The following is a 55,208-nucleotide window of genomic DNA, read 5'->3' as shown; positions in this document are numbered from 1 at the left end:
GGCGTACCGACGAGAGGCCGGGGTCTCCCGGCAAAGGAGTGGTGGCACCGCGACCTAGCCCCCGCCCGCTCCTTCAGGGCCTCGCTCTGAAGGAGACACGATGAGACCACCCCCGCAATCCCCGTCCCCGGCCCCGTCCACGACCGCGCCGACCGCAGCCGCCGGCGGAGCGACGGACGGGCCTGTTGCCGCCACCGTCCGCACCCTGGCACGCGACCTTGCCGCCGTCCCGCCCGGATCGGTCGTGCGGCTGCAGGGCTGGGTCCACCGCCGTCGGGAGCTGGCGAACGTGACGTTCCTCGTGCTGCGCGACCGCACCGGCCTCGCCCAGGTCGTGGTGCGCGCGGGCGCCGGTGTCGGGCCGGGTGAGCCGCAGGGCTCGCCGCGCGTGGCGGCGCAGGTGCCGCCGGAGGAGACCACGGTGGACGTGACCGGAACGGTCACCGCCAACCCGCAGGCCCCTGGCGGTGTCGAGCTCACGGAGCCCGTGATCACGCCGCTCACGGACGCCGCCGAGACCCCGCCCGTCGAGCTCTGGCGGCCCGCCCTGGCGGTAGCCCTGCCGACCCTGCTCGACCATGCGGCGGTCGCCTGGCGGCACCCCGCGCAGAAAGCGCGCTGGGAGGTCGCGGCGACGAGCCTCGGCGGTTTCCGCGCGACGCTCGACGCGGCGGGCTTCACCGAGATCTGCACGCCCAAGCTGGTGGGTACGGCCACGGAGTCCGGGGCGAACGTGTTCCCCGTGGACTACTTCGGCCGACCCGCCTACCTGGCGCAGTCGCCACAGTTCTACAAGCAGCAGATGGTCGGCGTCTTCGAGCGGGTCTACGAGGTGGGCCCGGTCTTCCGGGCCGAACCGCACGACACGGTGCGGCACCTGGCGGAGTACCGCTCCCTGGACGTCGAGCTCGGGTTCGTGCGCGACCATCGTGACGTGTTGGCGGTACTCCGTGACGTGCTCGCAGGCATGGCCGACGCCGTACGCGGCTCGGGCGCTGCCGAACGGCTCGGCGTCGAGGTGCCAGAGGTACCGGCGGCGTTTCCCGTGATCCACTTCGCCGACGCCCTTGCGCTGGTCGGGGCACCCGCCGACGAGCCGGACCTCGCACCGGAGCACGAGCGCGCGCTCGGGCAGTGGGCGATGGCCGAGCACGGGTCGGACTTCGTCGCCGTCGAGGGCTACCCCATGGCGAAGCGGCCGTTCTACACCCACCCGGAGACGGGCGCGCGCGCCGCTGCGGGAGACGGGCGCTGGAGCAACAGCTTCGACCTGCTGTTCCGCGGGCTCGAGCTGGTCACGGGCGGCCAGCGCCTGCACCGGTACCCCGACTACGTCGCGGCCATCGAGGCGCGTGGCGAGGACCCGGCAGCGTACGCGTCGTACCTCGCCGCGTTCCGGCACGGGATGCCGCCGCACGGCGGGTTCGCGATCGGCCTGGAGCGCTGGGTGGCGCGCCTCGTCGGGGCCGCCAACGTCCGTGAGGTCACCCCGTTCCCGAGGGACCTGCACCGACTCGTCCCGTAGTGCTGTGACCCGACGGCCGACGTGGTCGGTAGAACGTCAGGTGATCGGCAGTCCGGGAGTGCCGATCACCTGACGTTCTACCGACCACGTCGGCTTGCCCGGGCGGGCGTGTCAGTGGCGCACGGCAGACTGAGCCCCATGCACATCGTGGTCTCAGCAGAGGGCTCGGGCATCGGTCTGCGACCGATGTCCGACGCGGGTGCGCCGGCGGGGGAGCAACGCGTCGTCGAGGCCTCCGCGCTGGCACGCGAGGCCGCAGCCGAAGAGGCGGCGCTTGCTCGCTGGACCTGGGACGACACGAACAACTGGTACCCGGCGCTCCTCGCCCAGGGCGTCCGGGTCGACCGGGCGCACGACCTGCGGCTGGCGCACGCCGTGCTGCGTGCCTCGGTCCTGTCCGCACGCACGGCCCTCGCCGAGGCCGGCCCCACGGCGTGGGACCGCCTCGCGCCGGTCCCGCCCCCGGGCGGCCCCACGGCGACCGCGCTGACCCGCCCCGACCGTCACCCCGGGTCCGAGCCGCTCTTCGACCTCGGTGAGATCAGCGCACCGGCACGCGCCGACCGGCCGGCGGGTGACCACCGGGGCAACGGTAGGGCGAACGGCGGTGCGCGGGAGCAGGGTGACGGGCGCGCCCCGGTCGAGGGCCGTGGTCCCAGCCCCGACAACCACCTCGACCCCGCAGCAGAGCTGACCGCGCAGCTCCGCACGATCAAGGACAGCACCGAACCCGGTCGCCTCCGGCTCCTGCTCGCCGCGGAGTCCGCCGGGGCGCTCGCGGCTGCCGAGATGCATCACGCCGGGTTGCCGTGGCGCGGCGACATCCACGACGAGATCCTCACCGAGGCGCTGGGCCCGCGGCCCCGGCCGGGTGCCCGGCCGGCGAAGCTCGAGGACCTGGCCAACCGGATCCGGGACACGATCGACGCCCCGCCGACACTCAACCCCGACTCCCATCCCGACCTGCTGCGCGCCATGGAGTACGCGGGGGTGGGCGCCCGGAGCCTGCGCAAGTGGGAGCTGGAGAAGCTCGACCACCCGGTGATCGCGCCGCTCCTCGAGTACAAGGGCCTCTACCGTCTCTACACGGCGAACGGCTGGAACTGGCTCGATACCTGGGCGCCGGACGGCCGGTTCCGGATGGAGTACGTGGTGGGCGGCGTCGTGACCGGCCGGTGGGCGAGCACGGGAGGCGGCGCGCTGCAGCTGCCCCACAACGTCCGGCGGGCGGTCACCGCTGATCCGGGCTGGACCTTCGTCGTCGCCGACGCGGCGCAGCTCGAGCCACGGGTGCTGGCCGCCCTGGCCCGCGACGAGCGCATGGCCACGGCGGGCCGCAGCAAGGATGGCGCCAGCACCGACATGTACGCAGGGATCGTCGCGGCGGGCGTCGTCGACTCCCGCGAGCACGCGAAGCTGGGCATGCTCGGCGCGATGTACGGGGGCACGACGGGTGTCAGCGCGCAGGTGCTGCCGCGGCTTGCCCGCGCATTCCCGCACGCCATCGACCTGGTCGAACGTGCGGCGCGCGCCGGGGAACGCGGCGAGAAGGTCACCACCCGGCTGGGCCGCAGCTCGCCGCTGCCGGGTGACTCCTGGGCCGCGGTGCAGGGCTCGGCGTTCGACGAGGACGCAGGTGCGGACGTCCAGTCGCGGGCCCGCAGCCAGACTCGCTCGTGGGGCCGGTTCACCCGGAACTTCGTCGTCCAGGGCACGGCGGCGGAGTGGGCGCTGTGCTGGATCGCGTCGATCCGCCGTCGGCTCTGGGCGCTGGGCGAACTCTCTTCCGAGTCCCCGCAAGGCCTGGCCCCTGCGCCGTTCGACCGTCGTCCGCACCTGGTGTTCTTCCTGCACGACGAGGTGGTGGTGCACGCACCGGCAGCGCTCGCCGAGGCCGTGGCACAGGAGGTGCGGGCCGCCGCCGACGAGGCCGGGCGCCTGCTCTTCGGTGACTTCCCGGTGGACTTCCCGCTGAGCGTCGCGGTGACCGAGAGCTACGCGGACGCCAAGGACTGAGCGTCCAGCACCGCCCTGAGCGAGGCCTCCAGGATGTCCACCCCGGCGTGCAGGTCGTCCTCGCTGATCGTCAGGGGCGGTGCGATGCGGAAGATGCCGCCCATCCCCGGCAGCTGCACGATGTTCATGTGCAGGCCCCGGTCCAGGCAGGCCGAGGTGACGGCGTTGCCGAGGGCGTCGGCGGGTGCCTTGCTGCGCTTGTCCTGCACGAGCTCGATTCCCTGGAGCAGGCCCCGACCGCGTACGTCGCCGACCACGTCGTAACGGTCACGGAGCGTGTCCAGCCGGCCGGCGAGCTGCTCGCCCAGCGTCGCCGCCCGGGAGACGAGCCCTTCCCGCTCGATGACGTCGAGCACGGTCAGCCCGACCGCCGCGGCCAGCGGGTCGGAGACGTGCGTCGTGTAGAAGAGAAAACCCCGGTCGTGGCAGACCTGTTCGATCTCCGCGGAGGTGACGACGGCCGCGACGGGCAGCCCGGCGCCGAGGGTCTTCGACAGCGTCAGGATGTCCGGGGTGACGCCGTCGCGCTCGAACGCGTACATGTCACCGGTACGGCCGAGGCCGGTCTGCGCCTCGTCGAGGATGAGCAGCATCCCGCGCTCCTCGCACATCTCCTTGAGGCGCCGCAGGTACCCGGGTGGCAGCTCGATGATGCCGCCGGAGGACAGGATCGGCTCGACGAGGCAGGCAGCGAGGCTGCCTGCGGACTGCTGGTCGACGAGCGCGAAGCCGTAGGCCAGCTCCGCCTCCCAGTCGTAGGACCCGTCGGGCGACCGGAACGGCGACCGGTAGGCGTTCGGGGAGGGGAGGGCGAGGTTGCCCGGCGTGGGCGGACCGTACCCGCGCCGTCCGGCGGAGAACGTGGCGGAGGCTGCGCCCTGGGTCATGCCGTGCCACGAACGGTCGAACGAGACGATCTCGTAGCGGCCCGTGCGGAGCTTGGCCATCTTGATCGCTGCCTCGTTCGCCTCGGCCCCGGTGCTCAGCAGCATCGTCTTGCCCAGCGGAGCCGGCAGCGTCGCGGCGAGCCGCCCGGCCAGCCCCAGCACGGGGGCGCTGAGCATGCCGCTGAAGAGGTGGTCCAGCGACGCGACGGCCGACGAGACCGTCGAGACGATGTCCGGGTGCGCGTGGCCGAGGATCGAGCTCATCTGCCCCGACGTGAAGTCGAGGATCGGCGTGCCATCGCTGTCGAAGACGTACGCGCCGGAGGCCCGCTCGATGACCCGCGGGGTGAAGCTGGGTCCGTAGCGGATCAGGAGCCGGTCGGCATCGTCCCAGAACGTCGTATCCATGGTCGTCCTTCCACGCGGAGCCGATCAAGACATGGCTATCCTCGACCGCTCCGAACAGTCACGACAAGCACACAAAAGTGGGTGACCGTTCGCTGATGCCTTACGGTCACGCCTGCCCTACGGTCTGGTCATGCTCAACCCACGACGGCTCGAGATCCTGCGTGCGGTCCTGGCCGCCGGATCGATCAACGGGGCGGCCCGGAACCTCAGCTACTCGCCCGCCACGATCAGCCAGCACATGGCCGCCCTCGCGCGGGAGACCGGACTGGTCCTGTTCGAGAAGCAGGGCCGCGGGATCGTCGCCACCGACGCCGCCAGGGAGCTGGCCGACCAGGCACAGGCGCTGCTGGCCGACTTCGACCGCCTCGAACGGGCGGTCGCGGACCTCCGGGGCGGTCAGGGGCAGCACCTGGCCATCGCGTGCTTCGCCTCGGCGGCGGAGCAGTGGATGCCCGCGGTCGTGCGTGCCGTGCGGCGGCTCCGGCCGAACCTCACCGTCGAGATCAGTCTGAACGAGCCGGTCGACGGCCGCGGGCGCCGCCGTCCGGACCTCGACATCCGTACCGAGCCGGCCGACGGCGCAGGCATCCGTCTCGACGGCTATGTGCGTCATGAGCTCCTCGTCGAGGACCTGGTCGTCGTGCTCCCTGCGACGCACCCGCTGGCGGCCGAGCCGGAGGTCAGCCTGCGGGAGCTGGCAGAACAGCCATGGGTGGACCACGACATCTACGACAGCCCGATCGGACGGATCGTCCTGAGCGCGTGCAGTGCTGCCGGGTTCGCCCCGCGGTACGCCGCCCGGCTCGACGACCATCGGGCGGCGCTCCGGCTCGTGGCCGCAGGGATCGGGATCACCGTGCTGCCGCGGCTGGCCGTGCCCGGCGACTCCCCGGGGCTCGTCGCGAAACCTCTGGTTCGCCCGGGCGTAGCACGCCGGATCGTCGCCCATGCCGGCCAGGACCGGCGTCGGGCGGCGCTCGTCGCCTGCGCGGTGGAGCAGCTGCGGGCCAGCGCAGCCGGCATCAGCGCAGCCGAGTCCAGCGCCGCCGTCGCACAGGCCCAGCGGCTCAGCTCGCCAGCAGCCCGACCGCCGCTGTGACGACCTGTGCCGAGCGCAACGCTGCGTCGTCGACGTGCGTGAGGAACTCGGTGCCGTCGGGCGCGCACAGGTCGGAGACGGCCCGCACCGACACGAAACCCGAGCCGAAGTTGTGGCACAGCTGCGCGAGCGCCGCGGACTCCATGTCGACGGCGAGCATGCCGGGGAAGTCCGCGCGGAGCCGCAGCGCCAGGTCGGTGGTGGCGAACTTCTCGCCGGAACCGATGCTGCCCTCGCGCAGCGCGGGAGGTCCCTGACTGCCGTCCGGGTCGCGCACCTCGACGGCGGCAGCGGCGCGCCGGACGACGTCGGCGAGCACGGGGTCGGCGTCGTACGCCTCTGGCATGCCGGGGACCTGGCCGAGCACGTACCCGAAGGCGCGGGCGTCGGCGTCCGCGTTGACGAGGCGGACGCCCAGCACCACGTCGCCCACCGCTACGTCCTTCGCGAGCCCGCCGGCGCTGCCCGCGCTGATCAGCGGCACGCCCGAGCCGTGACGGAGGATCGCGCCCGCGCCGGCGGCGGTCGCGTTGACGAAGCCGATCCCGCTACGCACCAGCACGACGGGCCGGCCGGCGAGCGTGATGCGCCGGTACTCGGCGCGGCCGACGCGCTCCGGCTCACCGACGTCGGACGCCAGCTCGAGGAAGGGCGCTGCCTCGTCGTCCATCGCCACGAGGACGACGGCGACGGGTGCCGGGGCGTTCACTGCTCGCCGGCGGAAGCCGCGTCGCGGGCAGCGGCCTCGCGGGCGGCCGCGTCCCGGGCCGCTGCGTCGCTGGCCAACGCGTCGCCCGGAGCGCCGTCCGCAAAGACCTGCGACCACACGCCGCGTGCCGAGAGGAACACCGAAGCCGCCTCCTGGGCGCCGGCCAGCGAGTGGTTCGCGCCCCAGCCGCACTGCACCTCGTTCGCGGCGGGCACCTCGGTCGCCGTGACGATGTCACGCATCGTCGCCTCGACGAGCTGCAGCACGTCCGTGTAGGCGGGGTCGCCCTGCAGCATCAGGTAGAAGCCGGTCTGGCAGCCCATGGGGGAGAAGTCCAGGACGGCGTCGGAATGGTTGCGCGAGTGCTCGGCGAACAGGTGCTCGAGGGAGTGCACCGTCGGCATCTCCAGGTGCGCGACGTTGGGCTGCGTGAAACGCACGTCGTACTTGACGATCACGTCCCCTCCGGCGAGCTGCTTGCGGTCGGCAAGCCGCACGTACGGGGCGGCGACGGCGCGGTGGTCCAGGTTGAACGACTCGACGTTCATGCGGGGGGCTGACTCGGTCACGGGACGAGCCTATGCCGTCTGCGCCTGCAGAACGTGCGACCGGGCGTGCTCGACGGCCTCGGGCAGATCGGTGAAGAGGTGGCTCTCGTGCCGCAGCACGCGGTGGAGGCCGACGGCCCGCAGGAGCTTGCGGTGCTGCGGCTGGATGCCCTTGACGAGCACGGTCACGTCCCGCCGCTCCAGCTCCAGCACCAGGTCGGCGAGGGCACGCGCCCCGGTGGCGTCCACGAGCTGCACGTGGGAGAGCCGCAGGATCACCACCTCGACGGGCTCGTGCAGGCCGTCGGCCGGGTCGTCCGACGCCGCACCGGGCCGCGCCTGCGTGACGGCCGTCACCTCGCCGAGGATCCGGTCGGACGCCCCGAAGAACATGGCGCCGTCCAGCCGGAACAGCGCGATCCGCTCGTCGCCCTCGTGCGCGACGCCCGGCAGCGGTTCACGGTGCACCGACGTCGCCCCCGCCACGGCCCGCAGCGCGAAGAACGCGGCGACCAGCAGCCCGATCTGGACGGCGTCGATGAGGTCGAACGCGACGGTGATCACCGCGGTGACCACGAACGTGACGGCGTCCGGGCGGGTGGAGGTGAGCACCGAGCGGATGGTCCGTGCGCCGATCATGCGGAACGACGTGACCATCAGCACGCCCGCCAGCGCGGCGAGCGGTATGCGTCCCACCGGTCCGGTGGCCAGGTAGATCACGGCGAGGATCACCAGCGCGTGCACGACGGCGGCCAGGCGCGTGCGGGCTCCCGAGCGCACGTTGACCGCGGTGCGCGCGATGGCCCCGGTCGCAGGCATCCCGCCGAACAGGCCGCTCGCGAGCGATGCGAGGCCCTGCCCTACGAGCTCACGGTCGGGGTGGTAGGGGCCGGTGTCGGCCATGGTCGCCGCGACCCGCGCGGACAGCAGCGACTCGATGGCGGCGAGCGCGGCGACCGCGACGGCCGCACCCACGAGGTCCCGGACGGCGTCCGGCGTCGCGTCGGGCAGCACGGGAAAGGGGAGCGAGCTGGGCAGCTCGCCGATGCGAGGCACCGGTGCCTTCAGCACCTCGGCGAGCACCGTCACCAGTGCGACGGCGACGAGCGAGGCGGGCAGCGCCGTGGCCACGCGGGGCAGCACGAGCATCACCGCTGCGACGACCGCGACGAGAGCGAGCGTCCAGGCCCAGGCCGGTACCCCGCCGTCGGGCAGGGAGCCGTCCGGGACGCCGGCCCCCATGTCGCCGCCGGACGGCCAGAGCGCGGCCCCGACCGACCGGACCGCTGTGACCAGCGTGTTGTGCCCGGTCTCCGCGGCGACGCCCACGGCGGCCGGGACCTGCTGCAGAAAGATGATCGCCGCGATGCCAAGGGTGAAGCCCTCGACGACGGGCCACGGGATGTAGGTGACCACGCGGCCCAGCCGGAGCAGACCGCACGCCAGCACGATCGCGCCGCCGAACAGCGTCACGAGGGCCACCGAGCCGAGGCCGTGCTGCGCCACGATCGGCGCGAGGACGACGGCCATGGCACCGGTTGGGCCGCTGATCTGCACGTTCGACCCGCCGAACACGGCCGCCACGATGCCGGCCACGACCGCCGTGACGAGCCCGGCCGCCGGCCCCACACCGGAGCTGACGCCGAACGCGAGCGCGAGCGGCAGCGCGACGACGCCGACGGTGACACCCGCCAAGAGGTCGGAACGCAGGGTCCGGGGCCGCAGGTCGTAGTCGGCGCGAGACGGGGCAAGATCCCGGATGTCGACGCGTTCGCGCGCGGCAGCGATCAGCCTTGCGCGCATGGTCATAGGCCCGCCGAAGCGGTGCTCGACGGTGTCCCCCACGAGTTACGGACCTTAGCAAGGTCACGATGCGTCCGCCTGGTGAACGGCCTGCCCACACGTACTACGCTGCGAGGCGTGAGCAGCAGCGACGCCCCCACGTCCCACACCACGCTCGGCCCGTCCGCCCCGTCCGCCGTGCATCCCACGCTGGCGCAGGTGGTCGGCGCGCTCGACGGTCTCTACCCGCCGTCGACGGCGGAGGGATGGGACGCCGTCGGACTGGTGGCAGGCGACCCTGCCGCATCCGTGCGCAAGGTGCTGTTCGCGGTCGACCCGGTCACCGCCGTCGTCGACCAGGCCCTGGACTGGGGCGCCGACCTGCTCGTCACGCACCACCCGCTGTTCCTGCGCGGCGTGAGCTCCGTGGCCGCCACGACGTTCAAGGGCTCCGTCGTGCACCGGCTCCTGACCGGAGGGTGCGCCCTGCACGTCGCGCACACCAACGCCGACGCGGCCCCGCGCGGTGTGGCGGACGCTCTCGCCGACCTCGTCGGCATCACCGACCGGCGGCCGCTCGAGGTGAGTGCCGCCGGCGCGACGGACGGCCACGGCCAGGGCGCCGACTACGGCACCGACCGTGGCATCGGCCGCGTCGGCCGACTCGTCGAACCCACCACGCTGGCCGACTTCGCCCGCCGCGTCGCGGCCGCGCTGCCCGCCACCGCGCAGGGCATCCGGTTCTCCGGCGACCCCGACGCGACGGTGACCACCGCCGCCGTCCTCGGCGGGTCCGGTGACGGCTACTTCGACGCCGTCCGCGCCGCGGCCGCCGACGTCTACGTCACCTCCGACCTGCGCCATCACCCGGCCTCCGAGCTGCGCGAACGTGCCGAGTTCGAGGCCCGCGCCGCCGGCGCCCGTGGCCCCGCCGGCACCCCGTTCCTCGTGGACACCGCCCACTACGCGAGCGAGTGGCCCTGGCTGCGCTACGCCGTCGAGGACCTCGCCGCGGCGCTCGCGGCCGACGGGCTGGCCGTCGAGGCCCGGGTGAGCGAGCTCGTGACCGACCCATGGACCGGCCAGGTCCCGTCCCGCTGAGCCGCGTGGGTCGCTGAGCCGCGGGTTGCTGAGCCGCGTGGATTCCACGCGTGCGGGCGCGGGGTAGCGTTGGACCGCCCCCCAGAACCCGACCGAGAGGACGCCTCCCGTGGCTACCGCACCGCCAGAAGACCAGCGCAGGCTGCTGGAGGTCCAGGCGCTCGACACCCGCGCCCAGCAGCTCGCCCACCAGCGCAAGACGCTGCCGGCGCTCGCGACGCTGGCAGAGCTCGACGGCCGGATCGCCGACCTGCGCGCGTCGCTCGTCGAGTCCCGTACCCGGGTCGCCGACCTCAAGCGCGAGCTCACCAAGGCGGAGTCCGACGTCGAGCAGGTCCGCAACCGCGCGGAGCGCGACCAGCAGCGGCTGGACGCCGGCGGTGTCAGCGCGAAGGATGCAGTGGCGCTCACCGACGAGCTCGGCTCGCTCGCCACCCGCCAGGCGGCGCTGGAGGAGATCGAGCTCGACGTCATGGAGCGGCTCGAGGCGCACGAGGACGCCCTGTCCACGGTCGAGGCGGCCAACGAAGAGCTCGTCGCGGAGAAGACGAAGATCGAGGCAGAGCGCGACGCCGGCTGGGCCGCGATCGACGCGCAGGTCCAGGCGATGGTGGGGGAGCGGGCCAAGGCGGTCGACGGGCTCGACGCCGCTCTGGTCACGCTCTACGAGAAGATCCGGGCGCAGCTGGGTGGCACGGGCGCGGCGGTGCTCAACGGCAACCGCTGCGAGGGCTGCCGGATGGACCTCCCGCCGGGCGACCTGGCGACGATCAGGAACGCGGCCCCCGACGCCGTGGTGCGCTGCGAGGAGTGCGGCCGGATTTTGGTGCGCGTCGCCGGCGCGTCGACCGGCGCTGCCGCCGGATGAGCAAGGCGCCAGGGTTCGCCACGCACCGGCTCTCGCCGGCCGTGCCTGCTCGGTACGACGGCGCCCTCCCGCTCACCGTGGTGCTCGTCCGGCACGGGGTGACCCCGCTGACGGAGGCCGGCGGATACTCCGGGTCCGACGTCCCCGGCCCGCCCCTGACCGCGCGTGGCCGACTCCAGGCGGCGCAGGCCGCCGACGCCGTCTTCCGTATCGGACGAGCCGCGCGGACCGGAGCGGGTTCGACGGGCGGCATGCGCAGCGGCGGCCTCTGGCCGGACCTGCCGCGCCCGACGGCGCTCGTCGCGTCGCCGACCGTCCGCACCCAGGAGACGGCGGTCGCCGTCGGACGGCGCCTCGGGCTGCACGTCACCACCGAGGACCGGTTCGCGGAGTGCCGGTACGGGGAGTGGGAGGGGCTCACCGCGCCGGAGATCGAGCAGGGCTGGCCTGGCGAGCTGGCGCGGTGGCGCTCGACGGGCACCTTCGAGCCGCCGGGTGGCGAGTCCTACGCGCAGCTCGGCGCGCGTGTCTGGGACGGACTCGCCGACCTGCTGGCCGGCGGCGTGGGCCGCACGGTGGTGGCGGTGGGTCACGTGGCGCAGATCCGGACCGCCGTCGGGCAGGCGCTGGGGGCGCCCGCCTCGCACTGGGCGCGGGTGCGGATCCCGCCGGCCTCCCTGTCGGTGGTGCGGCTGTGGGAGGACGGCTCCACCGAGGTGGCGGCCGTGGGCGTGCCCACCGACGGCTGAGCATCCCTACGGACGGCGGAGCGTCCCGCGCGCGAACGCGGGCGCCAGCGGCACGAGCGCGAGCACGAGGACGGCGGGAAGGGCGAACCCGAGCCGCAGGTTGTCCGCCCCGACGAACCCCGTGAGCACCGAACCGAGCAGCGCCCCCACGTAGTTGAACTGGTTGAAGCGCGCGATGACGGCGTCGGTGCGGGCGCGGTCCGGCTCGGGGGCCGGGCCCACCGCCGTTCCGGCGACCGGATCGCTTGCCGTCCCGGCCGTGCCCGCGGCGATGCGTCCCGCCGCCGAGAAGCTGAGCGGTGCCACCAGCGCGACGGCGGCACCGAGCAGGGTGAAGCCGGCCACCGCGACCTGCCACGACGGCGCGAGCGCCACCAGCGCCAGCGCCCCGCAGGCGAGGACGGCCCCGACCTGGAGCACCGGCGCCACCCCGAACCGGGTCACCAGCCGGCCGCCCGCCAGGCGCACGACGATCGAGGTCACGAGGTACGGGAAGGTCGCAAGCGCGACCAGGTTGCCTGGGGCGTCGAACGACCGGGCCAGGTAGACGGGACCCCAGGCCGCGGCCGTCGTGTCGACCATGTAGAACACGACCAGCCCGGTCCCCACGAGCCAGATGGGCCGCCACGGGACCGGTCCGTCGCCCGCGGTGGCGAGGCCGAGGCCCGGCGGCGCCGTCCCGGCGGGGCTCGCGATGCCGCCCGCCGGAACCTTCGGTGCGATCCGCGGCGTCGTCGCGACGTGCGGGAGGAACGGCGCGAACGCGACCAGCATCGGGACCACCGCCACGAAGGCACCGACGGTGGGGGAGAGGTGGCCGGTGGCGAGCACGACGACCGCGGCGCTGATGCCGCCGGTGGTCCAGTAACCGTGCGACGACGGCAGGATGGGCCGGCCGTACCGGTGCTCCAGGTCGACGGCCTGCATGTTGGTGGTGGCGTCGACCAGGCCCAGCGCGATCCCGTACACCGCGACCCCGCCCACGAACACGCCGATCGCCGGTGCCAGCGTGATCGCGGGCACCGCGACCACCATCAGCGCGAGCCCGAGGCGGAGCGTGCTCGCGCTGCCGAGGCTCCGCGCAGCGTGCTCGGCGACGAGGGACCCGACGCCGGCGAGCAGCACCATCATGAGCAGCAGCAGGGACAGCGTGACCTCGTCGAGGCCCCAGCGCTCCAGGAACCGGGGCAGGCGGGTCGTGAGGCTGATGAAGACGAAGCCTTGCGCGAAGAAGGCCGCTGCCACCGCGACCCGGGCGCCCGTCAGGCTGCTTGTCGTCATGACCGGTCATCCAACCGGTCGTGGGGCGTCGGCGCCAGGGTTGGGGCCCGACTTCTCTCGAAAGAGATGTGGGTCAGGCTAGGACGAGCTCCAGCGTTCTCGGGGCGCGGGGTCTTCCGTCCAACAGGGTCGCCTCGATCAGGGTCTGGTCCCTGCCCGAGCCGATCTCCGTGAGGACGACGGACCCCACCAGCTCCTGTGCGGCCTTGAGCACGTCCTCGCTGGTCCGCGCCTCGGGTTCCCGGCGCAGGAGGTGACCGGCCAGCACGCCGCGCGTGTGCTTCGCGTTGTGCGACACCACGGTCCGCTTCCCGTCGGTCTCGCGCAGCACGCGCACCTCGACCCAGTCGGCGGCCCCCTCGCCGGTCGTCCGAGGCTTCCACGCCGCCACGTACGTGCCGGAACGGCAGTCGACGACGACGTCGCCGGCGGCCCGCGCGTCGAGGACCTCCGCGAGGGCGGGCTTCCAGAACGTGGCGAGGCGGCCGACGTCGGGCAGCCCGACGCCCATGCTGAGCCGGTAGGCGGGAATGCGGTCGCCGGGCGCCACGACGCCCCAGAGCCCCGAGAAGGTGAGGACGCTCGCCTGGGCGCGCTGCGCGGCGCCGTCGGGCAGCGTGGCCAGGCCTGCTGCCGCGTACAGGACACCCGTGTACACCGTTGCCGCGCTGCCCGACGGCGCCTCGCGGAGCGCCGTGTTGCGTGCCACCTCGTCGGCCAGCCCGTCGCTGACCCCGAGCGCCGAGGTCGCGTCCGGCTGCGCGCTGACCCTCGCGAGGTCGGCCAGAACTTGCTCACGTCGTGCGGTGAGCTCCGGGTGGACCAGGGCGTCCAGGTCGAGGGGAGCTGCGCCGTCGGGCGCGGGGGTCTTGCCCTCGGAGGGCGGGAGGAGCAACATCACCCGCTCAGCCTAAGGCGGCGCGCCCGCGCGGCTGGCTAGGGTTGCCGAGCATGGCCCAGATCAAGGTGTACGGGAACCGGTCCGTGTGGGGCGAGCGGCGTGCAGAGATCTCCGACGCGCTGCACGACGCGCTCGTGCGCACCTGGCAGCTTCCGGCGGACAAGCGGTTCCACCGCTTCCTCCTGCTGGACGACGGCGACCTGGTCGCTCCGCGCTCTGACGCCTACCTCGTGGTGGAGATCGTCTGCTTCACCGGCCGCAGCCGCAAGGCGAAGCGTGCGCTGATCGCGGCGCTGTACAACGACGTCGCGCCGCACCTGGGACTGGCCGTGAACGACCTCGAGGCCGTCATCCTGGAGAGCCCGAAGGAGAACTGGGGGATCCGCGGGGTGTCGGGCGACGAGCTGGCGCTCTCGTACCGCGTCGATGTCTGAGCCTGACGCCTGGGTCGATGCCTGACAGGCGGTGTGAACACTTGGCGGTACTCTTCTACCTGCGGACGAGTCGGTCGGACGGTCGCGTTGGGTGCCCTCGGGCGCCCGCCGAGGAACGTCCGGGCTCCACAGGGCAAGGTGGTGGTTAACAGCCACCCGGGGTGACCCGCGGGACAGTGCCACAGAAAACAGACCGCCCCTGGTCTCAGGACCTGGGGTAAGGGTGAAACGGTGGTGTAAGAGACCACCAGCGCTGCCGGTGACGGTAGCGGCTAGGTAAACCCCACCTGGAGCAAGGTCAGACAGACTGTGTTTGAGGGCTGCCCGCCCGACTCTCTTCGGAGAGGCACAGTCGGGTAGACCGCTCGAGCCCTGCGGCAACGCAGGGCCTAGATGGATGACCGTCGCCCGCGCGGGGGTAACCCGGCGCGGGAACAGAACCCGGCGTACAGACCGGCTCGTCCGCTTTTAACGCTCTGATCTGCTTGGCGTGTCAGTGAGGGCTGGCACGATGCCGGTCATGCCAGTTCCCGATCTGATCCCTATCGCCCACGAGCCCGATTACCGGACTGCCACGATCGGCCGGTACGACGGCGGGCAGTTCTTTGCGTCCCTCACCTACGCCTTCCGCGACGGGTACAACGTGACGTGGGGCGACTGGCAGGATCACAAGCTCGCCTTCGCTGTGCTGCACCGGTTCGACCACGACGGGCACTATGTCGAGTCCGAAATCCTTACCGGCGGCACCGTCCGGGAGGAGCGGGACGGTGTCACCGTCGCACCGGAGCCGGAGGAATGGCTTGCCGATCGGCTCGACGCGCTTCCAGGGCGCGAGTTCGGGACCATCGCGATCCGTCCGTTTCAGACCACGCATGACGGCATCCTGTTCGGTCTGGTCCTCGAGCGTCACGGCGAGAGCGCGGGCGCTGACGACTGGGCCGAGCTCTATCCGGATCACCTGGGCTTCCATGAGCCCTGGGACGGCCTCTACGACACCTGAGCCTGCCGGGCAGGGACGGGCGGGTATCAGTCAGATTCGGTGTAGTCCGGGTTTGTGTTGGCGATTGAGACTGGCGGTCAAAAACTTGGCGACAAGGGACTCTGCGCAGACGAGCGTGATCAGGGGTTGATGACGCCGTCGAGGGCGTCGGTGTACTCCACCGGCTTTCCGGTCTGGCGTGCGTAGCGGATCTCGCGCCGTGTGGACTCCCCGATGTACCCGCCTGGGTTGACCACCAGGACGCGGTCGGCAAGGTCGATCTTCGCGAGGTGCAGCGTGCCGAGTGCAGCCTTCTGCTCGTCGGTGATCTGGTCGGTGGCGCGCTCGAACTCAGCGGGTGCGATGACGATCGCCCCAGCGAGAGTCAAGTCACGATTCACCGTGCGGAACTCCTCAGTGAACCGAGTCGAGCCGCACAGGCACACGATCTCCGGGCGGGCTCCCATCACGGCCGCAGGATAGACCCGTCGTCGCTGACCGTGGCGACAGCCACTCCGTGCTTGGCAGCCAGCGCTGTGAAGGTGGTTCGCGCCGTCCGTGCTCGGCTCCAGGAGAACGCCCCGTAGTCCAGCGAGGTGCCGATGCTGTAGTCCGACATCTGGCTTACGAGCTCGATGTCGTTGTGCCAGGTCTCGTACGCCGGCGCGCCCGGACCGTTCATCGGCGGGTAGGTCTGGATCAGCTCGTTGTAGAAGGACCGCAGATTCGCCGTCGTCACTTCTGGGTCGTCGTACGAGTGGTCCTCGGACCACTGCGACTGCTCCTCCCACCACGCAGGGAAGTCGGCATCGGTGACCGCTGCTGGATCGAACGCGAGGATGTCGTAACTCATGGGCGCACCGTAGCCGCCTCATTGGTGCGTTGATCGTCACCCGTCGTTGACGGGGTATTGCCGGGCCTGCCCAAGGCTTGGGGCGCCCCGTGCGATGACGAGGCGCCCGTGACCCCGGCAGAACAGACCTCGGGAGAACCCGGCGTACAGACCGACTCGTCCGCTTTTAACGTCTGACCTGCTACGACGTCTTCCCGAGCGGCTGGCGATCGCAGCCATCGCGCTCTGACCCCGCGATGCACCGGACACGGCCTAGTGGCCGTCGGCCAGAAGCGGCGGCGTCAGTCCGGGCCGTCGGGATGCGCCAGATCGTAGGCCCGAGAGACCTTCTGGGGAACGACCATGCGCCATGCGTCCACGACCAGCTCGCGAGCCTCGGCCCGGTCGAGTGCTGCAAGGTCGGTATGGATCCAGTTGAAGCGCATGTCCGACGCCGACGGCAGCTGAAACTTCTGCGGCTCGCTCTCCACCAGCGCCGCCCGCTCCTCCTTCGGGAACGCGAAGCCCATCACGCGCTCGTCGAACGAGAACGCCACGTAGACGATCTGCTTGACGCGAAACTTCAGTCTGCCGCGTACGTACACCGTGTACGAGCGTTCCAGCTCCGAGCCCAGGGGCCGAATGTCGTCGATCACTGCCATGGTCCGCTCCTCGCGCCGCACATCCACAAGGTCGACTCCGACCACGGCTCTGAGTCATCGGTACACGCCGCGCCGCGCATGCCCGATGAGTTTTGCCACGTCCCGCGGTCTCCAAGGCATGGAGACCCTACTTCCGGTCGGCGACGTCGAGCTGTGCGTCGACACGGCCGGCTTACCGACCGAGATCCCCGTTCTGCTGATCGGCACCACCATCGCCACCTGGGACGACGAGTTCGTGGAGCGGCTCACCGGCCGGTTCGTCATCCGCTACGACCTGCGGGACGCCGGCCGATCGACCACCGTCGATCCCGACTCCCCCGGCTATACCCTGCGCGACCTCGTCGCCGATGCCGTCGGCGTGCTCGACGGCCTCGGCATCTCTCGTGCGCACATCGTGGGCATGGCGACCGGAGGCTTCATCGCGCAACTCTTGGCCTTGGACCATCCGTCACGGGTCGCTTCGCTCGTGCTGGTGGGCACACGTCCGGTCGCACCGGGTCCGGTCGACGACGACCTGCCTGAGCACTCCCCGGCGATCTTCGCCCACTTCGGCAGCGCCCGACCGGTCGACTGGACCGACCGCTCGTCGATCCTGGACGGTGCGGTGACCGCGGCTCGCGTGTTCTCCGGCTCGCCGCACTTCGACGCGGCCGAGGCCCGTGCCCACGCGGCACATGTTCTCGATCGCTCCGGTCCGCACCCGGCGTCGGCGCGCAGCGGCCTGCTGAGCACGGTGTTCTCGAAACTGGACTGCTCACCACGCTGGCGCGAGCGGCTCCGGGAGATCACCGCACGCACGCTGGTCGTGCACGGCGCGGCCGACCCGTTCTTCCCGGTGGGCAATGCGAAGGCGCTGGCCGAAGAGATCCCCGGCGCAACCCTGTTGGTCGTCGACGGGGTCGGCGCGGAGCTCCCCAGCCGGGCACACGCAGAGGTGGCCACAGCCGTGCTCGCGCACACAGCGCCGTAGGCCGGTGGGCTCTCAGGCGGACAGTGCGCGTCCGAGGTGTGCTTTCGCCACGCGACTAGCGCAGCGCGTTCAGTTCGTCGAGGGCACGGTGGCCGCGCTCGACCACCCCTGGAACGTCATCGTGGCTCCCGTGGCGGATGGGGATCTCGAGCATGTGGAGGATCTGGGCCGCTGTGAGCACCGCCGCTCCCTCCCAGCCGACCAGGCCGAGGATTCTCGTCCACAGCCGCCCTCGGACATCGTCCAGCAGCGGGTCCTTGAAGGAATACCACACGAGGGTGGTGAGATCGATCGCTCGCGTACCGCTACCCGCGTTCCCGATATCGACGACCGCCACCACCGCTCCGTCACGAACCAGGACATTGCCGGGGGTCGAGAGATCGGCATGGACCATGTCAGGTGCCTCTGGTGGTGGTGGGGCGTCAGCACACACGAGTCGCAGGCGCTCGACCAGGTCCGACACCGCGGAGGAGTACCCAGGGAGCCTGGCCATGGACCGGCGGAGACGTGACTGCTCCGGCGCCTCGTTGAGATCCGGTCCGGTGCCGGTCGGATCCTGACTGGTGGCGACCAGCCAGGCGTACGCCCAGTGGTCGTAGGGCTCGGAGGCTTGGCCGGCCTGTAGCTCGATGATCTCCATCAGTTGCTCGATGAGGGACGGGGTCAGCTCTGGCGCGGGAGCCGCGTCGACGAAGTCCATCAGTTGCCATACATGAGTGGCTGTGGCCCCCACTCCGAGCCAGGACGGGGTGGGATAGCCGTGCCTACGCATGTGCTCGACCACTCTCTGGGCGCGCAGCGTCTCGTCCAGGTGGGTGGGGTGTGCCCGGGGCACTGTTTTGAGCACTGCATCTGCAGTTCCGGCCAGCTGGACGCGCGTGGCACCCCCATTGACGCCTCCGGATAGGCGACTGAGAAGAGTGACCTCTGCCCCGACCACACTGGCCACGTCGTCCAGGACCTCGGCCGGCGGCTCTTCGGGATGGGTGTCCTGGTTCATCGGCTCGTGGTCGCAACGGGGGGAGGGCAGCACATGCAGAACACCCTATGGCCGAACGCGGCCTTGGCGGGAAGCCGGCGCAGGGTTGCGCTGTGAGCGTCCGCAGTCCGCACCCCAGTCCGCTGGGAGCCCGCAAGGACCCCACCAAGCGCCGTCGGGCCCCAAAGCCGCCCCCGCTCGCGAGACGCAGAATTCCAGCGTTCCTGGCCGATGTCACTCGCACCCACGGCCTACACGATCGAGCTGGCGCAGCTCATCGCCGTGTCCGATACGGACTGGCCGTCGGTGCGCTGCAGGTGAGCCTCGCCCCATACCCGGACTCCTTCGACGACGGGCAGGACAGTGGCACCGTACGGAGTGAGCCGGTAGATGACGCGCGCCGGAACCGGTCCGGTCACCACGCGTTCGACGAGCCCGTCGGCTTCGAGCTCGCGCAGCTGTTCGGCCAGCACCTTGGGAGTGATCGGCGCACCCCTGCGGCGGAGGCCGGCGAAATGGGACTCTCCGTGGGCGAGCCAGTAGAGCAGGGTCAGCTTCCACTTCCCGCCGATCGCGGTGAAAGCCGCCGCCATCGGGCAGCCCGGCAGCGGATTGGGACGAGAGGGGTTACCCGCAGGTGCCTTCTTGTTCATGGCCGAGCTCCGCTCGATAGTCGAGACCATGACCATTCCATACCGAAGAATCCTGACCGCAAGCCTTTCCGCTCTCATGCTTCTCGCGACGGCGGCATCGGGCACCGCTGCACCGCCACCCGTGTCATCGACGACCGCCGATGGCCAACGGGATTTCAACTGGGAGATCGGGACCTGGCGCTCCACCGTGGAGGTCCTCGCCGACCCGCTCTCGGAATCCCCGGACGAATGGCTCGAGTTCGCCGGCACCAGTACCGTGCGGCCGCTCGCGGGTCGGCGGGCCAACGTCGTCGAGCTCGACGTGTCGGGGCCGAACGGCCGGATCGAAGCGCTCAATCTGAGACTGTACGAGCCGCAGGCGCAGCGGTGGAGCCTGACCTTCGTCAACCTCCGCGACGGCCTGCTCACCCCTGCGGTGTACGGGGGATTCCACAACGGCGTCGGCGAGTTCTACGGCGACGACCAGCTCGGCGACCGGCCGATCAAGGTGCGGTTCCTCATCACCCGCACGGGCAAGGACGAGGCGAGGTTCGAGCAGGCGTTCTCGGCCGACGGCGGCACGACCTGGGAGACGAACTGGATCGCGGTGGATCGCCGGGTCCGAAGCTGAAGGGAAAATCGCCGGCCGGCGCTCCTCGGTCGAACTGCTCAACCGCGCTGTGAACACGGTCTCCGAACGCCCACGAACGAGATGCCACGGCTCAGCCCCGCACGCCGCCCCAGGTGACGAACTGGCCGGCCAGCACGCAGAGGATCAGCAGGCCACCGAGCCCCCATACGGCAACCATGGCCCGGCGCCGGCCCACCGTCAGCAAGAGGAACGTCACCGCGCTGTAGGCCAGCGAGACGACGACCGCGGACACGAACGCCGGCGTGAACCGGGCGTGCGGCGCACAACCGGGCGGCGCCGGATAGACCAGCGCGCAGACGGTCTCTTCGGCGGGCGGATAGGCGAGGGTCCAGATGTTCACGAGGGTCAAGGCGGCGATCACCGCGGCGGCGACGAGCCCGAGCGCGAGCCCGACGGCGTGGAGCGTCGCTCGGGTCTCCCGGTCGTCCGCATCGGTCTCTCCCATGGTCCGAGAGCCTAGAGACCGCCGCCGGGAAAACCGAGCAAAGTGCGCCGCCCGCTCAACCACGGGCGGCCCCGGCCACAGCCGCCCGCCGGCGGTGCTGGAGAATGGGCCGATGATCTCCACCGAACTCGCGGCCACGCTGCGCACCGCCGGTCTGGTCTGGACACCGGCCGACGGCGACCAGTTCCAGGTCCAGGCGCCAGAGCTCACGAGCGACGTCTTCACCGTGAGCACGATGACCATCGAGGCGCACGAGTACCCCACGGGCACCATCCTCGGCTTCAACGGCACCACCGAGTGGGCGCTGGACTCGGTCGCGATCGAGGACGCTCTCTGGCTGCCGCGCGAGGACCAGCTGCGTGCCCTCCTGCGCTCGAGCTTTCACGCCCTACGCCGCACCGACGGTGCCTACGAGGTCGAGGTCGAGCTCCTTGGGCAGACTCGTGTCTTCGCCGACCCGGAACCGGCCGAGGCGTACGGCCAGGCGCTGCTCGCCCTCATCGAGCTCAGCCGCTGACCTCGGTCGCGTCCAGGTGCTGGTCAGGGACGTGACCGGCGGCTGTGCCCGTGGCAGCGTGCGAGCATGAAACTGCACGAGCGGATCGACGGTCGGCTGCGCGAGTTCGTCGAGCGCCAGCACGTGTTCTTCGTGGCGACGGCGCCGCTGACCGCGGACGGGCACGTCAACGTCTCGCCGCGCGGTGTGCCAGGCACCTTCGCCGTGCTCGACGACCACACGTTCGCGTGGCTCGACGGCACCGGCAGTGGGAGCGAGACGGTGGCGCACCTCCGCGAGAACGGCCGGATCACCGTGATGTTCTGCGCGTTCGACGGTGCGCCGAACATCGTCCGGCTCCACGGCACCGGCCGCGTCCTGACCCGGTACGACGACGAGTACCCCGCACTCGCGAGCCGGTTCACGGAACTGCCGGGTGCCCGCGCGGTCATCGTGGTCGACGTCGAGCGTGTCTCCGACTCCTGCGGCTGGGGCGTCCCGCTCATGTCGTACGAGGGCGAGCGGGACCTGATCGGACCGTACTTCGAGCGCAAGGGCGAGGCGGGCCAGCAGGAGTTCCGACGGCGCAAGAACCGCACGAGCATCGACGGCCTGCCGGCCTACGACGTCGACCCCCTCGACGGCGTCAACAGCAGGTGAGGCCGCCGCCGGGCGGAACTGTGCCGTACGGGGCACAATCGTCCGGGGCGGTGTTGGATGCGGCCCGCGACGCCTGCGCGGCGTTCGTCGCGGACCGCACCGATCTGCGTTTCCCAGGCATGCGAACCGTGCCCCCTACGAGCTGCTGGTAGGGGGCGCTGTGTCGGTGCTACGCCGAGCAGGTGCGGCTGCTGCCTAGAGCTGCCGATCGACGGGGAGGCTGCCGCGCATCTCCGAGATCAGCTGCGGCGTGAGGGTGCCCTCGGTGCGGGAGACCAGCAGCGCCATCTCGTAGCCGACGAGGCCGATGTCGCACGTGGCTTCGGCGACCACGCCGAGCACCGATCCGTTCGAGACGCTCATCAGGAACAGGAATCCCTTGTCCATCTCGATGATCGTCTGCCGGACGTTGCCGCCGTTGAGCTGTCGGGAAGCTCCCCGCGTGAGGCTGGACATACCCGAGACGATCGCCGCGAGCTGGTCGCCGCTGGTGCGGTCCAGCTGGTCGGACATCGCCATGAGCAGGCCGTCGGCTGAAACCACGAGCGTGTGCCGGCTGCCCGGGACGGTGCGCACGAAGTTGTCGAGCAGCCACCCGAAATTCGTTGCTTCGGTACTGAGGGTCACTCTTTGCTCCTCTGCTGCCTGCTTCCCGAGGACGGGTTCAGTCAGACAACCGGTTGAACTTGCGGATCTGGGCGTAAGAGATGCGTGCGGGTACGACGCGGCGCAGCATGCTGGTGCGTCCGGTCAGCGGGTCGGAGGTATCGCGGCGTCGGCTTGGGATCCGTCGCTGCGGCCACGATAGCCCTCGCAACGGTGATGGAAACGATGCAGTCTCCCACTTTCATCCCAAACCCGGCGTCGGCGCCGGCGGGCTCGACAAGAACGGCCGGAAAGCGGCCGACGAGGTAGCCGCGTCCGCTTTCCGTCCGTGCCACGAGGCGAGATCGGCATTGATCACGCGCTCCGGGATCCGGCCCCCGCGCACCAACGCTCGTGGGCCGGCCCACCCGGCGGTGGTTCAGCCCACGCGGATGAAGGTCGGGCTGGACTGCCAGATGCTCGTGTACCGCACGCTCTTGCCGGGGACCGGGGCCTCGATCTGCATGCCGTCGCCGGCATAGATCGCGATGTGCCCAGGCGTCCAGATCATGTCGCCCGGCTGCGCCTCGGCCCAGGACACGGGCGTACCTGCGTATCGCTGCGCTGACGACGTGCGCGGAAGGTCGACGCCGACCTGGGCGTAGACGTAGGACGTGAAGCCGGAGCAGTCGAACCCGGCCGGGGTCGTCCCGCCCCAGACGTACGGGACGCCGAGGTACCGCATGGCGATGGAGACCACCGCCGAACCTCGTTGCTCGGCTGCCTCTGCCTCCGCCTCGGCGGCGCGTTCCGCCTGGTACTCCTCGTTCTCGGCGGCCGAGATGACGGAGACTGCCGCCTTCTCGACCTTCAGCTCCGCGTTCGGCGTGACGGCGACGACGTTCGCGGCGACGACGCTCTGGCGGGCCTGGGTGGTCAGGGCGTTGAGGTCGGCCGCGTCGAGCGTGCCCTGGACGGGCGTGCCGGCCAGGGCCGTGCTGACCTCGGAGACAGGTGCTGCCTGCGCGGGCGGCGCGATCAGGGACAGCAGGACACCGCCGCCTGCCGCGGCGATGACCGCGCCGCGACCGGTGGTCGCGCCGGCCGGCCCGGTGGCCGCTCGGGTGGCCCGGTTCAGGGCGGGGCCGCGTGCTGCCCGGTGACGACCACGCCGGGTCGGGGACGTGGCCGAGCTGGACTGGGGATCCATGAGAGCGGAGACCTTTCCGAGTGGAAGCCGACATATCAGGCTAGTGGCGAGCCCTAGAGTAACGGAACGGACACAGCACCGGAACCGCCCCACGGTCGGGGTGCCCGGCCCCGACGGCCGGTCGGAGAGAATGCTCCCCATGAGACTCCTGCTCCTTCGCCACGGACAGACCCCCTCGAACGTCGCCGGGCTGCTCGATACCGCGGGCCCCGGGCCCGGGCTGACGCGGCTCGGCGAGCGTCAGGCCGCCGCGGTCCCGCACGCGCTCCGTGACCGCAAGGTCGACGCGATTGCGGTCTCCCCCCTGGTCCGGACCTCGTTCACGGCCGCGCCCCTGGCCCGAGCCCGTGGCATCGAGCCGCTCGTCGTGGCGGGCCTCGAGGAGGTCGAGGCAGGTGAGCTCGAGATGGCCGGCGACCACGCGGCCCATCTGCGCTACCTCGGCACGGTCTTCGCCTGGGCGCGTGGCGACGTCGGCAGGGCCATGCCTGGCGGACCCGACGGCCGCGCATTCCTCGGCCGGTACGACGCCGCCGTCGCGGCGGTCGCCGCGCGCGGCTGGGACAGCGTCGTCGTGGTCTCCCACGGCGCCGCCATCCGGGCCTGGGTCTCGGCGCGCGTGGCGGGTGTGGACGTCGATCACGTCGAGCGGACGGCGCTGGCCAACACCGGTCTGGTGGAGATCGAGGGCGACCCCGTCGGCGGCTGGCGGCTCGTCGCGTGGAGCGCCGGGCCGGTCGGTGGGCTCGAGCTGGACGCACCGGCCGTCGACGACCCGACAGGGGAGCCGGTCGAGGAGTGAGCAGGTAAAAGGTCTGTGTCACTGGTCACGGCGATGGCAGGGTGACGGGATGGATGCCGCAGGGGACGAGACTCGGGCCGCGTGGGCCATCGCGTCGCGCAAGTACGAGGACGAGTACGCGGAGCACCTCGCGCTGGCCCGGACCGCCGAGCTGCTGCCTGCCGAGGTCGACGTGCTGGGCCGGATCGTCGCCGACGCCGACATCGTGCACCCGATGAGCGGGCACGGGCTGGACGACATCGCGCTCGCGCGCCTCGGCGCGCGGTCCGTGCACGGGCTGGACTACAGCGAGGCGGCGGTGTCGAGCGCGCAGCGCCGGGCGGACGAGCTGGGCATACCCTGCCGGTACACGCGGGCAGCCATGCCGGAGAGCGGGCTGGAGGGCGCCTGCGCCGATCTCGTCTACACGGGCAAGGGTGCGCTCATCTGGCTCGCGGACCTGCCGGCTTTCTTCGCCGAGGTACACCGGCTGCTCCGGGCGGGCGGCAGGTTCTACGTCTACGAAGCGCATCCGCTGGTGCCGCTGTGGGACTGGAGCCCGGAGGAGATCCGGGTCCGCCCCGACCGCGGCTACTTCGCGCCCTCGCACGTCAACGACTCGTTCCCCGGCAACGGCGCCGTCGAACGACAGCACACGCTCTCGGCGATCGTCATGGCGTGCCGGCGAGCGGGCTTCGAGATCGAGCACCTCGACGAGCATCCCGAACCGTTCTGGCGTCCGGAGGGCACCACGGCCGCCGCCTGGGACGGGCGGGTCCCCAACACGTTCAGCCTGCTCGCGCGCCGAGCCTGACCCGTCCGACGTCGAGCACCACCGGCCCGCGCCCGGACGTCAGTCGGTGGCGACGAACGCGGTCACGAAGAGGTTGGAGGCAACGAGCCCTGCCATGGTCCGGCGCACCGGCTCGCCGACCTCCTCGGCGCCCCAGTCCCCGCGCTGGAGCTCCCTGCCGCGGGTGTAGACCGCACCGGACCAGGGGATGTCCTGGTGCAGCGCCGGCAGGCCACCGCTGGCCGCCAGCAGCGCCGCACGGGCAGCGGTGCGCGGCTCGGGGGTGTCGCCGTCGACCAGGGCGGCCCGGACGGGGGCGAGCAGGTTCGCGCGTCGGGACGTTCCGCCGTCGACGAGGGCGGTGGTGGTGAACAGGCCGAGGGTGCGCCCGCCCTCCCGGGCGAGGTGCCCGCGCTCGACGACCCGGTCGATCACCCGTGCGCGCAACGGTGGCCCGACCTCGAGGACCAACGAGTGGACGTCGGCCGGCCTACGGGCGACCCTGTCCCACACGTCGCGCAGCAGCGGGTCGGACGGCGGGTCGTCCGCCACGACCCGCACCTCGCGGCCGCTCCACGTCGCGTGCTCGTCGACGTCGATCCGTCCCTGCAACGCGAGGTCGACGAGGACCGCGCCCGCCAGCGTGTGAAAGAGACTGCTGCCCTCGCCGGCGATCGTGCCCGACCGGGGGTCGAACAGCAGGAGCAGCAGGTCCTCGGCGAGCGCGGGGGCTTCGGGAGCCGTCGGTCCACTCATGGTTCCGTTCCTTCGTCGTTTCCGTCGAGCCGTTCGTCCGTCTTTCCGCGGACGATCAGGTCGGCGAGATACATCACGTCGCGCTGAGCTGGGTTGTACAGCTGTCGCAGGGACGCCACCATCGTGGTCTCGAGCGTGGCCGCGCTCTTCGAGGACCGGGACTCCGGGTCGGTGAGCCACGGGTAGCCGGCCTGCAGCTCCTTGATGATCGGCGCGAAGTACTGCGCGAGGCGCAGCCGGGTGGCCCGGTCCGCGTCGGGCGGCAGGTCGTCGAACTCCTTGTCGGAGTCCGTGCGTGGCGTCTCCTCCAGGATCTGCCGGAGGTCGCTCAGCGCCGACTCGTCGTAGATCTGCGAATAGATCATGATCATCGACCGGTCTCGTTCCGACAGCGTCCTCGCACCCGCGCTGAAGCCGGGCGGCAGGTCGAGGGGCGCGCTGTGCCGCAGGACCAGGGCGAGCTCTGCCCGCGCGCGCTCCAGCCGCTCGATGGAGCTCGCCAGCTCCGCGTCGAGCGCCCGGAACGCCTCGACGGGATCCTCGTCCGCGCGGCCCATCAGCTCGATCCGGGCCAGCGGTACGCTGAGGTCCCGGAGCCGCCGGATCTGCAGGAGCCGCAGCAGGTGCGGCACGCCGTACTCCTTGTAGCCGTTCGACCTGCGCTCGGGCTCGTCGAGCAGGCCCGTCTCGTGGTAGTGCCGCACGGTGTTGACGGTCGTACCCGCGAGCTCCGCGATCTGTCGGGTGCTCCACGCCACGGTCGGGTCCTGTCGCTCGGCTGGTCGGTCGGGCAGCAGCTCGCCGCTGTCGACGTGCCGGTCGGTGTCGGCGGCACTCCTGAAGTGAAAACCATGTCCTTGGCACACGGTCAAGCGTGCGGACGACGACCGTGCGATCGGGACCTCACGCGGAGGCGACCGGCCCCAGCTCCGCCGGCAGGTCGTCCTCGTGCCGGACGACGAGGGACGTCACGGCTCGGGTGAGGCACACGTAGAGGCGGCGCAGGCCCGTGGCGTGGCTCGGCTCGGCCGCCACGATCCCCGCGGGATCGTGCAGCACCACGTGGTCGAACTCGAGGCCCTTCGCCAGCGAGGCAGGCACCAGGTCGAGGTGTGCGTCGAACTCGGAGGAGTCGTCGGCGTGGCCGTCCGGGCCGGGCGCCTCCGGGGCGGAGCGTTCGTCGTCCTGCTCACCGACCACCGCGAAGGTGAGGCCGACGGCGGTGAGCGTGCGGCGCACGGACGGCACGGCGGCGTCGGGCACGATCAGGCCCACCGAGCCCTCGAGGCCGGGGACACCGACGAGGACGTCGTCGAGCGGCGCCGTCGTGATCGTGAGCCTGCCGCGAGCGCGCCGGACCGCGGTGGGCGGCTCGAGGCCGGGCGCGATGCTGGGCAGGAGCCGGGCGGCGAGGTCGATCACGGAGGCGGGCACACGGAACCCGGCGGTGAGCTGCTCCACGTGCCCGTCGGGCTTGGCCAGGTGGCCCAGCACGTCGGACCAGTCGCTCGACGCCCAGGGCGTGGTGGCCTGCGCGAGGTCGCCGAGCACGGTGAGCGAGCCCGTCGCGGCCCGGCGTCCGAGGGCGCGCAGCATCATCGCGGACAGGTCCTGCGCCTCGTCGACGACGATGTGCGCGAGGGACTCCGTCCGGTCCAGCAGGTCGGCCAGCTCGTCGAGCAGCACGGCGTCCGCCGTCGTCCACCGTGCCGACCCGGCGGTGCGGGGCGGGCGGTCCCAGGCCAGGAGGAGCCGTTCCGACTCGGAGAGGATCCCCTCGGCGCACTCGGCGAGGAGCCCCGCGTCGGTGAAGAGCCGGAAGAGCAGCCTGCGGGGGTCGACGGCCGGCCAGACCGCCGCCGCGTAGTCCCGGACGGGCTTGGTACGGGCCAGTACGTCCCACGCCCTGTCGTCGAGGGCGTCGCCGGTCTCCTCGATCTGGACGAGCACCCGGTGCGCGAGCGCGTGCCGCAGCTGGGCGCCGCCAAGGGCGTAGCGCACCTCCCGCGCCCTGATCTGCTCGATCGCTTCCCGCGCCTCGTACGCAGGGACCCGCCAGCGGAAGGAGCCGCGCGGCAGGACCAGCGTCTCCTGCGGGGTGGCGACGTGCGACCAGACGGCGCGTCGCAGCACGGCCGCCATCCGGCCGTCGCCCTTGAGGGTCGCGACGTCGGCGGGCTCGGTGCCGCGCACGGGGGCGTGGGTGCTGACCAGCTCCTCGATGGTCGCCTGCGTGGCGTGGATCTCGCCGAGCGCCGGCAGCACGTCGCGGATGTACCGCAGGAAGCTCTTGTTGGGGCCGACGACGAGCACGCCGCGGCGGGTGAGCTGCTCCCGGTGCGCGTACAAGAGGTAGGCCGCGCGGTGCAGACCGACCGCCGTCTTGCCCGTGCCGGGAGCGCCCTGCACCACCAGGGTGCGTTCGAGCGGCATGCGGACGATCACGTCCTGCTCGGGCTGGATCGTCGCGACGATGTCGCGCATCGGCCCGGTGCGCGGGCGTTCGATCTCGGACTCGAGGATCTCCGAGTGCGCGGTGGTGTGGTCGGCGCCGTCGGCGGCCGGGTCGGCTCGGACCAGGGGCTCGTCCTCGAACCCGGTCAGGTGGCCCCTGGCGAAGCCGTAGCGACGCCGGGCCGTGATCCCCATCGGTTCCTTCGGCGTCGCCCGGTAGAACGGCGTGCTCACCGGGGCGCGCCAGTCCACGACCATCGGCTCGCCGTCGGGGTCGGAGACGTGGCGCCGTCCGATGTGGAAGGTCTCGGCGTTCTCCTCGACGTCGATCCGGCCGAAGAAGAGCGGGATCTCGGGGTCGTCGGTCAGCTGTTCCATCCGCCGCGCGAGCGCTGCCTCCAGGACCTCCGCGCTGACCGGGTCGCCGGCGTAGCGGCCGTCGAGCGCGGCCACCCGCTCCCGCATCCGGCCGAGCTGGAACCGGGCCTCGGCGAGAAACTCCCGTTCTCGGGCGAGCTCTGGCACGTCGGCAGGCATGGGGGACCCTCCAGGAGTCTGCGGGGGACGGGTGCGACTGGGTGCTCGTGGGAACGAACGCGCGAGTGTAGTGCTGGGCGGGCCACCTGAGCGGCACTTTTTCGGCGGGCCGGGCAGCTCCGGTACATATGTCCTCGGAGTCCGTTTCCACTGTCGCGGCAACCAGCCCCACGGTACGGTCGGGGAACCGCCCGGCCAATCGAGGAGCCCCCAGTGTCGTCCGACGAGCTGCCCCAGGAGTTCCAGATCGACGTGCCCGACGAGATGGAGACGGGTGTGCCGGCCGACTTCGCCTCCGTATGGCACACGCCGACGTCGTTCATCCTGGACTTCATCGCCGTGAAGCAGCCGCCGAGCCCGGTCTCCGACCCTGAGTCGGGAGAGGTCACGTCGATCACCGTCCCTGGTCGGGTGGTGTCCCGTGTGCGCATTCCCCCGCAGCAGGTGTTCGAGCTTGCGAAGGCACTCACTATGCAGCTCGACGCATGGGAGAAGGAAAGCGCACCGACCGTACGCAATCCAGGGGTCGCAGAGGGGCCTGATGGCCCAAATCGATCCTCAGAGAATTGAATCTTGTGAATCTTTTTCTTGGACGATTGTCCAACTCGGCGACTGTTTGTCCGATCTGACCGGTAGGATTGTTCCGGTTTGACCGGACAACCGCCGGGTTATACCAGTTCTGTGGGGGAAATGTAAGCCTCGCAGGCTGTTCCACTTGCGATCTTCACGGATGTAGGCTTCCCGTGATCGCGACGAAGGCGTTGCAATCTCCCAGAGTTGCCCGGGGGGTCGGGCGACCCGTTCCGGCGGCCATGTCGGGGAGCAATGAACAGGGGCGATGCAAGTGAGCAACACTGAATTCGATAACAGGGGGCGCACGGGCGGGATCATGTTCGAAGAACAGTCCCGAACGAGTGTCGTGAGTATGTGGGGAGAGATCGACGTCTCCCTGCGCGGCGAGTCGAGTGCTGCGATTGCCAATGCCCTCGAGAGGGCAAAGGCGGTCGTGATCGACACCTCACGGGTGACGTTCATGGACTCGACCGGCGTCGCGTTCCTCATGCAGATGTACACCTATGGGACGCAGGACGGGCTGACCGTCTCCCTGCCGGAACCGCCACCGGTGGTCCGGAGCGTCATCGAGATGCTCGGGGTCGACGCGCTCTTCACCCAGCCGGCGCGACCCGCCGTCGCGCGGGAGGCCTGACCCGGTACCGCCGGCGACCACACCCGGCCCGAGGGCCGGGCGCGGCTGGTCAGGTCAGCGACCTGCGGCGAGTGCCGCGGCGCCGACGATGCCCGCTGCGTTCCGCAGCTGGGCCGGAATGATCGGCGCACGCAGGTGAAGGTGCGGCAGGTACTTCTCGTGATGCTTGCTCACACCGCCGCCCACGACGATGAGGTCGGGGGACAGCAGGTCCTCGACCACGCCGAAGTAACGCTGCAGACGCTCGGCCCACTCGTCCCAGGACAGGTCCTCCCGCTCGCGCGCGGAGTCCGCGGCCCGGGACTCGGCGTCGTGCCCGTCGATCTCGAGGTGTCCCAGCTCCGTGTTCGGCACCAGGATCCCGTCGACCACCAGGGCCGAGCCGATCCCCGTACCAAGGGTCGCGACCAGCACGACGCCCTCGGTGTTGCGGGCGGCTCCGTAGCGCACCTCGCCCACACCGGCGGCGTCCGCGTCGTTCACCGCCACGACGTGCCGGCCGGACGTGCGCTGCACGAGTGCCGGCAGGTCCACGCCGGTCCAGGACTGGTCGAGGTTGGCCATCGAGCGGACGACGCCGTGGTGCATCGGTGCGGGGAAGGCGACGCCGATGGGCACGTCGTCGGGCAGGTCGTAGCTGTTCACGAGGGCCGTGAGCACGTCTGCCACGGCCTGCGGGGTGGACGGGACAGGGGTGGGGATACGAGTCCGCTTCTCCGCGTACTCGCCCGCCGTGAGATCGACGGGCGCTCCCTTGATCCCCGAACCTCCGATGTCGATGCCGAACGCCAGGTCACTCATGCCAGGATCGTCTCATGACCACAGAACAGCAGTACTGGTACAACACCGAGACGGGTGAGGTCGAGGAGGGGCGACGTTCCTCCTGGACGCACCTGATGGGTCCCTACGCCTCGCGCGCCGAGGCGCAGCAGGCCCTGGACAGCGCGAAGTCGCGCAACGAGTCCTGGGAGCAGGACGACGAGGAGTGGCGCAACAAGTAGGTGGTGGGCTACCTGTCGAACGAGTGCTCCTCGTCCGGGAACGACGAGTCCTTGACCTCGGCGACGTAGTCCTGCGCGGCCTGCTGCAGCGCCGCGCCGAGCTCCGCGTAGCGCCGGGCGAAGCGTGGTGACCAGCCGGTCATGCCCGCCATGTCGGTCCACACCAGGACCTGGCCGTCGCAGTGCGGCCCCGCGCCGATGCCGATGGTCGGGATGCGCGCGGCCTCGGTGATCCGCGCGGCGACGTCTGTGGGCACCATCTCCAGGACGACGGCGACGGCGCCGGCGTCCTCCACCGCCTTGGCGTCTCCGGCCAGGCTCTCCACCGCGGCCTCGCCGCGGCCCTGCACGCGCGGCCCGCCCAGCAGGTTCTCCGACTGCGGCGTGTACCCGAGGTGCGCGACGACGGGGATGCCAGCGGAGGTCAGCGCACGGATCTGCGGTACCGACCGGAGGCCTCCCTCGAGCTTGACCGCGTCGGCGCCCGTCTCCTTGAAGATCCGCACCGCCGTCTCCAGCGCCTGCTGCGGCCCGGCCTCGTAGGAGCCGAACGGCAGGTCGATCACCACGAAGGCGCGCTTCGTCGCCCTCGCGACGGCGCGGGCGGCGGGGATCATGTCGTCGACGGTGACGGGGATCGTGGTCGCGTGGCCGTGCATGACGTTCCCGATGGAGTCACCGACGAGCAGGATGTCCATGCCCGCCGCGTCGAAGATCGCGGCGGTCACCGCGTCGTACGCGGTGAGCATCGCGAGCTTCTCACCACGGGCCTTGGCCTCCGCCAGATGGTGCACGCGGACCCTCTTGGGCCCCTGGATGGGTGACGTGTGCGCGGACATGGTTCTCCTGTGGTTCGGGCGGCGTCGGTGCCGCAGGAAAGCCTATGACCGGTCGGCCACACCCGGTACACGCGCCTGTAACAGGTTTAGTGCAAGATGGCCCCATGGACAGGCAGCAGGAGTTCGTGCTCCGCACGGTCGAGGAGCGCGACATCCGCTTCATCCGGCTCTGGTTCACCGACGTGCTCGGTGTGCTCAAGTCGGTCGCCGTGGCACCCGCTGAGCTGGAGTCGGCGTTCAGCGAGGGCATCGGCTTCGACGGCAGCGCCATCGAGGGCCTCACCCGGGTCTTCGAGGCGGACATGGTCGCGAAGCCGGACCCGACCACCTTCCAGGTGCTTCCCTGGCGCGGCGAACGCCACGGCACGGGCCGCATGTTCTGCGACATCCTGACCCCGGACGGGGAGCCGTCGCTCGCCGACTCGCGCAACGTCCTCAAGCGCACCCTCGCCAAGGCGAGCGACCGCGGGTTCACCTTCTACACGCACCCCGAGGTCGAGTTCTACCTCTTCAACCAGCTCACCAAGACCGACTCGAAGCTCGAGCCGGTCGACCAGGGCGGGTACTTCGACCACCTGGCCCGCGGATCGACGCACGACTTCCGTCGCGCCGCGATCACGATGCTCGAGTCCATGGGCATCTCGGTCGAGTTCTCCCACCACGAGGCCGGTCCGGGTCAGAACGAGATCGACCTGCGGTACGCCGACGCGCTGACCACCGCGGACAACCTCATGACGTTCCGCACGGTCGTCAAGGAGGTGGCGCTCGAGCAGGGCGTGTTCGCGTCCTTCATGCCGAAGCCCCTCGCTGACCAGCCCGGGTCCGGCATGCACACGCACGTGTCGCTGTTCGAGGACGACCGCAACGCGTTCCACGAGCCGGGCGCCCAGTTCGAGCTGTCCAAGACGGCACGGCAGTTCATCGCGGGCCTCATGGTGCACGCCGGCGAGATCACGGCCGTCACCAACCAGTACGTCAACAGCTACAAGCGGCTCTGGGGCGGGCAGGAGGCCCCGAGCTACGTGAGCTGGGGCCACAACAACCGGTCCGCGCTGGTCCGGGTGCCGATGTACAAGCCGGGCAAGGGGAACTCGGCGCGGATCGAGTACCGCGCGCTGGACTCGGCGGCGAACCCCTACCTGGCGTTCGCCGTGCTCCTGGCCGCAGGGCTCAAGGGCATCGAGGAGGGCTACGACCTCCTCGACCACACGGAGGACGACGTCTGGGAGCTCACCGCCGCCGAGCGGCGCGCCCTTGGCATAGCGCCGCTGCCGCGCGACCTGGACGAAGCCATCCAGCTCATGGAGCGGTCCGAGCTCGTGGCCGAGACCCTCGGCGAGCACGTCTTCGACTACTTCCTGCGCAACAAGCGCGAGGAGTGGGAGGCGTACAGCGCGCAGGTGACGCCGTTCGAGATCAAGCGGTTCCTGCAGCTCTGATTCCCGTTGCAGGGGTGCTGCGCGTCCGTCCCGCGTCGTAGGGTCAGGGGGTGCAGAGCCGCCGACCCGAGACCCTGACGACCCATCTGATCCGGGCCGGTTTCGCCGACCTCACCCGGTCGGCCGCTCTGTGGCGGGACCCGGACCTGATGTCGGTCCTGGACACCCGGCCGAGAGGGGCCCGAGGCGCGGACCCCGCGTCAGGGCCGCACCGTGGCGCGGTCGCCCTCGACCCGGCCGACACGGCACTGCTGCGGTCGCTCACCGCAGTCGCCGACCCGGACCTCGCGCTCCTGCAGCTCGTCCGCCTCGCCGCGGCGGCGCCGGACCGGCTGCGCCCGGTCCTCGCCGTCACGGAGGGCGAGCCCGCCGAACCCCGTGGCGACTCGGACGACGAACCGCCCCGGCCGTCCGCGCGCGACCGGCTGCTGCGCGTGCTGGGCTCGTCCTCCGCGCTCGGCGACGAGCTCGTCCGCCATCCCGCCCTGCTCGACCTGATCTGTGACGGCGCCTCGGGTACCGACGTGCCGGCAGAGGCGGTCCGCGCCGAGCTGCTCCGGGCCGTCGACGCGGACCCGGAGGCCGGCGAGCCGGTCGCAGGCACCCACGTCCCGGCCGACCGGGCGGCGGTAGCCGAGAACGCTCCGCCGTCGTACACCGACCGGCTGCGCCGCGCGTACCGGGCCCGGCTGCTGCGGATCGCGGCCACCGACGTGACCGCATCCGACCCGACGGTGGTGCTGCCTGCGGTCGCCGCCGCGCTCGCGGACCTGGCGGCGGCCGCGCTCGAGGGCGCGCTGGCCGTCGCCAGGGCGGACGAGGACGACCACGCCGTCGGCGTGCGCCTGGCGGTCGTCGGCATGGGCAAGACCGGCGGGCGGGAGCTGAACTACATCTCGGACGTCGACGTCATCTACGTCGCCGAGCCCGGCCTGCTGCCCGACGGCGCACCGGCGTGCGACGAGGACCACGCCCTGCGGGTCGCGACACGGCTGGCGGGCCGGCTCGCGCAGGTGTGCTCCGGCCCCTCGGCGGAGCCGGCGCTCTGGCAGGTCGACGCGTCGCTCCGGCCGGAGGGCAAGCAGGGCCCGCTCGTGCGGACGCTGGCCAGCCACCTCGCGTACTACGAGCGGTGGGCGGTGACGTGGGAGTTCCAGGCGCTGCTCAAGGCACGCCCCGTCGCGGGCGACCTCGCGCTGGGGGAGGAGTACGGGGCCGCCGTCGGGCCGCTGGTGTGGCAGGCCGTCGAGCGGCCCAACTTCGTCGAGGACGCCCGCGCCATGCGCAAGCGCGTCGAGGACAACGTGCCGGTGGCCGAGGCCGACCGCCAGGTCAAGCTCGGCAAGGGCGGCCTGCGCGACGTCGAGTTCACCGTGCAGCTGCTGCAGCTCGTGCACGGGCGCGCGGACGAGGACATCCGGTCGCGGACCACGCTGGACGCGCTGGCGGCCCTCTCGCGCGGGGGCTACGTCGGACGTGAGCACGCCCGCCGGATGGGGGAGTGCTACCGGTTCCTGCGCGCCCTGGAGCACCGGATCCAGCTCTTCCGGCTGCGTCGTACGCACCTGATGCCGACCGCCGAGGCCGAGCTGCGGCGGATCGCCCGCGGCCTGGGCCGTGGTGGCGCGGACGATCTCGTCAAGACGTGGCGGTCGGTCCGCCGCGAGGTGCGCGACCTGCACGAGGCCGTCTACTACCGACCGCTCCTTCCTGCGACGGCCCTCCTGTCGACCGGCGAGGCGTCGCTGGCGCCGCGGGCCGCGATGGCCCGGTTCGCCGCGATCGGCTACCGCGACCCGGCGGGCGCCATGCGCCACGTCCAGGCCCTGACCGACGGCGTCTCGCGGCGTGCGGCGATCCAGCGTCAGCTGCTGCCGGTGCTGCTGGGCTGGTTCGCCGAGGGCGCCGACCCGGACGAGGGCCTGCTCGCGTTCCGGAAGCTGTCGGACACGCTCGGCTCCACGCACTGGTACCTGAGGCTGCTGCGCGACTCCGCCGAGGCAGCGTCGCGGCTGGCGCAGGTGCTCTCCTCGTCGCGGTACCTCGCCGACGCCATCGGGCGGTCGCCCGAGTCCGTGCGCTGGCTCGCGGAGTCCGACTCGCTCGCGCCGCGCGGGGTACGGCGGCTGGCGGCGGAGGCCGACGCGCTGCTCGGCCGGGCGCAGGAGGTGGACGGTGCCACCGTCGCGCTCCGTGCGCTGCGGCGGCGTGAGCTGGCTCGTACCGGAGTCGCCGAGGTGCTGGGCGCCCTGGGGCCGGTCTCGGCGGCGAAGGCCATCTCGGACGCCGCCGACGTCGTCCTGGCCGGTGGGCTGCGGATCGCGGAGCACGAGGCGCGCGCCGAGCGGCGGGTCGCCCGCGGGGACGAGCCCGCGCGCCTGCTGATCGTCGCGATGGGCCGCCTCGGCGGTCAGGAGCTCGGGTACGGCTCGGACGCCGACGTCATGTTCGTGTACGAGGCGGTGGGCGGCGCGGGCGACAAGGAGGCCAACGACTACGCCCTGACCGTGGCGAAGGACCTGCGGCGCATCCTCTCCGCCGTCGGGCCCGAGCCCGGCCTGCCCGTGGACGCCGACCTGCGGCCCGAGGGCCGCAACGGGCCTCTCGTGCGGTCCTTCAAGTCCTATGTGGAGTACTACAGCCGCTGGTCCTCCCCCTGGGAGGCGCAGGCCCTCCTGCGGGCGCGCGCTCTCTCCGGCACGCTGAGCGTGGTCGCGGCAGGCGGCCCGGAGGAGGGCGCGGTGGCGGCCTCGCTGTCGGACGGCGGTGCGGCCGGTGCGGCTGCCGGCGGCGTGCCCGACCTGGGCCGTGAGCTCGACCTGGGACCCGGTGCCGAAGGTGGCGCGTCGCTGGGCGCGCGGTTCACGGCGCTCATCGACCCCCTGCGCTACCCCGAGGGCGGGCCGGACGCGGCGGTCCTGCGCGAGGTCCGGCGTATCAAGGCCCGCGTGGAGTCGGAGCGGCTGCCGCGCGGCGCCGACCCCGCGCGGCACCTGAAGCTGGGCCGCGGCGGGGTGTCCGACGTCGAGTGGACCGTCCAGCTGCTGCAGCTGCAGCACGCGTACGCGGTGCCGGGCCTGCGGACCACCGGCACCGTCGCCGCGCTGAAGGCGGCACGGGAGGCCGACCTCCTGACCGACGACGACGCCGAGGTGCTCCTGGAGGCCTGGCGCCTCGCGTCGCGGCTGCGCTCGGCGATCGTGCTGTGGTCCGGCCGGACCACCGGCTCCGGCGTCGACATGCTGCCGCACGACAGCCATGCCCTGACCGGTATAGCGCGCCTGCTCGGGGACGTCGGCACGGGGCCGGAGCTCGAGGAGCTGTACCTGCGGCTCGCCCGGCGGGCACGCACGGTGACGGAGCGGGTGTTCTACGGCGCGGAGTGACCCAGGCGGGCAGCGATCTCCTTGGCGACCTCGGCAGGGCGCAGCAGCGTCGTGTCGATCACCTCGGTACGTTCGCTGAGCCAGGGGAGCGCCGCGCGGTAGTCGGGGGCTCGGTGGCGCCGCCAGCCCACGCCCTCGTCGTGGATCTTGATCTCCTCGATCGTGGCAGTGGTGACGGTGTCTCCGGCGATCCGGCGCTCGTGCTCCGCGGGGGTGGAGTCCAGCGTGAAGGCGCGTACCTCCACGCCCGCCGTGGCGAGGCCCGACATGATCTCGTCCCAGTACCGCTCGACGACCACCGTCTGCGGGGCCACGACGGTGCGGTTCGTGTGGCGGTCCAGGGAGGTCAGGGCCGCGACGACCAGCTCGCGCCACGGGCGCCAGTCCTGGAAGTCGGACACCGGTTCGATGCCGCTCAAGGTCTGGACGATCGCCTCGCCCAGCTTCTCCGGGTCGAACACGACCGCATCCGGCAGGAGGGCGTCGAGCTCGGCCGCCGTGGTGGTCTTGCCGCCGCCGAACGGTCCGTTGAGCCACAGGATCATGCAGGCAGGCTAGCGCCCCGCCGGCGGTGACCCCGCGCAGCCCGGCGCGCGCCGACGCGCTGACACGTGTCTTGCCGAGCTGCTCGGTGACGTGGCCGACGTCGAGGTGGTGCCGTAGAAGGTCATGCGGAGACCGGCGGCAGCCCGATCGCCGTCAGGAACGCGCGCGTCGCCGGCGTGGGCCCCGGCTTGCTCCAGACGACGTACTCGACGCGGCTCGGGGCGTCCGTCACGGTGACGACCGCCAGCCCGGCGAGCTCGGGTGCCCGCCGGAGATAGGCAGAGGGCAGGAACCCGATCGCAAGCCCGTGGCGGATCACCTGTGCCATGAGATGCGCGTCGGTGACCTCGAAGGCCACGTCCCGGCCGAGCCCGGAACGCGCGAAGGCCTGATCGGTCTGGGCCCGCCCGGCAGACCCGTACGGGAAGTCGACGAACGGCTCGGCCGCGAGGTCCGCGAGACCCAGGTCGTGGGCACCCGCCAGCGGATGGTCCGGGGCGAGCACGGCGACCAGGCGGTCGCGGGCCAGCTCATGGCAGCACACGCCCGTGGGCCGTGCGGTGCTCGGCAGGCCGAGGAACGCCACGTCGAGCCGGCCGCCGGCCACGCCCGCCGTCAGCTCGTCGCTCGGCCCGGTGCGCAGCGAGACACGCACCTGCGGGTGGCGGTTGCGCAGGCCACGCAGGGCAGCGAGCACGTCGACCGCTGCGACCGTCGGGATGACGCCGACGCTGAGCCGCCCTCGTACCTCGCCGACCGTCGCCGCCGCGTCCGCCGCGGCGCGCTCGGCTGCCTCGAGAGCCTGCCGGGCGGCAGGGAGGAACGCCTCGCCCGCCGGTGTCAGGCGGACCTGGCGGCTCGTGCGGGCGAAGAGCGGGGCACCCAGCTCGTGCTCGAGCCGCTTGATCTGGTGGCTCAGGGCGGACTGGACCACGTGACAGCGTTCGGCTGCCCTGGTGAAGTTCGACGTCTCGGCGACCGCCACGACGTAGCGCAGCTGTTGCAGCTCCATGCGATCAATCGTGCAGCACGATCGATGGCATGAAAAGGATGTGTTGGACTCATGACTGGATCGGCCCAAGACTGGGCACCATGACCACCACGACGCTCCTCCCGAGCCTTGGCCGGGGCCGTACCGCGGCGCTCACGGTCGTGACCGCACTCGCCCCGATGGTCTGGGGCACCACCTACTTCGTCACCACCGAGATGCTTCCCGCCGGGCACCCGCTCTTCGCCGGCCTCGTGCGTGCGCTTCCCGCCGGCCTCGTCGCCGTCGCGATCGGCGCGGTGCTCGGCAGGGTCTCCCGCTCGGCGGCAGGCACGGCGGCAGGCAGAGCGCTGCCCCGCGGCTCCTGGTGGTGGAAGAGCGCTGTGCTCGGCATCCTCAACATCGGCCTGTTCTTCCCGATGCTCTTCATCGCCGCCGAGCGGCTGCCGGGCGGAGTGGCGGCCACCTTCGGCGCGATCACGCCGGTGGTCGTCGCCCTGCTCGCGCTGCCGGTGCTCGGCGAACGCTGGTCAGCATGGAAGCTGCTCTGGGGAGCCGCCGGCGTCGTCGGCGTCGGCCTCGTCGTGCTCGGTCCGGACGCGCGGCTCGACGTCGTCGGCGTCGTCGCAGGGCTCGGCGGTGCCGTCTCCATGGCACTCGGCGTCGCCCTGACCAAGCGCTGGGGGCGCCCCGACGGGGTGGGCCCGATCTCGTCCGCCGGCTGGCAGCTCACCGCGGGCGGGCTCTTCCTCGTCCCGGTCGCACTCCTCGCCGAGGGTGCGCCGCCCGCGGTCGACGGCAGGGCGGCCCTCGGCTACCTCTGGCTCGGCCTGGTGGGCGGCCTCATCGCATACGTGCTCTGGTTCCGGGGGATCGGGCGACTGCCCGTCACGTCCGTCGCCTTCCTCGGCCCGCTCGCGCCCCTGGTGGCCGCTGGGATCGGCGTCGGCGTGCTCGGCGAGACCCTGACCGCCGTCCAGGTGGCTGGGCTCGTGCTGGCGCTCGCTGCGGTGCTCGCCGGGCAGCTCCCGCGCGCTGAACGCGTGCGCACCGCGCATTCCCTCCAGCGGACTTCCCGCCACGGTAGCGCGGACTGCCCTGGGTACCCATAGGTACGAGCGGAACCGGTCTTCCGCAGGACCGGCCGTGACCCGAGCGGAAATACCGTTGATCTGATCGCACCCGTCGGAGCATCGTGGTGCGCTACCCGACCCGAGCGATTGGAACCGACGATGACAGCTGTCACGCCCCGTGCCCTGACCCTCCGCACCTCGGACGTGACAGCCTTTGTCGTACCTCAACCTCGGGATCGTCGCCCATGTCGATGCCGGTAAGACCAGCCTGACCGAACGCCTGCTGCACCACGCGGGCGTGATCGACCGCCCCGGCACCGTGGACGGCGGCGACACCACCACCGACACGCTTGCGCTGGAGCGCGAGCGTGGCATCACCATCCGCGCGTCCGTGGCGTCCTTCCCCGCCGGGGACGTCACCGTCAACGTGCTGGACACGCCCGGCCACCCGGACTTCATCGCCGAGGTGGACCGCAGCCTTGCCGTGCTCGACGGCGCGGTGCTCGTGCTGTCCGCCGTCGAGGGCGTGCAGGCGCAGACCCTCGTGCTGATGCGCGCCCTGCAGCGTCTGCGCCTGCCGACGATCGTGTTCGTGAACAAGATCGACCGCCGCGGGGCACGCCCGCACGCGGTGGGCGACGCCGTCGCCCGACGCCTCAGCCCCGACGTGCTCCCGGTGCAGCGGGTCCACGCGGCCGGCGTGCCCGACGCCCGGGTCGAGCCGCTCCCTGACGACGGCCTGCACACCTGGCTCGCGGACGAGTCACGACGGGGGAGCGCTCATCCCGTGCTGTTCGGCTCCGCGGCGACGGGCGCCGGTGTGCCCGAGCTGGCCGCCGCCCTGGGGACCTACCTGCCGGTGGTGAACGCTCACGAGCGCGCGGACGCCCGGTCCGGCGTCGTCTTCGCCATCGACAGGGCGGGTGGCCGGAAGCGCGCGTTCGTGCGGATGCGGTCGGGCGCCCTGCAGGTCCGCGACACGGTGGACCTCGGCCATGGCCGGGCCGAGCGGGTCACAGGTCTGCGCATCGCACACCGGGGGTCGCTGGAACAGCGCCCGACGGCGGAGGCCGGGCAGATCGCTGTCGTGCAGGGGCTGTCGACGGCGCGGGTCGGCGACGTCGTCGGGCGGGCGCTGCCAGGGGACGAGCGGGCGAGCCAGTTCCCGCCGCCGTCGTACGAGACGGTGGTCGACGTCGGCCCGGCCGACCGCGGGCGGTTGTACGCGGCGCTCACCGAGCTGGCCGAGCAGGACCCCCTGATCCGGGTGCGGCGGCGGGACGAGGAGATCACCGTCTCGCTGTACGGCGAGGTCCAGCGGGAGGTGCTGGCCGCCGTCCTCCAGCGGGAGTACGGGGTCGAGGCACGGTTCGGGGAGGTCCGCACGGCGCGCCAGGAGCGGATCGTCGGCACCGGGCACGCACTCGAGGTGAAGAGCCAGGACGGCAACGAGTTCCTGGCCACGATCGGGCTGCGGGTCGAACCCGCACCGGCCGGCTCGGGCGTGACGTTCGAGCTGGAGTGCGAGCGAGGGTCGATGCCGCCTGCCTTCTTCGACGCCGTCGAGGGCACCGTGCGCAGGGAGCTGGCCCGCGGGCCGGTGCGGTGGCCGATCCCGGACGCCCGGGTGGTGATGACCCACTCGGGCTACGCGCCGCGGCAGAGCCACATGCACCAGAAGTTCAACAAGGCGATGTCCAGCACCGGGGCCGACTTCCGCGGGCTGACACCGCGCGTGCTGGCCGCCGCCGTCCGGCGAGCGGCCACCGTGGTGTGCGAACCGGTCCACCGGTTCGTGATCGAGGCGCCTGACGACGTCGTCGGGCCGGTGACCTCGCTGGTGGGACGACTGGGCGGCGTGCCGTTCGAGTCCCGTGTCGACGGCGTGGGAGTCGCCGTCGTACGGGGCGAGATCCCGGCGGCGGGGGTCGCCGCTCTCCAGCGCGACCTGCCTGGGTTGACCCACGGTGAGGGTGCGTGCCAGACGGAGCACGACCGGTTCGAGCCGGTGCGGGAGGTGGCCAGGGCGTGAGCGCCGTCAGGTGACGATGCGGTAGCTGCCAGGAACGCGGCCGGTGGGGCAGCCCGTGTCTGGTCAGCTCCCGCCCGGAGGTGCGACGAGGTCCGCGAGGACGCCGTAGTGGTCGCTGGCCCACACCCCGTCGACGGGCTGGTCCAGCACGCGCCGGCAGCCGGCGACGAGCAGCGTCGGGCCGCGCAGGCCGCTGCGGACCAGGATGTGGTCGATCTTCCGGGACACCGCCGTGGTGAACTCGCCCTCCCGGACCAGGGGGTTGGCCAGCTCGAACGTGTGCCCCGGATCGTCCGGGTGGGCGTACTCCCAGGCGTCCTGATAGCAGACGCTCAGCTGCTCCGCGGTGCTCCGGCCACGCCAGAACCGCATGCTGGCGGAGTCAGGGGCGGCATCGAAGTCACCGATCACCAGGGCATGGAGGCTCCGGTCACCGATGTGGTCCTCCATCGCCCGTGCGACCAGAACTGCCTGCCGCTCCCGCTCCAGCTCGAACGGGAGGGGCCAGCTCGGCTTGTGATGCGCGACGACCATCGGGCCAAGGGGCGTTCCGAGCTCGACGAGGACAGCGGCACACCAGGGCAGCACGCTGCGGCTGGCCTCGCTGACCCGCAGGTCGACCTCGGCGATCACGCGGTGCGGCCAGCGGGTCGCGAGGGTGCCTGCGATGCCGTCGTCGGACGGGCGGGAGAAGCTGGCGAGGTGGTAGCCCGGCCCGAGCAGGCCGTCCAGGACCTCCGGCGTGCCGACCGGCACCTCCTGGAGCGCGACGATGTCGGGGTCGAGGGTGCGGATCGTCTCGCCGATCAACGGACGGCGGCGGTCCCAGCCGGGATTGCCGGGGCCGAAGACGTTCAGGGTGAGGACCCGGACGGTGGGTGCCGCGTGCGGGGTCGAGGAGGGTGCCATCACCGCATCGTGCAGCGGTCGCGTGTGTCGGGCCACCCAAGGACCCGGCGTCCGACCTTGTCGGGGTGGTCACCCGATCGGGGGAGCGGGGTTCCCATCGCCGGGTGATCCGGCGGGTGCTCGCGCCGACCACGATCGGTGACATGACCTACACAACAGACTCTCTGCTCCGGCCTGCCCAGGGCGTCAGCGCTTCCGCGCGGCGCCTGGCGCACGTCCTGGCTCTGATCACGCTCCCGTCCGGCCTGTGGCGGATCGCTCTGGTGGCGGGGCTGCCGGTCGTGAGCTCCGCGATCGTGCTTCCGCTCTCCGAACGGGTCCAGATCGTGGGGCTCTCGCTCGTCGCGGAGGTGCTGGCAATGCTGTCCCTCGGCCTGGTCCAGCGGTGGGGTGAGGAACTGCCCGGCTGGCTGCCGCTCATCGGCGGACGGCCGGTCCACCGGCTCGCGGCGACCATCCCGGCCGCGGTCGGAGCGACCGCGCTCACCGGGATCTGGACGTTCGCCGTCGTCGGCGTGGTGAGCCGGGTGGTCGGTGGCGGGCTCGACTCCTTGTTCCCGACGGCCCTGCAGAAGGCGGTCCTGCTGGTCTGCTACGTGCCGCTGCTGGCCTGGGGCCCGCTGCTCGCCGTGCTGACCGTCGCGTACTTCCGCCGTCGGACGCCGGGGGCCGTGCGGGTTGTCAGTGGCCGGGACTAGGGTCGCCGGGTGACGGATGATGAACTTCGAGAAATGCTGGTTCCCTTTCGTACCCGGGCAGTCGAGGAGGGGTACCCGTGGGAGGACATCGACCCGCTACCGGCCGACGAGGTGGACCGGTGGATCGGTCACGTCCGGCCGTGCGCGGTCCTGACAAGTGGCGCAGACGGGCCGGTCGCCGGCGCGTTCGGCGGGCCGCTGCTGCTGCCCGCCGAGGTCCCGGACCCTGTGTACCCGTACCTCGCGTCCGTCGACTTCGCCGCGCTGCCAAAGGACGCGACGGACCTCCCTCTGCCGTCCGACGGACTCCTGCTGCTCTTCGCCTCACTCGATGAGCCGGACGGCGAGGGGAACTACGGCCAGGCCATCTATGTCCCGGTCGGCACACCGGTGGAGGAACGCGACAAGAACACCTGGAACGGCTACCCGGGTGATGACCACTACCAGCGGATCGTCGACTCGTACCCGCAGGGCGAGCTGAGGGCCAGGACCGAACCAGACCTGCCGTACCACCAGCTTCCCGGGTTCCCGAACGCTGACGAGCTGGTCGCTGTCTGGTGCGACACCGCCGACCGGAGCGGGCATCTACAGGTCGGCGGGTACGCGGACCAGGAGGACTCCGACCCGGACCCCCTGGAACGCCTCGCGAGCAGCGCGGTTCGCGAGGTGAGGCTGGGCCGCTGGGGCGGCGGTGAGCCGGTGTCGGGCGCCGTCGAGGACTGGGTTCTGCTGGCTCACTGGAACCCGAGCATCAGCGGTCGGGAAGGCGCGGACGTGCAGTGGGGAATCCAGCGGGCGGACCTGGAGGCCCGTCGCTTCGACCGCACCTTCAGCACCGTCTACTGGAATCCCTGACAGAGGCCGGACAGGTAAGCGCGAAGACGACGCTCGACTCGTGCACGTACCTGTCGCCGGACGCAGAAGAGTCCACGCGGGCCGCCACCGGGAGGTGACTGCGGCTCGCGTGGACTCTTCAGTGGCTAAGGGGTCGAAGAAGACCCCGGAAGCCCGGAATCCGGCCGGTCAGGCTCAGATGTCGTAGTAGAGCTCGAACTCGTGCGGGTGCGGCCGCAGACGGATCGGGTCGATCTCGTTCTCGCGCTTGTACGCGATCCAGGTCTCGATCAGGTCCTCGGTGAACACGTCACCGGCGGTGAGGTACTCGTGGTCCGCCTCGAGGGCGTCCAGCACGCCGCCGAGCGACGTCGGCACCTGTGCGATCTGCGCGTGCTCCTCGGGCGGAAGCTCGTACAGGTCCTTGTCGACCGGGGCCGGCGGCTCGATGCGGTTCTTGATGCCGTCGAGGCCGGCCATCAGCATCGCCGAGAACGCCAGGTACGGGTTCGACGACGGGTCCGGCGCGCGGAACTCGATGCGCTTCGCCTTAGGGGACGTACCCGTGATCGGGATACGGATCGAGGCGGACCGGTTGCGGGCCGAGTACACGAGGTTCACGGGGGCCTCGAAGCCCGGCACCAGGCGGTGGTACGAGTTCACCGACGGGTTGGTGAACGCGAGCAGCGACGGCGCGTGCTTGAGCAGGCCGCCGATGTACCAGCGGGCGAGGTCGGACAGGCCGCCGTAGCCCTTCTCGTCGTAGAACAGCGGCTCGCCGTTCTTCCAGAGCGACTGGTGCGAGTGCATGCCCGAGCCGTTGTCACCGAAGACCGGCTTCGGCATGAACGTGGCCGACTTGCCCGCCTCGAACGCGACGTTCTTGATGACGTACTTGAACTTCATCACGTCGTCCGCTGCGTGCAGCAGGGAGTTGAACTTGTAGTTGATCTCCTGCTGGCCGGCGGTGCCCACCTCGTGGTGCGCGCGCTCGACGGAGAGACCGACCTGGCCGAGGACCTTGACCATGTCGTCACGCAGGTCCGCGAAGCGGTCGCTGGGCGAGGTGGGGAAGTAGCCGCCCTTGTAGCGGGTCTTGTACCCGAGGTTGCCACCCTCCTCCTCGCGGCCGGTGTTCCATGCGGCCTCGACGGAGTCGATGGAGTAGAAGCTCTCGTTCGGCGACGTCTTGAAGCGCACGTCGTCGAACACGTAGAACTCAGCCTCGGCGCCGAAGAAGACGGTGTCGGCGATGCCGGTCGACTTCAGGTAGGCCTCGGCCTTGGCCGCGATGTTGCGCGGGTCGCGAGCGTAGGCGTCACCCGTGAACGGGTCCACGATCGAGAAGTTCACGATCAGCGTCTTGGCCTTGCGGAACGGGTCGACGAACGCCGTCGTGATGTCCGGCACGAGCTTCATGTCGGACTCGTGGATCGCCTGGAACCCGCGGATGGACGAGCCGTCGAACATGAGGCCCTCGCTGAAGGCGTCCTCGTCGAACTGCTCGACCGGGATGTTGAAGTGCTGCGTGACGCCCGGCAGATCGATAAACCGGACGTCGACGAACTCCACCCCCTCGTTGCGGGTGAAGGCGATCGCCTCCTCGGCGTTCTTGAACATCTGCGCTCCTTGCTCGCTCGATAAGTTCAGGGGGAGTCCGTCGGGACCGTGCCGTGACGAGCTGGGGCACGGTCGCTTGGGATCGCCATGAACCTATGGGCAGGTGGTTTCTCTTTGGTTACCGGTTGTTGCCGGGATGTTTCTCGGGTCTCTCGGCCGCGTCATCCCGGGGAGATGCGCTGGTAGCGGCTCCTCCAGCGCTGCCACAGAGTGCCAGAAGTCACATCAACCCGCCGGGCGGCGTCCGTCCACCGGACGGATGAAGACAGGCAAAGAGGGCGCCTTCAGCGGGCAAGGCGCCCTCTTTGCCATGGTCGGCCGGCAGTTGCCGGACGGCGTCGATGGCAGGTCAGCGGCCGCGCATGCCCTTGCGGTCGGGGCGGGCGCGGGTCGGGTCGATGCCCTTGGGAATCGGCAGCTTGACGCCACCGATGGCCTTGAGGCGCTTGGCGACCTCGGAGACCTCGGCCCGGGTCAGGGTCGACTTGAGCCGTGAGACCGAGCGCGCCACCTTGGTGAGCGGCACCTGGCCCTCGCCGTCGCCGCACTGGATCAGCGTGACCGGCACGTTGGACAGGATGCGGCTGACCTTCTTGCGCTCCTGCTCGAGCAGCCGGCCGACCCGGTGGGGCGGCCCTTCGGAGACGAGCACCACACCGGCCTTGCCGACGCCCCGGAACACGAAGTCCTGGTTGCGGGCGTCGACCGCCACGGGCTCGTCCTCGAAGGTCCAGCCCCCGCGGACGGTGCCGAGCGCGGCACGTGCGGCACCGGGCTGCCCGGCGATCTGCGTGTAGGCCGCCGTCTCCGCGCTGCGCGACAGCACGAACATGGCCGCGAGCACGCCGAACGGCACGCCGATGACCAGTGCGTAGACCCACGGGCCCGCCAGGACGCCGATGAGCAGCGCTACCGCGACGACCCCGACGAACGCGGCGAGCATCCACCACGTGACGAGCGGGTTCTGCTTGCGGGTCATCTTGTAGACGTCCCACAGCTGGTGATACCAGCGGCGCTTCTTGGGCTTCTTCTGCTTGGCGGCAGACGCTGCTACATCGTTGCGCGCGTCGCCCCCGGACGAGGTTCGGGCCATGGTCGTCAATTCTAGTGTGCTGCGAGCGGACTGGGTGCCGGATCAGCGAGCCAGCAGGCTCGCCGCCTCCTGACGGGAGGTGGTCGGCTGTGCGAGGTGCGACAGCGCCTCGGGGATGGGACGGCCGTACTTCGTCATCGCCTGGCCCCACAGGCGGCCCGCGCGGTACGACGAACGCACCAGCGGCCCAGCCATGACGCCGAGGAAGCCGATCTCCTCCGCCGTCTCGGACAGCTCCACGAACTCCTCGGGCCGCACCCAGCGGTCCACGGGGTGGTGGCGCAGCGAGGGCCGCAGGTACTGCGTGATCGTGATGAGGTCGCAACCAGCGTCGTGCAGGTCCTGGAGGGCCTGCTTGACCTCGTCGATGGTCTCGCCCATGCCGAGGATCAGGTTGGACTTCGTGACCAGGCCGGCGTCCTGCGCACGGGTGATCACGGACAGCGACCGCTCGTAGGTGAACGCGGGCCGGATCTGCTTGAAGATGCGCGGCACCGTCTCGACGTTGTGCGCGAGCACCTCGGGACGCGACTCGTTGACGGCGTCGAGCAGCTCGGGGATGGCGTTGAAGTCGGGGATCAGCAGCTCGACGCCCGTGCCAGGGTTCAGCGCGTGGATCTGCCGGACCGTCTCGGCGTAGAGCCAGGCTCCGCCGTCGGCCAGGTCGTCGCGGGCGACGCCCGTGACCGTCGAGTACTTCAGGCCCATGGTCCGCACGGACTCCGCGACGCGGCGCGGCTCGTCCTTGTCGAAGTCGGCGGGCTTGCCGGTGTCGATCTGACAGAAGTCGCAGCGGCGCGTGCACTGGTCACCGCCGATGAGGAAGGTGGCCTCGCGGTCCTCCCAACACTCGAAGATGTTGGGACAGCCGGCCTCCTCGCACACCGTGTGCAGGCCCTCGCCCTTGACGAGCGATTTCATGTCGCGGTATTCGGGGCCCATCACCGCCCGGGTCTTGATCCACTCGGGCTTCTTCTCGATGGGCGTGGCCGAGTTGCGCGCTTCGATGCGCAACATACGTCGGCCTTCAGGTGCGATGGTCACGCAGTTCCCCTCCCAGGTCAGCGGGTTCACCCAGCCTATGCCTCGGGTGCTCGGCGTCGAGCGGAGGTCTCACCGGTAGGCAGTGGCGTTCGTCACGCGGTGGCGGGAACAGTGTCGGACGGCGCGGCGACCACCGTGGTGGTCTGCGCGGCGGCCGAGGCGGCGGGCGCGTCCGTGCTGCGGGCCAGGAGCGGCGAGAGGCGTGCGATCAGGGCCGCCTCCAGGAGCGGCCGCACGTCGTCGACGGTGACCTTCCGGCCGAGCTCCGCGCTGAGGGACGTGACGTCGGCGTCCTCAGCGGGGATGCCGCAGGGCACGATGCGGTCGAACGCGGTCAGGTCGGCGTCGCAGTTCAGGGCGAGGCCGTGCATGGTGACGCCCTTGGCCACGCGAGCCCCGATGGCGCAGACCTTGCGCTCCAGCCGCGGTTCCGGCACGTCGGGGGAGTCCGCGGCGAGCCACACGCCGGAGCGGCCCTCGACGCGCATGGTCTCGACGCCGAAAGCCGTGCACACGTCCATCACCGCCTGCTCCAGCGTGCGGACGTACTCGACGACGTCGAACGGCTTGGCCAGCCTGATGATCGGGTAGGCCACGATCTGGCCCGGCCCGTGCCAGGTGATCTTGCCGCCGCGGTCGACCTTGATGACCTCGGTGCCGTCGGTGGGGTACTCGTCGCGGTGCGTGCGAGCGCCCGCCGTGTAGACCGAGGCGTGCTCGAGGAAGAAGACCGTGTCGGCCAGGTCCTCGGAACGGACGGACTCGTGTGTGCTGCGCTGCAGGTCCCAGCCCTCGTGGTACCCGATGTGCCCGGTGAGGTGGCGGATGTCCATGCCAGCCACCCTACGTCCGCTACGCCGCTCGACACCGGGCTCTGACCGCCCGCCATCACCGACGCCGGGGTCAGGGGGCCGGGAGCGGTTCCGCAGGGCAGCTCGTCAGGACGTCCTCCATGGCGTCACGCTCGGCGGGCGTGATCCACAGCTCGTACTTGGCCTTGACCGCGATCTGCCGGGCGACGTACTCGCAGCGGTACGCCTGGTTGTCGGGCAGCCACTCGGCCGCGTCCTTCGCGCCCTTGCCCATGTTGGCCGGGCCGTCGGAGGCCACGAGGTTGAGGGGGTCGTTGGCGATCTGGACGCGCTTGTCCCTGTCCCAGTCCGCCGCGCCGGTGGTCCAGGCGTTCATCAGCGCGACCACGTGGTCGATCTGCACGTCGCTGGAGTTCTCCCCGCGGACGAACGCGATGGTCTCGCCCGTGTACGGGTCGTCGAGGGTTCCTGACGCCACCTCGCACGTGTCGCCGGAGGACAGCTCGATGTCCTCGAGGTCGCGCTGGAGCATGTCGTTCCGGGTGTCGCAGCCGTTGTCGTCGGCGTCCTGCCAGGCGCTGCCGAAGTCCGCCTCGCGGTCGTAGCCGTCCTTGGTGGCGGCGTCCTGCACCGTGAGCGAGTCGAGGGTCGCGAGGGCCGATCCCTCGGCACCTTCTGCGGGGGCCACGTCGTCGCCCAGCGACTTGAGGATGAAGTTGCCCGCGAGCACCAGTGCCGCGACCGCGACGAGCACGAGCTGGAGCGTCTTGCGGGTCTGGCTGGACTTCTTGGCTGTGGCGGACACGAGCCCCTCATTCTGTCGGCCGTTGTAGTCCGGACACACTTGGCCGGACACGCTAAGAACGTGCGAAAAGTACCTCTTGCCCCAGTCTGCCAGAGTTGGGTTACGGCGGTTAACCCGCTGACCAGTGATCTCGCGTTGGCGCGCCCCGCGGGGCACCATGGGGCCATGGCTCTTCGGATCGGGATTGTCGGCTACGGGGGTGCGGGCAGGCAAATCCACGCCCGCCTGGCGCGAGCAGCGGGAATGACGGTGACAGCCGTCGTCGCCCGGGACTCCGGACGGCGCGTCCAGGCGGCCGGTGACTGGCCGGGCGCACGCCTGTTCAACGACCTCCCGTCGATGCTCCTCGAGCCAGGACTCTACGACCTGGTGGTCATCGCCAGCCCCTCGTCCCTGCACGCCGAGCACGCCAACGCCGTGTCCGTCGCAGGCAAGCCCTTCGTGCTGGACAAGCCGATCGCCACCACGGCGGCGGAGGCACGGCGAGTGGTGAGCGCGGCATCGTCGTCGGGCACCCCGTTCACCGTCTTCCACAACCGGCGCTGGGACCCCGAGCAGCTCACCCTCGCGGCCCTGCTCAACCGCGGCGACCTCGGCAAGGTGCACACCTTCGAGCGGCACTGGGAGCGGTGGCGACCCAAACCGCAGCAGCGGTGGAAGGAGAACGACGCAGTGGGCGGCGGGCTCCTGCTCGACCTCGGACCGCACCTCGTGGACTCGGCGACCCAGCTGTTCGGACCCGTCGTGGCGGTGTACGCGGAGACGCGCGCGCTCTCGACCCCCACCGAGGACGACGTGTTCCTCGTGCTGCACCACGCGGCGCCCGGTAGCCGGCCCGGCGTCGTCCCCGGGCGCGCCGCCGGCGCCGACGTCCTGTTCGGCGCCGAACCGCCGGCCAAGGGCGTGGTCTCCCGGCTCTGGGCCGGCTCCCTCGTCGGGGCGCCGGGGCCGCGCACCCGCGTGCTCGGAGACGGCGGCGCCTACCTCGTCAACTCGTTCGAGGGCGACGCGTCGCCCTTCGACGTGCTCGACGGCGAGCAGCCGGAGGGCACCCACGGCTGGCTCGTGCGCGGCCGCGAGCGGACGGCGGTGGCACAGCCGCGCGGCGGGCACGCCGACTTCTACACGGCGGTCGCCGACTGGCTCGCCGGCGAGGCAGAGGTCCCGGTCGACCCCGCGGACGCCGTCCGGACCGCCGAGGTGCTGGACGCCGCCCGACGGTCCGCGAAGGAGGGGCGACTCATCGACGTATGAGCCGCTATTACCACCGTCGGGACGGATCTGCGCTCGGGCACTTCACCCACAGGGCGTCGCATTCGGCAAATCCTGTGGATAAAGGGCGGGCTTCGAGGAGCAGGGTTCTCATGAATGGGTGCACTACATCGAATCCGCGGAACTGGTCCGCGTGGCCGTCCCCACCGAGGCCGCAGCTCGCGCCCTCCTGGTGCGCCGTCTAGACACTCTCGCGACACTGGACCACCCCCACCTGGTGCCGCTCATCGCCATCTCCCCGAACGGTCCGGACAACCTGGACGTACGGCTGTCGCGTACCGGAGCTGTCGATCTGCCCACCGCCGTCGGATCGCGGGGCCCCCTGACCGCCGCGGAAGGCGCCGGCATCACCGTCGCGATCGCACAGGCGCTCGCGGCCCTCCACAGCGTGGGCCTCGTCCACGGCGGGGTCCGGCCGACGGACGTGCTGCTCCGCTCGGACGGCAGCGCGATGCTCCGTCCCCGCGTGACGCTCCCCGACCACAGCGACGACCCGGTCGACGTCACGTCCCTCGCGACGCTCGTGGAGTCGGTGCTCGGGTTCCCCGGCCCGAGCCTGGACTCGGACGCCGACGAGGCACTGCGCGCCGTACTGGCCCGCGCCCGCGCCGAGGACCCCCGCGACCGGCCGGAGCCCGGCACGCTCGCGGCGCTCGCCGACGAGGCCGTGAAGCCGGAGCCGGTTCGCCTCCCCGAGGGATCGGCGCTGGTCTCGGCGGCGCTCAGCGGTCCGGTGCCCATCGCGGGCCACGTTCCGCTCGGCGCGAGCACGCCCTCCGCCTGGCGCTCAGCGGCGAAGACGCTGACCGGCTCCATCGCGGCAGTGGACGGCAAGGCCTGGGCGGCCACGGCGCGGCGTCGGGCGACGATGCCGCTCACGGGCCGGTCCGGCGCGGCGGGTGCAGCGGGGACGGGCCGCCAGCCGCGGACCACCGTGGTGTCCGTCGTCGCGACGGGCATGATCGCGGCGGGCGTCATCGCGGGCATCACGGCGGGAACCATGGCCGCCCCCGAGGTCTTCGGCGGCGAGGAGCCGGCGGTCGCCGTGCCGTCTCCGTCGGGGGCGTCGTCGTCGCTCGCGGTCGGGGTCAACCCGGTCGCCAACGCCAAGGACCCGGCGGGTGCCGCCGTCGAGCTCACGTCTCGCCGGCTGGCACTGCTGGCGGGCGCCGTGTCCGACATCGGTACGGTCAACGTCGAGGGCTCGCCCGCCTACGTGGCGGACAAGCAGATTCTCGAGGAGCTCAACCAGACCGGCGCGCAGGTGGTCGGTGCGTCCGCAGTGGTGCAGAAGACAGAGGTCGTGACGCTCGGCCCCGGCGCGGCATCGGCCCTCCAGAACGCGACCACCGCATCGCGTACCGAGACCTCCGAGACGTCCGGCGCCGCCAACGGCAAGCAGGCGGCCAAGAAGGTGTCGATCGAGGCGGTGGTCCGGATCGACTACACGATCACCGCGCACAAGCAGGTGTCCGACACCGGCGAGACGTCGGTCCCCGCCTCGAAGGAATCGGCGGACCTGACCCTCGTGTGGACCCCGGGCGGCTGGCGCGTCAGCGAGGTGCGCTGACCTCGTTCGCCTCCACCACCCAGCGGGCCGTGTCCTGAAGATCCGTGTGCGTCCAGGTGAAGTTCGTCCTGGTCAGCACGCCGGGCACGACCCGCTGGGAGGCGACGAGGTCGTCGGCGAACTGGCCGAGAGCGATCCGCAGCGCGAACCGGGGCACGGGAAGCATCGCCGGGCGGTGCAGGGCCTGGGCGAGCGCGTGGGTGAGCGCCCGGTTCGTGGTGGGCTCCGGTGCGACGGCGTTGACCGGCCCGCGCACGTCCGCGCCGATGACGTGGCGGATGGCCGCGACCTCGTCGGTCAGGGTGATCCAGCTCCACCACTGCCGGCCACTGCCCAGCGGGCCGCCGACCCCGAGCCGCAGGATCGGCAGCAACTTGCCGAGCGCGCCACCCGACGGCGCGAGCACCACACCGCTGCGTAGCCAGACCACACGTGCCCCGGCCTCTGCGGCCGGCGAGGTGGCGTTCTCCCACGCCTTGACGAGTCCGGCGAGGAAGTCGTCCCCGCGTGCTGACGCCTCGGTCAGGACCTCGTCGCCGCGGCTGCCGTACGCGCCGATCGCGGAGCTGTTCACCAGCACGGGCTGAGTGTCCAGGCGGGCGATCGTGCGGGCGAGGAGGCTCGTCGTGGTGGTGCGTGAGCCGAGGAGCGTCTGCTTGTAGGCAGGGGTCCAGCGATGGTCGCCGATCCCGGCGCCGGCCAGGTTCACGACGGCGTCCGCGCCCTCCAGGGCTGCCGGGTCGAGCTCGCCGGTCCGCGGGTCCCACCACACGTCGCGGACGAGGGCGCCCCTGCCCTCGGAGGTGGCGTCGCGGCCCGGGGCCGTGACGCCGTGGCCGCCGGGTCGCCTACCAGGTGGTCCGCCGCCGTCTGATGGCTCGGCGCCGCGGCGCACCAGCCGGCGGACGCTGTCCCCACGCGCGACGAGGTCGGCGACCAGCGCGGAACCGATCAGACCGTGTGAGCCGGCAACCACCACATCCATGCGGTGAATCTAACCTGCCGGGGGTGCCCGGGCTCGCGCGCTGCCGGCCGGGGCGGTGTCGGACCCACCGGGCCGACGCCGACAGACAGTTGTGGCCGGTCCCGAACCCGGAACCGGCCACAGCCACCTACGTGACGCTACCTACGCGAGGCGGACATCCGCGTCAGAGACCGACCTCCGACTCGAACGCGCCCTCCTCGATCCGGTTCTTGATCGCCGTCAGGAAGCGGGCGGCATCCGCGCCGTCGACCAGGCGGTGGTCGTAGGACAGGAAGATGTACGACATCGAGCGCACCGCGATGCTCTCGTTGCCGTCCGGGTCCGTCACGACGACCGGACGCTTCGTGATGGTGCCGGTGCCCAGGATCGCGGCGTGGCCCAGCGGGACGATCGGGGTGTCGATGAGCGACCCGCCCGAACCCGTGTTGGTGATGTTGAACGTGCCGCCGGACAGCTCGTCCGGCGTCACCTTGTTCGCCCTGGTGCGGGCACCCAGGTCCTGGATCTGCCGGGCGATGCCGGCCAGGTTCAGGTCGCCCGCGTTCTTGATGACCGGGACCACGAGGCCACGCTCGGTGTCGACGGCGATTCCGACGTTCTCCGAGGCGTGGTAGGTGATCTCACCCTTCTCGGTGTCGATCGTCGCGTTGATCTTCGGGTACGCCTTGAGCGCCTCGACAGCGGCCTGCGTGAAGAACGGCAGGAACGTGAGCTTGGCGCCCTCGCGCGCGGCGAACGACTCCTTTGCCTTGGCCCGGAGCTGCGCGACGCGGGTGACGTCGACCTCCATGACCGTGGTCAGCTGAGCCTGCGACTGCACCGCCTCGAGCATCCGCTGGGCGACGATCTTGCGCAGCCGCGACATCTTCTCGGTGGTGCCGCGCAGCGGCGACACCTCGAGCTTGGCCGGGGCCGACGGCGCCTTGGCCGCCGCGGGAGCTGCTGCGGCCGGAGCCGGTGCGGGCGCCGCCTTGGCCTCGGCGGCCGCGAGCACGTCCTCCTTGCGGATCCGGCCACCGACGCCGGTACCCGTCACCTCGGCGACGTCGACGCCCTTCTCCGCGGCGAGCTTGCGCACGAGCGGGGTCAGGTACGAGCCGATGGTGCGACCTGCCGACGCCGAAGCGGCGGGCGTGGCTGCCGGCGCGGGTGCAGCGGGAGCCGGCGCTGCGGGTGCCGGTGCGGCGGGTGCCGGAGCGGCAGCCGGAGCAGGTGCCGGGGACGCCTCGGGCGCCGGCGCCGGGGTGGGCGGGCCCACGGGCTCGGGTGCCGGAGTCTCGGCCTTCGGAGCTGCGGTCTCCGCAGGTGCGGGGGCCTCGGGTGCCGGGGCGGCTGCCGGAGCGGCAGCACCCGAACCGACGAGCGCCAGCACGGCGCCGACCTCGACGGTCTCGTCCTCCTTGACCAGGATCTCCTGGAGGGTTCCGGCGACCGGCGACGGGATCTCGGTGTCGACCTTGTCGGTCGACACCTCGAGGAGCGGCTCGTCGACGGCGACCTCGTCGCCGACCTCCTTGAGCCAGCGCGTGACGGTGCCCTCGGTCACCGACTCGCCCAGGGCGGGCAGCGGGACCTCGGTACCGCCACCGGCCGGGGCAGGAGCCTCGGCAGGCGCAGCGGGGGCGGGCGCGGGGGACTCGGCGGCAGGGGACTCTGCGGCAGGGGACTCTGCGGCGGGCGCGGCCTCGACGGGCTCGGCCGCCTCCGGCTCGGGAGCAGGAGCCTCAGCGGCTGCCTGCTCGGCCTCCGGAGCGGCGGGCGCGGCGCCGGAACCGGAGCCGTCGCCGATGACGGCGAGGGTGGCGCCGACCTCCACGGTGTCGTCCTCCTGGACGAGGATCTGCTCGAGGACGCCCGCGACGGGCGACGGGATCTCGGTGTCGACCTTGTCGGTCGACACCTCGAGCAGCGGCTCGTCGACGGCGACCTCGTCGCCGACAGCCTTGAGCCAGCGGGTGACAGTGCCTTCGGTGACGGATTCGCCGAGGGCCGGCAGCTGCACGTTCTCAGACATGACCTGTGGGGTCTCCTTTGTCGTTAAGTGGTCAGTTATGGGCGTGCAGAGGCTTGCCGGCCAGCGCCATGTGTGCCTCTCCGAGTGCCTCGTTCTGGGTGGGGTGGGCGTGCACGAGCGAGGCGACGTCCTCAGGGAACGCCTCCCAGCCCACGATGAGCTGGCCCTCGCCGATCAGCTCGCCCACACGGGAGCCGATCAGGTGCATCCCGACCACGGGTCCGTCCTTGCGGCGCACCAGCTTGGCGAAACCCTGGGTGCCCAGGATCTTGCTCTTGCCGTTGCCCGCGAGGTTGTACTCGATGGTCTC

The 55,208-nt window shown here is 71.6% G+C and carries 54 protein-coding genes, 1 other RNA gene and 1 pseudogene (1 of these 56 only partly in view); 26 read left to right on the top strand and 30 right to left on the bottom strand.

Annotation, left to right across the window (positions count from 1 at the left end; translation table 11 throughout):
* Positions 1–100 precede the first annotated feature (100 nt).
* Together aspS and ACFS27_RS02315 are read left to right on the top strand one after the other, a co-directional pair.
* Positions 101–1,525, top strand: coding sequence for an aspartate--tRNA(Asn) ligase (gene aspS, locus ACFS27_RS02320; protein ID WP_377179940.1), 1,425 nt, complete (start codon positions 101–103; stop codon positions 1,523–1,525).
* 138 nt (positions 1,526–1,663) lie between these two features.
* Positions 1,664–3,541, top strand: a complete 1,878-nt coding sequence (locus tag ACFS27_RS02315) for a bifunctional 3'-5' exonuclease/DNA polymerase (RefSeq protein WP_377179938.1) — start codon at positions 1,664–1,666, stop codon at positions 3,539–3,541.
* Here ACFS27_RS02315 and ACFS27_RS02310 read toward each other — a convergent pair.
* Positions 3,520–4,836, bottom strand: a complete 1,317-nt coding sequence (locus tag ACFS27_RS02310; RefSeq protein WP_377179936.1) for an aspartate aminotransferase family protein — start codon at positions 4,834–4,836, stop codon at positions 3,520–3,522. The two genes, ACFS27_RS02315 and ACFS27_RS02310, sit on opposite strands and share 22 nt — an antisense overlap.
* A 130-nt stretch (positions 4,837–4,966) precedes the next feature.
* On the opposite strand from ACFS27_RS02310, the gene ACFS27_RS02305 reads away from it, so the two are divergent.
* Positions 4,967–5,935: a LysR family transcriptional regulator gene (locus tag ACFS27_RS02305; protein ID WP_377179934.1), complete on the top strand. Its 969-nt coding sequence runs from the start codon at positions 4,967–4,969 to the stop codon at positions 5,933–5,935.
* On the opposite strand, the gene mtnN is transcribed toward ACFS27_RS02305, so the two are convergent.
* From mtnN to ACFS27_RS02290, 3 genes and pseudogenes are all read right to left on the bottom strand, one after another.
* Positions 5,904–6,644 (bottom strand): 5'-methylthioadenosine/S-adenosylhomocysteine nucleosidase, encoded by a 741-nt coding sequence (mtnN, locus tag ACFS27_RS02300; RefSeq protein ID WP_377179931.1) that lies wholly within the window; start codon positions 6,642–6,644, stop codon positions 5,904–5,906. The genes ACFS27_RS02305 and mtnN overlap by 32 nt on opposite strands.
* A gap of 98 nt (positions 6,645–6,742) precedes the next feature.
* Positions 6,743–7,192 (bottom strand): annotated as a pseudogene (locus ACFS27_RS02295) (S-ribosylhomocysteine lyase); the annotation flags it as partial.
* A 30-nt stretch (positions 7,193–7,222) separates the two neighbouring features.
* A complete protein-coding gene (locus ACFS27_RS02290; RefSeq protein ID WP_377183570.1) occupies positions 7,223–8,995 on the bottom strand; it encodes a SulP family inorganic anion transporter in 1,773 nt (590 codons plus the stop codon).
* 117 nt (positions 8,996–9,112) lie between these two features.
* Between ACFS27_RS02290 and ACFS27_RS02285 the strand changes: the two genes are divergently transcribed.
* The 3 genes from ACFS27_RS02285 to ACFS27_RS02275 all read left to right on the top strand — a co-directional run bounded on the left by ACFS27_RS02285 (position 9,113) and on the right by ACFS27_RS02275 (position 11,692).
* Positions 9,113–10,075, top strand: a complete 963-nt coding sequence (locus tag ACFS27_RS02285) for a Nif3-like dinuclear metal center hexameric protein (protein ID WP_377179929.1) — start codon at positions 9,113–9,115, stop codon at positions 10,073–10,075.
* Between the two features lie 109 nt (positions 10,076–10,184).
* On the top strand, positions 10,185–10,943 hold the full coding sequence (locus tag ACFS27_RS02280) for a zinc ribbon domain-containing protein (protein ID WP_377179927.1): 759 nt from the start codon (positions 10,185–10,187) through the stop codon (positions 10,941–10,943).
* Positions 10,940–11,692 carry a histidine phosphatase family protein gene (locus ACFS27_RS02275; protein WP_377179925.1) on the top strand — a complete coding sequence of 251 codons (753 nt, stop codon included), beginning with the start codon at positions 10,940–10,942 and terminating at the stop codon, positions 11,690–11,692. Before ACFS27_RS02280 ends, ACFS27_RS02275 begins: the two co-directional genes overlap by 4 nt.
* Positions 11,693–11,698: 6 nt before the next feature.
* Here ACFS27_RS02275 and ACFS27_RS02270 read toward each other — a convergent pair whose 3' ends face one another.
* Together ACFS27_RS02270 and ACFS27_RS02265 are read right to left on the bottom strand one after the other, a co-directional pair.
* A complete protein-coding gene (locus tag ACFS27_RS02270) occupies positions 11,699–12,973 on the bottom strand; it encodes an MFS transporter (RefSeq protein WP_377179923.1) in 1,275 nt (424 codons plus the stop codon).
* 73 nt (positions 12,974–13,046) lie between these two features.
* Entirely contained in the window at positions 13,047–13,874 is an 828-nt protein-coding gene (locus ACFS27_RS02265; protein WP_377179921.1) for a YaaA family protein, read from the bottom strand.
* Positions 13,875–13,924: 50 nt separating this feature from the next.
* On the opposite strand from ACFS27_RS02265, the gene ACFS27_RS02260 reads away from it, so the two are divergent.
* From ACFS27_RS02260 to ACFS27_RS02250, 3 genes are all read left to right on the top strand, one after another.
* Positions 13,925–14,308 carry a tautomerase family protein gene (locus tag ACFS27_RS02260; RefSeq protein WP_377179919.1) on the top strand — a complete coding sequence of 128 codons (384 nt, stop codon included), beginning with the start codon at positions 13,925–13,927 and terminating at the stop codon, positions 14,306–14,308.
* A gap of 66 nt (positions 14,309–14,374) precedes the next feature.
* Positions 14,375–14,773: RNase P RNA component class A (gene rnpB / locus ACFS27_RS02255), an RNA gene on the top strand.
* 46 nt (positions 14,774–14,819) lie between these two features.
* Positions 14,820–15,308, top strand: coding sequence for a hypothetical protein (locus ACFS27_RS02250; protein WP_377179917.1), 489 nt, complete (start codon positions 14,820–14,822; stop codon positions 15,306–15,308).
* 119 nt (positions 15,309–15,427) lie between these two features.
* Here ACFS27_RS02250 and ACFS27_RS02245 read toward each other — a convergent pair whose 3' ends face one another.
* The 3 genes from ACFS27_RS02245 to ACFS27_RS02235 all read right to left on the bottom strand — a co-directional run bounded on the left by ACFS27_RS02245 (position 15,428) and on the right by ACFS27_RS02235 (position 16,781).
* On the bottom strand, positions 15,428–15,688 hold the full coding sequence (locus ACFS27_RS02245; RefSeq protein ID WP_377179915.1) for a hypothetical protein: 261 nt from the start codon (positions 15,686–15,688) through the stop codon (positions 15,428–15,430).
* A gap of 65 nt (positions 15,689–15,753) precedes the next feature.
* Positions 15,754–16,140, bottom strand: a complete 387-nt coding sequence (locus ACFS27_RS02240) for a hypothetical protein (protein ID WP_377179913.1) — start codon at positions 16,138–16,140, stop codon at positions 15,754–15,756.
* A gap of 281 nt (positions 16,141–16,421) precedes the next feature.
* Complete coding sequence (locus ACFS27_RS02235) at positions 16,422–16,781, bottom strand: hypothetical protein (protein WP_377179911.1); 360 nt, start codon at positions 16,779–16,781, stop codon at positions 16,422–16,424.
* 118 nt (positions 16,782–16,899) lie between these two features.
* On the opposite strand from ACFS27_RS02235, the gene ACFS27_RS02230 reads away from it, so the two are divergent.
* Positions 16,900–17,751 carry an alpha/beta fold hydrolase gene (locus ACFS27_RS02230; protein ID WP_377179909.1) on the top strand — a complete coding sequence of 284 codons (852 nt, stop codon included), beginning with the start codon at positions 16,900–16,902 and terminating at the stop codon, positions 17,749–17,751.
* Between the two features lie 55 nt (positions 17,752–17,806).
* On the opposite strand, the gene ACFS27_RS02225 is transcribed toward ACFS27_RS02230, so the two are convergent.
* Together ACFS27_RS02225 and ACFS27_RS02220 are read right to left on the bottom strand one after the other, a co-directional pair.
* Positions 17,807–18,751: a phosphotransferase family protein gene (locus ACFS27_RS02225; protein ID WP_377179907.1), complete on the bottom strand. Its 945-nt coding sequence runs from the start codon at positions 18,749–18,751 to the stop codon at positions 17,807–17,809.
* Positions 18,752–18,981: 230 nt separating this feature from the next.
* Positions 18,982–19,323 (bottom strand): winged helix-turn-helix transcriptional regulator, encoded by a 342-nt coding sequence (locus ACFS27_RS02220; RefSeq protein ID WP_377179905.1) that lies wholly within the window; start codon positions 19,321–19,323, stop codon positions 18,982–18,984.
* Between ACFS27_RS02220 and ACFS27_RS02215 the strand changes: the two genes are divergently transcribed.
* Positions 19,307–19,993: a hypothetical protein gene (locus ACFS27_RS02215; protein WP_377179903.1), complete on the top strand. Its 687-nt coding sequence runs from the start codon at positions 19,307–19,309 to the stop codon at positions 19,991–19,993. The two genes, ACFS27_RS02220 and ACFS27_RS02215, sit on opposite strands and share 17 nt — an antisense overlap.
* A gap of 91 nt (positions 19,994–20,084) precedes the next feature.
* Here the strand turns inward: ACFS27_RS02215 and ACFS27_RS02210 are convergent, their stop codons facing one another.
* Positions 20,085–20,459, bottom strand: a complete 375-nt coding sequence (locus tag ACFS27_RS02210; RefSeq protein ID WP_377179901.1) for a hypothetical protein — start codon at positions 20,457–20,459, stop codon at positions 20,085–20,087.
* 112 nt (positions 20,460–20,571) lie between these two features.
* Here ACFS27_RS02210 and ACFS27_RS02205 point away from each other — a divergent pair, with 112 nt between their 5' ends.
* Complete coding sequence (locus tag ACFS27_RS02205) at positions 20,572–20,976, top strand: pilus assembly protein CpaE (RefSeq protein WP_377179899.1); 405 nt, start codon at positions 20,572–20,574, stop codon at positions 20,974–20,976.
* A gap of 66 nt (positions 20,977–21,042) precedes the next feature.
* Complete coding sequence (locus ACFS27_RS02200; protein ID WP_377179897.1) at positions 21,043–21,615, top strand: pyridoxamine 5'-phosphate oxidase family protein; 573 nt, start codon at positions 21,043–21,045, stop codon at positions 21,613–21,615.
* A 195-nt stretch (positions 21,616–21,810) separates the two neighbouring features.
* Here the strand turns inward: ACFS27_RS02200 and ACFS27_RS02195 are convergent, their stop codons facing one another.
* Together ACFS27_RS02195 and ACFS27_RS02190 are read right to left on the bottom strand one after the other, a co-directional pair.
* A complete protein-coding gene (locus ACFS27_RS02195; protein WP_377179895.1) occupies positions 21,811–22,242 on the bottom strand; it encodes a roadblock/LC7 domain-containing protein in 432 nt (143 codons plus the stop codon).
* Between the two features lie 397 nt (positions 22,243–22,639).
* Complete coding sequence (locus tag ACFS27_RS02190; RefSeq protein WP_377179893.1) at positions 22,640–23,410, bottom strand: C40 family peptidase; 771 nt, start codon at positions 23,408–23,410, stop codon at positions 22,640–22,642.
* 139 nt (positions 23,411–23,549) lie between these two features.
* Between ACFS27_RS02190 and ACFS27_RS02185 the strand changes: the two genes are divergently transcribed.
* Together ACFS27_RS02185 and ACFS27_RS02180 are read left to right on the top strand one after the other, a co-directional pair.
* Entirely contained in the window at positions 23,550–24,212 is a 663-nt protein-coding gene (locus tag ACFS27_RS02185) for a histidine phosphatase family protein (protein WP_377179891.1), read from the top strand.
* Between the two features lie 49 nt (positions 24,213–24,261).
* Complete coding sequence (locus ACFS27_RS02180) at positions 24,262–25,005, top strand: class I SAM-dependent methyltransferase (protein ID WP_377179889.1); 744 nt, start codon at positions 24,262–24,264, stop codon at positions 25,003–25,005.
* A gap of 39 nt (positions 25,006–25,044) precedes the next feature.
* On the opposite strand, the gene ACFS27_RS02175 is transcribed toward ACFS27_RS02180, so the two are convergent.
* The 3 genes from ACFS27_RS02175 to ACFS27_RS02165 form a co-directional block, all read right to left on the bottom strand.
* Positions 25,045–25,740: a GOLPH3/VPS74 family protein gene (locus tag ACFS27_RS02175; RefSeq protein WP_377179887.1), complete on the bottom strand. Its 696-nt coding sequence runs from the start codon at positions 25,738–25,740 to the stop codon at positions 25,045–25,047.
* Complete coding sequence (locus ACFS27_RS02170; RefSeq protein ID WP_377179885.1) at positions 25,737–26,498, bottom strand: helix-turn-helix domain-containing protein; 762 nt, start codon at positions 26,496–26,498, stop codon at positions 25,737–25,739. Before ACFS27_RS02170 ends, ACFS27_RS02175 begins: the two co-directional genes overlap by 4 nt.
* Before the next feature lie 145 nt (positions 26,499–26,643).
* On the bottom strand, positions 26,644–28,731 hold the full coding sequence (locus ACFS27_RS02165) for a HelD family protein (RefSeq protein WP_377179883.1): 2,088 nt from the start codon (positions 28,729–28,731) through the stop codon (positions 26,644–26,646).
* A gap of 213 nt (positions 28,732–28,944) precedes the next feature.
* On the opposite strand from ACFS27_RS02165, the gene ACFS27_RS02160 reads away from it, so the two are divergent.
* Entirely contained in the window at positions 28,945–29,301 is a 357-nt protein-coding gene (locus tag ACFS27_RS02160) for a DUF3467 domain-containing protein (RefSeq protein WP_253867517.1), read from the top strand.
* Positions 29,302–29,569: 268 nt separating this feature from the next.
* Positions 29,570–29,938 carry an STAS domain-containing protein gene (locus ACFS27_RS02155; RefSeq protein ID WP_377179881.1) on the top strand — a complete coding sequence of 123 codons (369 nt, stop codon included), beginning with the start codon at positions 29,570–29,572 and terminating at the stop codon, positions 29,936–29,938.
* 54 nt (positions 29,939–29,992) lie between these two features.
* On the opposite strand, the gene ppgK is transcribed toward ACFS27_RS02155, so the two are convergent.
* Positions 29,993–30,739, bottom strand: coding sequence for a polyphosphate--glucose phosphotransferase (ppgK, locus tag ACFS27_RS02150; protein WP_377179879.1), 747 nt, complete (start codon positions 30,737–30,739; stop codon positions 29,993–29,995).
* A 14-nt stretch (positions 30,740–30,753) separates the two neighbouring features.
* Between ppgK and ACFS27_RS02145 the strand changes: the two genes are divergently transcribed.
* Positions 30,754–30,939, top strand: coding sequence for an SPOR domain-containing protein (locus ACFS27_RS02145; RefSeq protein WP_377179877.1), 186 nt, complete (start codon positions 30,754–30,756; stop codon positions 30,937–30,939).
* 8 nt (positions 30,940–30,947) lie between these two features.
* Here the strand turns inward: ACFS27_RS02145 and panB are convergent, their stop codons facing one another.
* The gene (panB, locus tag ACFS27_RS02140) at positions 30,948–31,778 is read right to left on the bottom strand and encodes a 3-methyl-2-oxobutanoate hydroxymethyltransferase (protein ID WP_377179875.1); all 831 of its coding nucleotides are present in this window, start codon (positions 31,776–31,778) and stop codon (positions 30,948–30,950) included.
* A gap of 104 nt (positions 31,779–31,882) precedes the next feature.
* Here panB and glnA (ACFS27_RS02135) point away from each other — a divergent pair, with 104 nt between their 5' ends.
* A complete protein-coding gene (gene glnA / locus ACFS27_RS02135) occupies positions 31,883–33,217 on the top strand; it encodes a type I glutamate--ammonia ligase (RefSeq protein WP_377179873.1) in 1,335 nt (444 codons plus the stop codon).
* Between the two features lie 50 nt (positions 33,218–33,267).
* The gene (locus tag ACFS27_RS02130) at positions 33,268–36,603 is read left to right on the top strand and encodes a bifunctional [glutamine synthetase] adenylyltransferase/[glutamine synthetase]-adenylyl-L-tyrosine phosphorylase (protein WP_377179871.1); all 3,336 of its coding nucleotides are present in this window, start codon (positions 33,268–33,270) and stop codon (positions 36,601–36,603) included.
* On the opposite strand, the gene ACFS27_RS02125 is transcribed toward ACFS27_RS02130, so the two are convergent.
* Together ACFS27_RS02125 and ACFS27_RS02120 are read right to left on the bottom strand one after the other, a co-directional pair.
* Positions 36,588–37,148 carry an AAA family ATPase gene (locus ACFS27_RS02125; protein WP_377179869.1) on the bottom strand — a complete coding sequence of 187 codons (561 nt, stop codon included), beginning with the start codon at positions 37,146–37,148 and terminating at the stop codon, positions 36,588–36,590. The genes ACFS27_RS02130 and ACFS27_RS02125 overlap by 16 nt on opposite strands.
* Positions 37,149–37,270: 122 nt before the next feature.
* A complete protein-coding gene (locus ACFS27_RS02120) occupies positions 37,271–38,161 on the bottom strand; it encodes a LysR family transcriptional regulator (RefSeq protein ID WP_377179867.1) in 891 nt (296 codons plus the stop codon).
* Between the two features lie 80 nt (positions 38,162–38,241).
* Here ACFS27_RS02120 and ACFS27_RS02115 point away from each other — a divergent pair, with 80 nt between their 5' ends.
* Both ACFS27_RS02115 and ACFS27_RS02110 read left to right on the top strand, forming a co-directional pair.
* Entirely contained in the window at positions 38,242–39,249 is a 1,008-nt protein-coding gene (locus ACFS27_RS02115; RefSeq protein ID WP_377179865.1) for an EamA family transporter, read from the top strand.
* Positions 39,250–39,424: 175 nt separating this feature from the next.
* A complete protein-coding gene (locus ACFS27_RS02110; RefSeq protein ID WP_377179863.1) occupies positions 39,425–41,242 on the top strand; it encodes a GTP-binding protein in 1,818 nt (605 codons plus the stop codon).
* Between the two features lie 63 nt (positions 41,243–41,305).
* Here the strand turns inward: ACFS27_RS02110 and ACFS27_RS02105 are convergent, their stop codons facing one another.
* A complete protein-coding gene (locus tag ACFS27_RS02105) occupies positions 41,306–42,151 on the bottom strand; it encodes an endonuclease/exonuclease/phosphatase family protein (RefSeq protein ID WP_377179861.1) in 846 nt (281 codons plus the stop codon).
* Between the two features lie 143 nt (positions 42,152–42,294).
* Between ACFS27_RS02105 and ACFS27_RS02100 the strand changes: the two genes are divergently transcribed.
* Entirely contained in the window at positions 42,295–42,849 is a 555-nt protein-coding gene (locus tag ACFS27_RS02100) for a hypothetical protein (RefSeq protein ID WP_377179859.1), read from the top strand.
* A gap of 33 nt (positions 42,850–42,882) precedes the next feature.
* Positions 42,883–43,704 carry a DUF1963 domain-containing protein gene (locus ACFS27_RS02095; RefSeq protein WP_377179857.1) on the top strand — a complete coding sequence of 274 codons (822 nt, stop codon included), beginning with the start codon at positions 42,883–42,885 and terminating at the stop codon, positions 43,702–43,704.
* Positions 43,705–43,878: 174 nt separating this feature from the next.
* Here ACFS27_RS02095 and glnA (ACFS27_RS02090) read toward each other — a convergent pair whose 3' ends face one another.
* From glnA (ACFS27_RS02090) to ACFS27_RS02070, 5 genes are all read right to left on the bottom strand, one after another.
* The gene (glnA, locus tag ACFS27_RS02090; RefSeq protein WP_377179855.1) at positions 43,879–45,303 is read right to left on the bottom strand and encodes a type I glutamate--ammonia ligase; all 1,425 of its coding nucleotides are present in this window, start codon (positions 45,301–45,303) and stop codon (positions 43,879–43,881) included.
* 349 nt (positions 45,304–45,652) lie between these two features.
* Positions 45,653–46,396 carry a DUF4191 domain-containing protein gene (locus ACFS27_RS02085; RefSeq protein WP_377179853.1) on the bottom strand — a complete coding sequence of 248 codons (744 nt, stop codon included), beginning with the start codon at positions 46,394–46,396 and terminating at the stop codon, positions 45,653–45,655.
* A 42-nt stretch (positions 46,397–46,438) separates the two neighbouring features.
* Complete coding sequence (gene lipA / locus ACFS27_RS02080) at positions 46,439–47,440, bottom strand: lipoyl synthase (RefSeq protein ID WP_377179851.1); 1,002 nt, start codon at positions 47,438–47,440, stop codon at positions 46,439–46,441.
* A 92-nt stretch (positions 47,441–47,532) separates the two neighbouring features.
* A complete protein-coding gene (gene lipB / locus ACFS27_RS02075; RefSeq protein ID WP_377179849.1) occupies positions 47,533–48,273 on the bottom strand; it encodes a lipoyl(octanoyl) transferase LipB in 741 nt (246 codons plus the stop codon).
* 70 nt (positions 48,274–48,343) lie between these two features.
* Positions 48,344–49,057: an HNH endonuclease family protein gene (locus tag ACFS27_RS02070; RefSeq protein ID WP_377179847.1), complete on the bottom strand. Its 714-nt coding sequence runs from the start codon at positions 49,055–49,057 to the stop codon at positions 48,344–48,346.
* A gap of 165 nt (positions 49,058–49,222) precedes the next feature.
* On the opposite strand from ACFS27_RS02070, the gene ACFS27_RS02065 reads away from it, so the two are divergent.
* Positions 49,223–50,311 (top strand): Gfo/Idh/MocA family oxidoreductase, encoded by a 1,089-nt coding sequence (locus ACFS27_RS02065; protein ID WP_377179846.1) that lies wholly within the window; start codon positions 49,223–49,225, stop codon positions 50,309–50,311.
* 118 nt (positions 50,312–50,429) lie between these two features.
* Complete coding sequence (locus ACFS27_RS02060) at positions 50,430–51,899, top strand: hypothetical protein (protein ID WP_377179844.1); 1,470 nt, start codon at positions 50,430–50,432, stop codon at positions 51,897–51,899.
* Here ACFS27_RS02060 and ACFS27_RS02055 read toward each other — a convergent pair.
* The 3 genes from ACFS27_RS02055 to lpdA form a co-directional block, all read right to left on the bottom strand.
* On the bottom strand, positions 51,883–52,884 hold the full coding sequence (locus ACFS27_RS02055; RefSeq protein ID WP_377179842.1) for a TIGR01777 family oxidoreductase: 1,002 nt from the start codon (positions 52,882–52,884) through the stop codon (positions 51,883–51,885). The two genes, ACFS27_RS02060 and ACFS27_RS02055, sit on opposite strands and share 17 nt — an antisense overlap.
* Positions 52,885–53,047: 163 nt before the next feature.
* A complete protein-coding gene (gene sucB, locus ACFS27_RS02050) occupies positions 53,048–54,898 on the bottom strand; it encodes a 2-oxoglutarate dehydrogenase, E2 component, dihydrolipoamide succinyltransferase (RefSeq protein WP_377179840.1) in 1,851 nt (616 codons plus the stop codon).
* A 31-nt stretch (positions 54,899–54,929) separates the two neighbouring features.
* On the bottom strand, positions 54,930–55,208 hold the end of the coding sequence (lpdA, locus tag ACFS27_RS02045; RefSeq protein WP_377179838.1) for a dihydrolipoyl dehydrogenase. The gene runs 1,188 nt beyond the window's last position; 279 of the gene's 1,467 nt are visible here — the last part of the coding sequence; its start codon lies beyond the right edge, outside the window — the gene reads right to left on this strand; it ends in the stop codon at positions 54,930–54,932.

Origin of the sequence: Promicromonospora vindobonensis, from assembly GCF_042685865.1 — a bacterium.
Lineage (GTDB): Bacteria > Actinomycetota > Actinomycetes > Actinomycetales > Cellulomonadaceae > Promicromonospora > Promicromonospora vindobonensis.
Note: the sequence above shows the minus strand (reverse complement) of the source record. Positions and strands in the feature narration are given on the sequence as shown.

Coding starts and splice junctions, on each gene's coding strand:
- ACFS27_RS02115 (WP_377179865.1), top strand. CDS start 38,242: ATGACCACCACGACGCTCCTCCCGAGCCTTGGCCGGGGCCGTACCGCG.
- ACFS27_RS02225 (WP_377179907.1), bottom strand. CDS start 18,751: ATGAACCAGGACACCCATCCCGAAGAGCCGCCGGCCGAGGTCCTGGAC.
- ACFS27_RS02125 (WP_377179869.1), bottom strand. CDS start 37,148: ATGATCCTGTGGCTCAACGGACCGTTCGGCGGCGGCAAGACCACCACG.
- ACFS27_RS02315 (WP_377179938.1), top strand. CDS start 1,664: ATGCACATCGTGGTCTCAGCAGAGGGCTCGGGCATCGGTCTGCGACCG.
- ACFS27_RS02055 (WP_377179842.1), bottom strand. CDS start 52,884: ATGGATGTGGTGGTTGCCGGCTCACACGGTCTGATCGGTTCCGCGCTG.
- ACFS27_RS02250 (WP_377179917.1), top strand. CDS start 14,820: ATGCCGGTCATGCCAGTTCCCGATCTGATCCCTATCGCCCACGAGCCC.
- ACFS27_RS02260 (WP_377179919.1), top strand. CDS start 13,925: ATGGCCCAGATCAAGGTGTACGGGAACCGGTCCGTGTGGGGCGAGCGG.
- ACFS27_RS02095 (WP_377179857.1), top strand. CDS start 42,883: ATGCTGGTTCCCTTTCGTACCCGGGCAGTCGAGGAGGGGTACCCGTGG.
- ACFS27_RS02065 (WP_377179846.1), top strand. CDS start 49,223: ATGGCTCTTCGGATCGGGATTGTCGGCTACGGGGGTGCGGGCAGGCAA.
- ACFS27_RS02120 (WP_377179867.1), bottom strand. CDS start 38,161: ATGGAGCTGCAACAGCTGCGCTACGTCGTGGCGGTCGCCGAGACGTCG.
- ACFS27_RS02105 (WP_377179861.1), bottom strand. CDS start 42,151: ATGGCACCCTCCTCGACCCCGCACGCGGCACCCACCGTCCGGGTCCTC.
- glnA (WP_377179873.1), top strand. CDS start 31,883: ATGGACAGGCAGCAGGAGTTCGTGCTCCGCACGGTCGAGGAGCGCGAC.
- ACFS27_RS02230 (WP_377179909.1), top strand. CDS start 16,900: ATGGAGACCCTACTTCCGGTCGGCGACGTCGAGCTGTGCGTCGACACG.
- sucB (WP_377179840.1), bottom strand. CDS start 54,898: ATGTCTGAGAACGTGCAGCTGCCGGCCCTCGGCGAATCCGTCACCGAA.
- ACFS27_RS02200 (WP_377179897.1), top strand. CDS start 21,043: ATGAAACTGCACGAGCGGATCGACGGTCGGCTGCGCGAGTTCGTCGAG.
- ACFS27_RS02310 (WP_377179936.1), bottom strand. CDS start 4,836: ATGGATACGACGTTCTGGGACGATGCCGACCGGCTCCTGATCCGCTAC.
- ACFS27_RS02155 (WP_377179881.1), top strand. CDS start 29,570: ATGCAAGTGAGCAACACTGAATTCGATAACAGGGGGCGCACGGGCGGG.
- aspS (WP_377179940.1), top strand. CDS start 101: ATGAGACCACCCCCGCAATCCCCGTCCCCGGCCCCGTCCACGACCGCG.
- ACFS27_RS02175 (WP_377179887.1), bottom strand. CDS start 25,740: ATGAGTGGACCGACGGCTCCCGAAGCCCCCGCGCTCGCCGAGGACCTG.
- ACFS27_RS02100 (WP_377179859.1), top strand. CDS start 42,295: ATGACCTACACAACAGACTCTCTGCTCCGGCCTGCCCAGGGCGTCAGC.
- ACFS27_RS02210 (WP_377179901.1), bottom strand. CDS start 20,459: ATGGGAGAGACCGATGCGGACGACCGGGAGACCCGAGCGACGCTCCAC.
- ACFS27_RS02165 (WP_377179883.1), bottom strand. CDS start 28,731: ATGCCTGCCGACGTGCCAGAGCTCGCCCGAGAACGGGAGTTTCTCGCC.
- ACFS27_RS02145 (WP_377179877.1), top strand. CDS start 30,754: ATGACCACAGAACAGCAGTACTGGTACAACACCGAGACGGGTGAGGTC.
- panB (WP_377179875.1), bottom strand. CDS start 31,778: ATGTCCGCGCACACGTCACCCATCCAGGGGCCCAAGAGGGTCCGCGTG.
- ACFS27_RS02270 (WP_377179923.1), bottom strand. CDS start 12,973: ATGACGACAAGCAGCCTGACGGGCGCCCGGGTCGCGGTGGCAGCGGCC.
- ACFS27_RS02275 (WP_377179925.1), top strand. CDS start 10,940: ATGAGCAAGGCGCCAGGGTTCGCCACGCACCGGCTCTCGCCGGCCGTG.
- ACFS27_RS02190 (WP_377179893.1), bottom strand. CDS start 23,410: ATGGATCCCCAGTCCAGCTCGGCCACGTCCCCGACCCGGCGTGGTCGT.
- ACFS27_RS02180 (WP_377179889.1), top strand. CDS start 24,262: ATGGATGCCGCAGGGGACGAGACTCGGGCCGCGTGGGCCATCGCGTCG.
- ppgK (WP_377179879.1), bottom strand. CDS start 30,739: ATGAGTGACCTGGCGTTCGGCATCGACATCGGAGGTTCGGGGATCAAG.
- ACFS27_RS02240 (WP_377179913.1), bottom strand. CDS start 16,140: ATGAGTTACGACATCCTCGCGTTCGATCCAGCAGCGGTCACCGATGCC.
- ACFS27_RS02205 (WP_377179899.1), top strand. CDS start 20,572: ATGATCTCCACCGAACTCGCGGCCACGCTGCGCACCGCCGGTCTGGTC.
- lipB (WP_377179849.1), bottom strand. CDS start 48,273: ATGGACATCCGCCACCTCACCGGGCACATCGGGTACCACGAGGGCTGG.
- ACFS27_RS02290 (WP_377183570.1), bottom strand. CDS start 8,995: ATGCGCGCAAGGCTGATCGCTGCCGCGCGCGAACGCGTCGACATCCGG.
- ACFS27_RS02305 (WP_377179934.1), top strand. CDS start 4,967: ATGCTCAACCCACGACGGCTCGAGATCCTGCGTGCGGTCCTGGCCGCC.
- glnA (WP_377179855.1), bottom strand. CDS start 45,303: ATGTTCAAGAACGCCGAGGAGGCGATCGCCTTCACCCGCAACGAGGGG.
- ACFS27_RS02220 (WP_377179905.1), bottom strand. CDS start 19,323: ATGGCGGCGGCTTTCACCGCGATCGGCGGGAAGTGGAAGCTGACCCTG.
- ACFS27_RS02235 (WP_377179911.1), bottom strand. CDS start 16,781: ATGGCAGTGATCGACGACATTCGGCCCCTGGGCTCGGAGCTGGAACGC.
- ACFS27_RS02185 (WP_377179891.1), top strand. CDS start 23,550: ATGAGACTCCTGCTCCTTCGCCACGGACAGACCCCCTCGAACGTCGCC.
- ACFS27_RS02085 (WP_377179853.1), bottom strand. CDS start 46,396: ATGGCCCGAACCTCGTCCGGGGGCGACGCGCGCAACGATGTAGCAGCG.